The sequence below is a fragment of the Streptomyces sp. T028 genome (assembly GCF_048159505.1).
In the GTDB taxonomy this organism is placed as follows: Bacteria; Actinomycetota; Actinomycetes; order Streptomycetales; family Streptomycetaceae; genus Streptomyces.
Genome location: NZ_JBLRVZ010000026.1, coordinates 1 through 54896, shown reverse-complemented (window position 1 = coordinate 54896; position 54896 = coordinate 1). Strand labels below are relative to the sequence as shown.

At 71.7% G+C, this 54896-nt stretch carries 57 protein-coding genes (1 of these 57 running past the window's edge); 31 read left to right on the top strand and 26 right to left on the bottom strand.

Annotated features, from left to right (window positions below; genetic code table 11):
• From ACLZN2_RS24155 to ACLZN2_RS24135, 5 genes are all read left to right on the top strand, one after another.
• On the top strand, nucleotides 1-361 hold the end of the coding sequence (locus tag ACLZN2_RS24155) for an RNA polymerase sigma factor (protein ID WP_416981093.1). 839 nt of this gene lie to the left of the window's left edge; only the last 361 of its 1200 coding nucleotides appear in the window; its start codon lies beyond the left edge, outside the window; the stop codon is at nucleotides 359-361.
• 288 nt (nucleotides 362-649) lie between these two features.
• Nucleotides 650-814, top strand: coding sequence for a hypothetical protein (locus tag ACLZN2_RS24150; protein ID WP_166663609.1), 165 nt, complete (start codon nucleotides 650-652; stop codon nucleotides 812-814).
• A complete protein-coding gene (locus ACLZN2_RS24145; RefSeq protein WP_416981092.1) occupies nucleotides 811-1377 on the top strand; it encodes a sigma-70 family RNA polymerase sigma factor in 567 nt (188 codons plus the stop codon). Before ACLZN2_RS24150 ends, ACLZN2_RS24145 begins: the two co-directional genes overlap by 4 nt.
• Nucleotides 1374-2222, top strand: a complete 849-nt coding sequence (locus tag ACLZN2_RS24140; protein WP_416981091.1) for a hypothetical protein — start codon at nucleotides 1374-1376, stop codon at nucleotides 2220-2222. Before ACLZN2_RS24145 ends, ACLZN2_RS24140 begins: the two co-directional genes overlap by 4 nt.
• Nucleotides 2223-2273: 51 nt before the next feature.
• Complete coding sequence (locus tag ACLZN2_RS24135; RefSeq protein ID WP_416981090.1) at nucleotides 2274-3179, top strand: aldo/keto reductase; 906 nt, start codon at nucleotides 2274-2276, stop codon at nucleotides 3177-3179.
• A gap of 61 nt (nucleotides 3180-3240) precedes the next feature.
• On the opposite strand, the gene ACLZN2_RS24130 is transcribed toward ACLZN2_RS24135, so the two are convergent.
• Nucleotides 3241-3699, bottom strand: coding sequence for a pyridoxamine 5'-phosphate oxidase family protein (locus ACLZN2_RS24130; protein ID WP_416981089.1), 459 nt, complete (start codon nucleotides 3697-3699; stop codon nucleotides 3241-3243).
• 440 nt (nucleotides 3700-4139) lie between these two features.
• Here ACLZN2_RS24130 and ACLZN2_RS24125 point away from each other — a divergent pair, with 440 nt between their 5' ends.
• Together ACLZN2_RS24125 and ACLZN2_RS24120 are read left to right on the top strand one after the other, a co-directional pair.
• Nucleotides 4140-4532 carry a VOC family protein gene (locus tag ACLZN2_RS24125; protein WP_416981088.1) on the top strand — a complete coding sequence of 131 codons (393 nt, stop codon included), beginning with the start codon at nucleotides 4140-4142 and terminating at the stop codon, nucleotides 4530-4532.
• A gap of 53 nt (nucleotides 4533-4585) precedes the next feature.
• A complete protein-coding gene (locus tag ACLZN2_RS24120; RefSeq protein WP_416981087.1) occupies nucleotides 4586-5656 on the top strand; it encodes an adenosine deaminase in 1071 nt (356 codons plus the stop codon).
• Here ACLZN2_RS24120 and ACLZN2_RS24115 read toward each other — a convergent pair.
• Complete coding sequence (locus ACLZN2_RS24115) at nucleotides 5638-6159, bottom strand: mycothiol transferase (RefSeq protein ID WP_416981086.1); 522 nt, start codon at nucleotides 6157-6159, stop codon at nucleotides 5638-5640. The two genes, ACLZN2_RS24120 and ACLZN2_RS24115, sit on opposite strands and share 19 nt — an antisense overlap.
• A 207-nt stretch (nucleotides 6160-6366) precedes the next feature.
• On the opposite strand from ACLZN2_RS24115, the gene ACLZN2_RS24110 reads away from it, so the two are divergent.
• Nucleotides 6367-6651, top strand: coding sequence for a hypothetical protein (locus ACLZN2_RS24110; RefSeq protein ID WP_416981085.1), 285 nt, complete (start codon nucleotides 6367-6369; stop codon nucleotides 6649-6651).
• 5 nt (nucleotides 6652-6656) lie between these two features.
• On the opposite strand, the gene ACLZN2_RS24105 is transcribed toward ACLZN2_RS24110, so the two are convergent.
• The gene (locus ACLZN2_RS24105; protein WP_416981084.1) at nucleotides 6657-7541 is read right to left on the bottom strand and encodes a LysR family transcriptional regulator; all 885 of its coding nucleotides are present in this window, start codon (nucleotides 7539-7541) and stop codon (nucleotides 6657-6659) included.
• Between the two features lie 111 nt (nucleotides 7542-7652).
• Between ACLZN2_RS24105 and mgrA the strand changes: the two genes are divergently transcribed.
• The 5 genes from mgrA to ACLZN2_RS24080 all read left to right on the top strand — a co-directional run bounded on the left by mgrA (nucleotide 7653) and on the right by ACLZN2_RS24080 (nucleotide 13333).
• Nucleotides 7653-8645 carry an L-glyceraldehyde 3-phosphate reductase gene (mgrA, locus tag ACLZN2_RS24100; RefSeq protein ID WP_416981083.1) on the top strand — a complete coding sequence of 331 codons (993 nt, stop codon included), beginning with the start codon at nucleotides 7653-7655 and terminating at the stop codon, nucleotides 8643-8645.
• Between the two features lie 347 nt (nucleotides 8646-8992).
• Nucleotides 8993-9403: a hypothetical protein gene (locus ACLZN2_RS24095; RefSeq protein WP_416981082.1), complete on the top strand. Its 411-nt coding sequence runs from the start codon at nucleotides 8993-8995 to the stop codon at nucleotides 9401-9403.
• Nucleotides 9404-9464: 61 nt separating this feature from the next.
• A complete protein-coding gene (locus ACLZN2_RS24090; protein ID WP_416981081.1) occupies nucleotides 9465-11804 on the top strand; it encodes an FHA domain-containing protein in 2340 nt (779 codons plus the stop codon).
• Between the two features lie 9 nt (nucleotides 11805-11813).
• Nucleotides 11814-12359 (top strand): hypothetical protein, encoded by a 546-nt coding sequence (locus tag ACLZN2_RS24085; RefSeq protein WP_416981080.1) that lies wholly within the window; start codon nucleotides 11814-11816, stop codon nucleotides 12357-12359.
• The gene (locus ACLZN2_RS24080; protein ID WP_416981079.1) at nucleotides 12359-13333 is read left to right on the top strand and encodes a serine/threonine-protein kinase; all 975 of its coding nucleotides are present in this window, start codon (nucleotides 12359-12361) and stop codon (nucleotides 13331-13333) included. The genes ACLZN2_RS24085 and ACLZN2_RS24080 overlap by 1 nt, the downstream gene beginning before the upstream one ends.
• Here the strand turns inward: ACLZN2_RS24080 and ACLZN2_RS24075 are convergent.
• Nucleotides 13324-14631 (bottom strand): streptophobe family protein, encoded by a 1308-nt coding sequence (locus ACLZN2_RS24075; RefSeq protein ID WP_416981078.1) that lies wholly within the window; start codon nucleotides 14629-14631, stop codon nucleotides 13324-13326. The genes ACLZN2_RS24080 and ACLZN2_RS24075 overlap by 10 nt on opposite strands.
• A 170-nt stretch (nucleotides 14632-14801) precedes the next feature.
• On the opposite strand from ACLZN2_RS24075, the gene ACLZN2_RS24070 reads away from it, so the two are divergent.
• Nucleotides 14802-16208, top strand: a complete 1407-nt coding sequence (locus tag ACLZN2_RS24070; protein WP_416981077.1) for a DUF6777 domain-containing protein — start codon at nucleotides 14802-14804, stop codon at nucleotides 16206-16208.
• 117 nt (nucleotides 16209-16325) lie between these two features.
• The gene (locus ACLZN2_RS24065) at nucleotides 16326-16778 is read left to right on the top strand and encodes an ATP-binding protein (protein ID WP_416981076.1); all 453 of its coding nucleotides are present in this window, start codon (nucleotides 16326-16328) and stop codon (nucleotides 16776-16778) included.
• Between the two features lie 18 nt (nucleotides 16779-16796).
• Here the strand turns inward: ACLZN2_RS24065 and ACLZN2_RS24060 are convergent, their stop codons facing one another.
• A complete protein-coding gene (locus ACLZN2_RS24060; RefSeq protein WP_416981075.1) occupies nucleotides 16797-17684 on the bottom strand; it encodes an RNA polymerase sigma factor SigF in 888 nt (295 codons plus the stop codon).
• 216 nt (nucleotides 17685-17900) lie between these two features.
• Between ACLZN2_RS24060 and ACLZN2_RS24055 the strand changes: the two genes are divergently transcribed.
• Nucleotides 17901-18290 (top strand): helix-turn-helix domain-containing protein, encoded by a 390-nt coding sequence (locus ACLZN2_RS24055; RefSeq protein WP_416981074.1) that lies wholly within the window; start codon nucleotides 17901-17903, stop codon nucleotides 18288-18290.
• 24 nt (nucleotides 18291-18314) lie between these two features.
• Here ACLZN2_RS24055 and ACLZN2_RS24050 read toward each other — a convergent pair whose 3' ends face one another.
• On the bottom strand, nucleotides 18315-18920 hold the full coding sequence (locus ACLZN2_RS24050; RefSeq protein WP_416981073.1) for a ClpP family protease: 606 nt from the start codon (nucleotides 18918-18920) through the stop codon (nucleotides 18315-18317).
• A 1-nt stretch (nucleotide 18921) separates the two neighbouring features.
• Complete coding sequence (locus ACLZN2_RS24045; RefSeq protein WP_416981072.1) at nucleotides 18922-19560, bottom strand: ATP-dependent Clp protease proteolytic subunit; 639 nt, start codon at nucleotides 19558-19560, stop codon at nucleotides 18922-18924.
• Nucleotides 19561-19776: 216 nt separating this feature from the next.
• Between ACLZN2_RS24045 and ACLZN2_RS24040 the strand changes: the two genes are divergently transcribed.
• Nucleotides 19777-20259: a VOC family protein gene (locus ACLZN2_RS24040; RefSeq protein ID WP_416981071.1), complete on the top strand. Its 483-nt coding sequence runs from the start codon at nucleotides 19777-19779 to the stop codon at nucleotides 20257-20259.
• A 24-nt stretch (nucleotides 20260-20283) separates the two neighbouring features.
• Here the strand turns inward: ACLZN2_RS24040 and ACLZN2_RS24035 are convergent, their stop codons facing one another.
• The 5 genes from ACLZN2_RS24035 to ACLZN2_RS24015 all read right to left on the bottom strand — a co-directional run bounded on the left by ACLZN2_RS24035 (nucleotide 20284) and on the right by ACLZN2_RS24015 (nucleotide 25950).
• Nucleotides 20284-21180 (bottom strand): aminoglycoside phosphotransferase family protein, encoded by an 897-nt coding sequence (locus ACLZN2_RS24035; RefSeq protein WP_416981070.1) that lies wholly within the window; start codon nucleotides 21178-21180, stop codon nucleotides 20284-20286.
• A gap of 71 nt (nucleotides 21181-21251) precedes the next feature.
• Nucleotides 21252-22124 carry a geranyl diphosphate 2-C-methyltransferase gene (locus tag ACLZN2_RS24030; RefSeq protein WP_416981370.1) on the bottom strand — a complete coding sequence of 291 codons (873 nt, stop codon included), beginning with the start codon at nucleotides 22122-22124 and terminating at the stop codon, nucleotides 21252-21254.
• 78 nt (nucleotides 22125-22202) lie between these two features.
• Entirely contained in the window at nucleotides 22203-23267 is a 1065-nt protein-coding gene (locus tag ACLZN2_RS24025) for a family 2 encapsulin nanocompartment cargo protein terpene cyclase (protein ID WP_416981069.1), read from the bottom strand.
• A complete protein-coding gene (locus ACLZN2_RS24020; RefSeq protein ID WP_416981068.1) occupies nucleotides 23264-24706 on the bottom strand; it encodes a family 2B encapsulin nanocompartment shell protein in 1443 nt (480 codons plus the stop codon). Before ACLZN2_RS24020 ends, ACLZN2_RS24025 begins: the two co-directional genes overlap by 4 nt.
• A gap of 227 nt (nucleotides 24707-24933) precedes the next feature.
• Complete coding sequence (locus tag ACLZN2_RS24015; RefSeq protein ID WP_416981369.1) at nucleotides 24934-25950, bottom strand: zinc-binding alcohol dehydrogenase family protein; 1017 nt, start codon at nucleotides 25948-25950, stop codon at nucleotides 24934-24936.
• 159 nt (nucleotides 25951-26109) lie between these two features.
• Here ACLZN2_RS24015 and ACLZN2_RS24010 point away from each other — a divergent pair, with 159 nt between their 5' ends.
• On the top strand, nucleotides 26110-26904 hold the full coding sequence (locus ACLZN2_RS24010; protein WP_416981067.1) for a VOC family protein: 795 nt from the start codon (nucleotides 26110-26112) through the stop codon (nucleotides 26902-26904).
• Nucleotides 26905-26928: 24 nt separating this feature from the next.
• Complete coding sequence (locus ACLZN2_RS24005) at nucleotides 26929-27627, top strand: ribonuclease H family protein (protein ID WP_416981066.1); 699 nt, start codon at nucleotides 26929-26931, stop codon at nucleotides 27625-27627.
• Between the two features lie 9 nt (nucleotides 27628-27636).
• On the opposite strand, the gene melC2 is transcribed toward ACLZN2_RS24005, so the two are convergent.
• Complete coding sequence (gene melC2, locus ACLZN2_RS24000) at nucleotides 27637-28458, bottom strand: tyrosinase MelC2 (RefSeq protein WP_416981065.1); 822 nt, start codon at nucleotides 28456-28458, stop codon at nucleotides 27637-27639.
• Nucleotides 28459-28490: 32 nt separating this feature from the next.
• The gene (melC1, locus tag ACLZN2_RS23995) at nucleotides 28491-28865 is read right to left on the bottom strand and encodes an apotyrosinase chaperone MelC1 (RefSeq protein ID WP_416981064.1); all 375 of its coding nucleotides are present in this window, start codon (nucleotides 28863-28865) and stop codon (nucleotides 28491-28493) included.
• Between the two features lie 355 nt (nucleotides 28866-29220).
• On the opposite strand from melC1, the gene ACLZN2_RS23990 reads away from it, so the two are divergent.
• From ACLZN2_RS23990 to ACLZN2_RS23970, 5 genes are all read left to right on the top strand, one after another.
• A complete protein-coding gene (locus tag ACLZN2_RS23990) occupies nucleotides 29221-30432 on the top strand; it encodes an FAD-dependent monooxygenase (protein ID WP_416981063.1) in 1212 nt (403 codons plus the stop codon).
• 110 nt (nucleotides 30433-30542) lie between these two features.
• Entirely contained in the window at nucleotides 30543-32027 is a 1485-nt protein-coding gene (locus ACLZN2_RS23985) for an MDR family MFS transporter (RefSeq protein ID WP_416981062.1), read from the top strand.
• Entirely contained in the window at nucleotides 32024-32662 is a 639-nt protein-coding gene (locus ACLZN2_RS23980) for a TetR family transcriptional regulator (RefSeq protein WP_416981061.1), read from the top strand. Before ACLZN2_RS23985 ends, ACLZN2_RS23980 begins: the two co-directional genes overlap by 4 nt.
• 12 nt (nucleotides 32663-32674) lie before the next feature.
• Entirely contained in the window at nucleotides 32675-33658 is a 984-nt protein-coding gene (locus ACLZN2_RS23975) for an aldo/keto reductase (protein WP_416981060.1), read from the top strand.
• Between the two features lie 66 nt (nucleotides 33659-33724).
• Nucleotides 33725-34210: a DUF6328 family protein gene (locus ACLZN2_RS23970; protein WP_416981059.1), complete on the top strand. Its 486-nt coding sequence runs from the start codon at nucleotides 33725-33727 to the stop codon at nucleotides 34208-34210.
• A gap of 12 nt (nucleotides 34211-34222) precedes the next feature.
• Here ACLZN2_RS23970 and ACLZN2_RS23965 read toward each other — a convergent pair whose 3' ends face one another.
• The 3 genes from ACLZN2_RS23965 to ACLZN2_RS23955 form a co-directional block, all read right to left on the bottom strand.
• Complete coding sequence (locus tag ACLZN2_RS23965) at nucleotides 34223-35275, bottom strand: hypothetical protein (RefSeq protein ID WP_416981058.1); 1053 nt, start codon at nucleotides 35273-35275, stop codon at nucleotides 34223-34225.
• Nucleotides 35276-35406: 131 nt separating this feature from the next.
• Nucleotides 35407-37050 carry a serine/threonine protein kinase gene (locus ACLZN2_RS23960; RefSeq protein WP_416981057.1) on the bottom strand — a complete coding sequence of 548 codons (1644 nt, stop codon included), beginning with the start codon at nucleotides 37048-37050 and terminating at the stop codon, nucleotides 35407-35409.
• Between the two features lie 330 nt (nucleotides 37051-37380).
• Complete coding sequence (locus ACLZN2_RS23955) at nucleotides 37381-38685, bottom strand: CAP domain-containing protein (protein WP_416981368.1); 1305 nt, start codon at nucleotides 38683-38685, stop codon at nucleotides 37381-37383.
• Nucleotides 38686-39105: 420 nt separating this feature from the next.
• Between ACLZN2_RS23955 and ACLZN2_RS23950 the strand changes: the two genes are divergently transcribed.
• Complete coding sequence (locus tag ACLZN2_RS23950) at nucleotides 39106-40881, top strand: M4 family metallopeptidase (RefSeq protein ID WP_416981367.1); 1776 nt, start codon at nucleotides 39106-39108, stop codon at nucleotides 40879-40881.
• A 50-nt stretch (nucleotides 40882-40931) separates the two neighbouring features.
• Here the strand turns inward: ACLZN2_RS23950 and ACLZN2_RS23945 are convergent, their stop codons facing one another.
• From ACLZN2_RS23945 to ACLZN2_RS23920, 6 genes are all read right to left on the bottom strand, one after another.
• The gene (locus tag ACLZN2_RS23945) at nucleotides 40932-41462 is read right to left on the bottom strand and encodes a hypothetical protein (protein WP_416981056.1); all 531 of its coding nucleotides are present in this window, start codon (nucleotides 41460-41462) and stop codon (nucleotides 40932-40934) included.
• A gap of 155 nt (nucleotides 41463-41617) precedes the next feature.
• On the bottom strand, nucleotides 41618-42904 hold the full coding sequence (locus ACLZN2_RS23940) for an MFS transporter (protein ID WP_416981366.1): 1287 nt from the start codon (nucleotides 42902-42904) through the stop codon (nucleotides 41618-41620).
• Nucleotides 42889-43242, bottom strand: a complete 354-nt coding sequence (locus ACLZN2_RS23935) for a UBP-type zinc finger domain-containing protein (RefSeq protein WP_416981055.1) — start codon at nucleotides 43240-43242, stop codon at nucleotides 42889-42891. Before ACLZN2_RS23935 ends, ACLZN2_RS23940 begins: the two co-directional genes overlap by 16 nt.
• The gene (locus ACLZN2_RS23930) at nucleotides 43239-44699 is read right to left on the bottom strand and encodes an ATP-binding protein (RefSeq protein ID WP_416981365.1); all 1461 of its coding nucleotides are present in this window, start codon (nucleotides 44697-44699) and stop codon (nucleotides 43239-43241) included. Before ACLZN2_RS23930 ends, ACLZN2_RS23935 begins: the two co-directional genes overlap by 4 nt.
• Before the next feature lie 11 nt (nucleotides 44700-44710).
• Entirely contained in the window at nucleotides 44711-46387 is a 1677-nt protein-coding gene (locus tag ACLZN2_RS23925; RefSeq protein ID WP_416981054.1) for an FAD-dependent oxidoreductase, read from the bottom strand.
• Nucleotides 46388-46566: 179 nt separating this feature from the next.
• On the bottom strand, nucleotides 46567-46923 hold the full coding sequence (locus ACLZN2_RS23920; protein WP_416981053.1) for a VOC family protein: 357 nt from the start codon (nucleotides 46921-46923) through the stop codon (nucleotides 46567-46569).
• 61 nt (nucleotides 46924-46984) lie between these two features.
• Here ACLZN2_RS23920 and ACLZN2_RS23915 point away from each other — a divergent pair, with 61 nt between their 5' ends.
• The gene (locus ACLZN2_RS23915; RefSeq protein ID WP_416981052.1) at nucleotides 46985-47857 is read left to right on the top strand and encodes a universal stress protein; all 873 of its coding nucleotides are present in this window, start codon (nucleotides 46985-46987) and stop codon (nucleotides 47855-47857) included.
• A 16-nt stretch (nucleotides 47858-47873) separates the two neighbouring features.
• Here ACLZN2_RS23915 and ACLZN2_RS23910 read toward each other — a convergent pair whose 3' ends face one another.
• From ACLZN2_RS23910 to ACLZN2_RS23900, 3 genes are read right to left on the bottom strand one after another with little or no spacing between them, the layout of a single operon-like run.
• A complete protein-coding gene (locus ACLZN2_RS23910) occupies nucleotides 47874-49109 on the bottom strand; it encodes a DUF4032 domain-containing protein (protein WP_416981051.1) in 1236 nt (411 codons plus the stop codon).
• Nucleotides 49110-49118: 9 nt separating this feature from the next.
• Nucleotides 49119-49868: an MBL fold metallo-hydrolase gene (locus ACLZN2_RS23905; protein WP_416981050.1), complete on the bottom strand. Its 750-nt coding sequence runs from the start codon at nucleotides 49866-49868 to the stop codon at nucleotides 49119-49121.
• Between the two features lie 52 nt (nucleotides 49869-49920).
• On the bottom strand, nucleotides 49921-50520 hold the full coding sequence (locus ACLZN2_RS23900) for a hypothetical protein (protein ID WP_416981049.1): 600 nt from the start codon (nucleotides 50518-50520) through the stop codon (nucleotides 49921-49923).
• Nucleotides 50521-50730: 210 nt separating this feature from the next.
• On the opposite strand from ACLZN2_RS23900, the gene ACLZN2_RS23895 reads away from it, so the two are divergent.
• The 5 genes from ACLZN2_RS23895 to ACLZN2_RS23875 form a co-directional block, all read left to right on the top strand.
• Nucleotides 50731-51816 carry an S-(hydroxymethyl)mycothiol dehydrogenase gene (locus tag ACLZN2_RS23895; RefSeq protein ID WP_416981048.1) on the top strand — a complete coding sequence of 362 codons (1086 nt, stop codon included), beginning with the start codon at nucleotides 50731-50733 and terminating at the stop codon, nucleotides 51814-51816.
• Nucleotides 51816-52448, top strand: coding sequence for an MBL fold metallo-hydrolase (locus ACLZN2_RS23890; protein ID WP_416981047.1), 633 nt, complete (start codon nucleotides 51816-51818; stop codon nucleotides 52446-52448). The genes ACLZN2_RS23895 and ACLZN2_RS23890 overlap by 1 nt, the downstream gene beginning before the upstream one ends.
• Before the next feature lie 196 nt (nucleotides 52449-52644).
• Entirely contained in the window at nucleotides 52645-53007 is a 363-nt protein-coding gene (locus ACLZN2_RS23885) for a bifunctional 3-phenylpropionate/cinnamic acid dioxygenase ferredoxin subunit (RefSeq protein ID WP_416981046.1), read from the top strand.
• Nucleotides 53004-54167, top strand: a complete 1164-nt coding sequence (locus ACLZN2_RS23880; protein WP_416981045.1) for an NAD(P)/FAD-dependent oxidoreductase — start codon at nucleotides 53004-53006, stop codon at nucleotides 54165-54167. Before ACLZN2_RS23885 ends, ACLZN2_RS23880 begins: the two co-directional genes overlap by 4 nt.
• Nucleotides 54168-54202: 35 nt before the next feature.
• Nucleotides 54203-54896 (top strand): aromatic ring-hydroxylating oxygenase subunit alpha (locus ACLZN2_RS23875; protein ID WP_416981044.1); only part of this gene is annotated, 694 nt, incomplete at its 3' end.

Genomic DNA, 54896 nt, shown 5'->3' with positions numbered 1-54896 from the left:
CCAGATCCAGGCCGCCATCCAGGCGGTCCACAGCGACGCGCCGACGCCCGGGGCCACCGACTGGGGACAGATCCTGAGGCTGTACGACCAGCTCATGGTGGTGGCGCCGAGCCCGGTGGCGGCCCTGAACCGGGCCGTCGCGGTCGCCGAGACGCGTGGCCCGAGGCCCGCCCTCGACCTGCTGGACGCGCTCGACCTCGACGGCTACCACGTCTTCCACGCCGTCCGGGCCGACCTGTTGCGTCGCCTCGACCACGGCGCCGAGGCGGTCCAGGCCTACGCATCCGCCCTCGCGCTGGCCGAGAACCCGGCCGAGCGCGCGTACCTGGAGAAGCGGCTGCGCGCTTGTCGCGGAACGTAGAGGTTTGCCCGGGGGCGCAACTCCGCCTCAACCGTCATGGTGATCGTGAAATCGTGAAGAGGACATCGAAGGGGCATCAACGGGACGAAATGGTCCAGGAAGGGGCAGCAATGGCACCGGTGTAGTCCGGAATGGCACGGTCCGTAGTCCGAAGCGGCCAATTCCACCGGACTTTCGAATCCGGCATGCACGAAACGCCGGTGCCGAACGCCGTGGGGGCAGAAGGTGTAACCGTCGCCTTCCGGGGCTCAGGAGCCCCGCACGCCCAGCGGAAGGACCGAAGGGTCCGTGAACGACCAGTTCGAACAGCTCGCCCGGGACGTGGCGTTGTCCCTGCTCGCCCTCCGGGTCTTCGGACCCGCCGCCGTCACGCTCGCGCGCCGGGTCGTCGCCGCACTCGTGCGGGTGGGCGTCCGGGAGATGGACCACCGGCTCCCGGGAGGCGATCGGTGACCCAGGAGGAGCTGCGACCCACCGGAAACCCCCGGGCGCCGGAGAAACTGCCGCTGGACTTCAGCGCCTTCCACCAGACGCAGCGCCCGCGCTATGTCCGCGAGGCCGAGCGCTGTCTGCGCTGCCGGGCGGACGCCGAGGAGGCCGTGGACGAGGCGTTCGTCCAACTGGCCCGGGAGTGGCCGCAGATACTGCGCACCGCGAACCCCGCGGCCTACGCCTGGCGGGTCATGAAGAACCGGGTCGTCGACCACGCCCGGGCCCGGGGCCGGCGCGCCACCCTCATGGACACCGCCGTCTTCGAGACCGTGACGCTGCAGGGAGCCGAGGACGCCTTCGAGGTGATCGAGCAGAACCTGCGGCTGTTCCACGCGATCTCCGCCCTGCCCGAGCGGCAGCAGGACGTCATCCGGCTGCGCTACTGCGAGGGCTACAGCACCGCCGACGTGGCGGACCAACTTGGCATCACCGAGGCCGGGGTGCGCTCCACCGAGCGCTACGCCAAACGCCGTCTGCGGGAGATCTACACATCGTGCGCCGAGGAGGAGGCGGAGCGTTCATGACCTTCGACACCGTGAGCGACCTCGACACCCTGCTGGCCGGGGTGCGACTCGTGCCCACGGCGCCCTACCGCCGCGCCGACATAGAGGCCGCCGAGGCCCGGATAGCCGCCCGGGTCGCGGCCGGGCCCGCCGAGGAGACCGGCACCCGCACCCCCGCCCACCGGTCCCCGAAAACACACCCGGCGGCCCGGGATCTGCGGGCCCTGTGCGAGGCGCTGCTGACCCGCACCGGCGCCCTGCGCGGCCTCGGCGCCTTCGCCGGCAGCGCGCTGCCGGAGCCGTCCGGCGCGAGGATCCTCGGCGGCCTCCTCCACCTGGCCGGCTGCGAGGACAGCGCCCGCTTCTGGTGGCAGTACGGCGCCGGCGCCGGCGACACGGTGTCCTCGTACTGCCTCTACCTCCACCACCGGTCGCTCGGCGAGGACGAGGAGGCGGACTGGTGGCTCAGCCACACGGAGATCACCCCCGCCACCCTGAGCCGGGAGGCCACCGAGGTGGAGATCGCCACGGCCCTGCACGTGCTGCGTGGGCTGCGGCGCGGCCGCCGGGGACTGCCCAAGGCGCTGCGCGCGCTCGTGGAGTACGTGCCGGCGGTGGTCGGCTTCGTCGACGACGACCTGGAACTCCCGCTCCCGGACGGCGATCTCGCCGACCTCGTGGAGGAGATCGTCGCCCACGGCACCCCGCCCGCCGGGGAGCGGCGGTGCGCGCGGTCCCGCCCGCTGCTCGAACGCCGCGAGTCGGCCGTGCACACGGTGTCCTCGGCCACCCCCTGGACGTCCCGGCACTGGAGCCGGGACGTCCAGGAGGCCCTGCGCAAGTGCGAGGAGACGATGGCCTGTTGACGGCCGTCCCCAACAGGTGCCGGTGTCCGCGGTGCGTGCGAGACTGCGCCGATGAGCAGTGCAGCGATCACCGCGGACGCCGCGGGCACCTGGACCATCGGCGACCTCACGGTCAACCGCGTCGGCTTCGGCGCCATGCGGCTGACCGGCAGCGCCGCCTTCCACCACGGCACCCCGAGCGACCGCGACCGCTCGATCGCCGTGCTGCGCCGGGCCGTCGAACTCGGCGTCGACCACATCGACACCGCCGCCTTCTACTTCTCCTCCCTCCGCTCCGCCAACGAACTCATCAACAGCGCGCTCTCCCCGTACCCGGACGACCTGCTCATCGCCACGAAGGTCGGCCCGTTCCGGACCTGGGCGGGGGAGTGGGGCACCGCGGCCCGCCCCGACGATCTGCGCGGCCATGTCGAGGAGAACCTGCGCCAGCTCGGCCGCGACCACCTCGACCTCGTCCATCTGCGCCGGATGCGCCAGGACTCGATCGCCGAGCACTTCGGGGCGCTCGCCGACCTGCGCAAGGCCGGTCTGATCCGGCACCTCGGCATCTCCGACGTCGAACCCCGTCACCTCGCCGAGGCGCAGGCCATCGCCCCGGTGGTGAGCGTGCAGAACCGCCACGGCCTCGGTGCCGCCACGCCCGCCACCGAGGAACTCCTCGCCGCCTGCCGGGACCAGGGCATCGCCTTCGTCCCGTTCTTCGCCATCGCCGGCGACGGCGGAGCCCTCGGCGCGACCACCGCCCATGACGAGGCCGTCCTCGCCGTGGCCCGCGCCCACGACAGCACCCCCGCCCAGATCCGCCTCGCCTGGAGCCTCGCGCAGGGCCCCCATGTCCTCGCCATCCCCGGCACCGGCAACCCCGACCACCTCACCGAGAACATCGCCGCGGGCGCCCTGCGCCTCACCACCGGGGAACTGGACCGTCTGAACACGGTCCACCGGCAAAACGCGTGACTCCATGTCCGGCGCCCGCCCGGCCCGCGAGCCGGTGACGACGCCCGCTCCCTCCACCCGTCTATTCCACCCACACCCCGTCCCGCATCACATGCCGCCGGGGCAGCTCCCGCGCCTCGCACCACGCCTGCACCTTCACCGGCCGCACCCGGAAGAAGGCGTACGACGCGCTGTCCCGGCGCGGATCCCACCCCGTCTTCGTCAGGAACGCCTCGGCGGCCTCGTCCGGGACCTCGTCGGAGGTGTACGTCACCGCCTCCCCGTCGATGAGCACCACGTCCCGGGTGTCGCCCAACGCCAGCCGGGTCCGCCCGCCGGTCCGCAGATTGCGGCCGGTGGGATTGGTGAGCCGGGTGGACAGCCACACGTACGTCCCGTCCCAGACGAACCACAGGGCGACGAGACACGGCATGCCCTTCGCGTCCGCCGTGGCGACCCAGATGTCGATCTCCCGTTCCAGCCGTGCCAGAACGTCCTGCCTGCGCTGCCGGGGCCCGCGAACCGGCTCAGTGATCTTCATGCCCGGACCGTAACGAGGTCGACACGCCCGCCGCCTCCGGCCATGGTCCCGTCCGCACCTCGGACCGGCGGCCTAGGGCGTGTTTCGAAAGTCCCTCCCCCAGAGGGGGTGCCCCCAGCCCGGCGACGCCTGGCACGCACGCTCGCCGCGTTGTCGGGATCACCCCGATACATCCAGTATCGGGGCGACCCTCCGCCTTGCGATCGCACGCACCAGACGCCGCCGGGCCCGCCCTACGGGCGGACGACGCTACTTTCGAAACACGCCCTAGGGCCTGGCGGTTGGATCATGTCGCAGACGCGGCCGAACAGCCCCGTCACTATCCTGCGACCTGATCCAAACGCCAGGCCCTGGTCCGCGAAAGCGACTGGCGTCCGCGTAGTTTTACGTATAACCTCTCCCGTCAATCGCCCCTGCCGCCCGCCTCCCGAAAGGTCCCGATGTCCCGCATCGCCCTGGTCACTCTCGTAGTCGACGACTACGACGAGGCGATCCGCTTCTACGCCGACGCGCTCGGCTTCCGGCTCGCCGAGGACGCGCCCCGGCCCGACGGCTCCCGCTGGGTCGTCGTACGGCCGGGCGACGGCCAGGACGGCACCGGGCTGCTGCTCGCCCGGGCCAAGGGTGACGGCCAGCGCGACCGGATCGGCGACCAGACCGGCGGCCGGGTCGGCTTCTTCCTGCACACCGAGGACTTCGCCCGTGACCACGCCCGGATGCTCGCCGCCGGCGTGACCTTCCTGGAGGAGCCCCGTCACGAGCCGTACGGCTCCGTCGTCGTCTTCCAGGACCTGTACGGCAACCGCTGGGACCTGCTCCAGCCCGCCGACTGATCCTCCTCCCGTACCCCGTACCCCGTACCGCCCCGCCCAAGGAAAGACCCGCCATGACCGCTACGCGCGTAGACGCCGATGTGATCCGTCGCCTCCCCAAGGCCGTCCTGCACGACCACCTCGACGGCGGCCTGCGCCCCGCCACCGTCGTCGAGCTCGCCGCAGAGATCGGCCACACCCTGCCGACGACCGACCCCGACGAGCTGGCCGCCTGGTACTTCGAGGCCGCCAACTCCGGCGACCTGGTGCGCTACATAGCCACCTTCGAGCACACCCTCGCCGTGATGCAGACCCGCGAGGGCCTGCTGCGCGTCGCCGAGGAGTACGTCCTCGACCTCGCCGCCGACGGCGTCGTCTACGCCGAGGTGCGCTACGCGCCCGAACTGAACGTCAAGGGCGGACTGACGCTGAACGAGGTCGTGGAGACCGTGCAGGAGGGGCTCGCGGCCGGAATGGCGAAGGCCGCGGCGGCCGGCACCCCCGTCCGCGTCGGCACCCTGCTCTGCGGCATGCGGATGTTCGACCGTGTCCGCGAGGCCGCCGACCTGGCCGTCGCCTTCCGCGACGCCGGTGTCGTCGGCTTCGACATCGCCGGCGCCGAGGACGGCTTCCCGGCCGCCGACCACCTCGACGCCTTCGAGCACCTGCGCCGCGAGAGCGTCCCCTTCACCATCCACGCCGGTGAGGCCCACGGCCTGCCCAGCATCCACCAGGCCCTCCAGGTCTGCGGCGCCCAGCGCCTCGGGCACGGCGTACGCATCACCGAGGACATCGTGGACGGCAAGCTCGGCCGGCTGGCCGGATGGGTGCGCGACAGGCGTGTCGCCCTGGAGATGTGCCCGACGTCCAACCTCCAGACCGGCTGCGCCACCTCCATCGCCGAGCACCCGATCACCGCGCTGAAGGACCTCGGCTTCCGCGTCACCCTCAACACCGACAACCGTCTGGTCTCCGGCACCACCATGACCCGCGAGATGTCGCTGCTCGTCGAGGAGGCCGGCTGGGGCGTCGAGGACCTGCGCACGGTCACGGTGAACGCCCTGAAGAGCGCGTTCATCCCGTTCGACGAGCGCCGGGCCCTCATCGAGGACATTGTCCTGCCGGGTTACGCGGCCGTGCTCTGAAGCAGCCCGCGCACATAGGCGGCCTGTCCGACGTGCTGCAGATCGTCGGACAGGACGCTGACCAGCCGTACGCCCAGCGTGACCGGCGGGTCCCAGCGCACGTCCACGACCCGTTCGAGATCCGCCGCCGTCAGCGCGCGCAGCGCCTTGTGGCTCTGCTCGTGCACGGCGTCGTGGTACCCGGTCAGCAGGTCGGGGTCGGCGACCCGCACCTTCGCCACCTTCGCCGGGCTGTGTCCGTACCCGGTGTCATGGCGCGGCAGGTCCAGCCCGAACCGTTTCTCCCAGTTGTCGGCCCCGCCCCACCACACCTGGTCGAGGTCGAAGGCGTCGGCGATGTGGTCGTCCTGGACCCGGGTGAGATGCCAGACGAGCCAGGCGATCGAGTTGGTCCCCGGGGCGGGCAGGGCGTTGAGGGCGTCGGGGTCGAGACCCTCGACGGTGGCGTGGACTTCTTCCCGGATGCGGTTGTACCCGTCGATGAGGATGTCCTTCGCATGCATGACTCCACCATCGCGCAGCCCGCGCCCGCCCGCCGCTTCTTCGACCCCCTTCACGGGGGCTCCGGACCGGTGGCCGCCGTTCGGATCACCCGACGCGGCCCTTGAGGTGATTGCCGTACGCCCCGCGAGCCGGGCGACCACCGCACGGGTACGGCATCCACGACGTCCGGCAGGGGCCGGACCCGGAACCCCGTGAGGAGCTCGGCGATGTACGCAGCGGTGCGGCGGTACGAGGGCGTGACCGATCCGGCGGAGGCGGGACGGCTCGTGGACGAGGGGTTCGTGCCGCTCATGCGCGAGGTCCCCGGCTTCGTGGCCTACTACTGGCTCGACGCGGGGGACGGGGTGATGGTCTCGACCAGCGTCTTCCAGGACCGGGCCGGCGCCGAGGAGTCGATCGCGAGAGCGGCGGACTTCGTACGGGACCACCTCGCGGCGCTCCTCCCCAACCCTCCCCAGGTCACGGCGGGCGAGGTGGTGGCCCACGCCTGACCGGGTCACGCCTCCCCGGCCTCCAGCAGGGCCATGAGGGCCCGGGCCGCCGGGCTCGTCGCGTCGGGGGACGGCAGCAGGGCGACCGTCTCGTAGACCGCCTCGCCGGTGCCCTTCAGTGGCAGCCCGGTCAGCGCCTCGCGCTTGTTCCGGAAGTGCCTCGGTACGACGGCCACCCCGAGGTTCTCGCCCACCAGGTCCAGCAGACTGTGCACGTCGTTGACCTCCAGCGGAACCGTGCGGCGCACCCCCGCGTCCGCGAAGGCGGAGTCGGTGGCCCGGCGCGGCCCCCAGTCCGGGTGGAAGTCGACGAACACCTCACCCGCGATGTCCTCCGGGACGAGAGGGGCGGCCGCCCGGGTGAGGGGGTGGTCGGGATGGCACAGCACGTACATCGGCTCGGTGGCCAGCGGTACGCAGCGCAGCTGGTCGGAGTCGGCCTGGGTGCGGTAGGCGAAGGCGAGGTCGAGCCGTCCCGCCGCCACCTCCTCGCCGAGCGCCCCCGAGCCGGTCTGCCGCAGCCGGATCTCCACCTCCGGATGCCGCCGCCGGAACGCGGCCAGCAGCCCCGCCACATCCACCCCCGCGATGCACTGCTCGGTGCCCACGGAGAGCGTCCCGCGCACCACGCCCTGCACCGCGGCCACCGCCTCGTGCGCGGCCCTCACCTGCGCCAGGATCCGCTCCGCCTCCGCCAGCAGCGCCCGCCCCGCCTCCGTCAGCGTCACCCGTCGGGTCGTCCGCACGAACAGCGGCGCCCGCAGCTCGCGCTCCAGCGCCCGGATCGACGCCGACAGGCCCGACTGGGACACCATCAGCCGCTCGGCGGCCCGGGTGAAGTGCTGGTCCTCGGCGACCGCGACGAAATGCTGGAGATGGCGCAGTTCCATGATTGAGAAGCCTAGCCGCACAATTCCATCGGATTCTTCTGTTGGACCGCTGCACGGCGCTCGGGAACAGTGGACCCGGAAGATCGTCGGCCAACCCCGGATGGAGTCGCGTTGTACACCGCACACCCCGACCGCTACGCGGACATGCCCTACCGGCGCACCGGACGCAGCGGCCTGAAGCTCCCCGCGCTGTCGCTCGGACTGTGGCACAACTTCGGCCCGGACCGCCCGGCCGAGACCCAGCGGGCCATCCTGCGCCGCGCCTTCGACCTCGGCGTCACCCACTTCGACCTGGCCAACAACTACGGCCCGCCGCCCGGCGCCGCCGAGTCCGCGCTCGGTCACTTCCTGAAGACGGACTTCGCGTCCTACCGGGACGAGCTGGTGATCTCCACCAAGGCCGGCTACCTGATGTGGCCCGGCCCGTACGGCGAGTGGGGCTCGCGCAAGTACCTGCTGTCGTCGCTCGACCAGAGCCTCACCCGGATGGGCCTGGACTACGTCGACGTCTTCTACTCGCACCGCCCCGACCCGGAGACTCCCCTGGAGGAGACGATGGGCGCCCTGCACTCCGCCGTCCAGCAGGGCAAGGCCCTCTACGTGGGCGTCTCCAACTACTCCGCGGAGCAGACCCGCGAGGCCGCCCGCATCCTCGGTGAGCTGGGCACCCCGCTCCTCATCCACCAGCCCCGCTACTCGATGCTCGACCGGCGCCCGGAGAGCGAGGGCCTGCTCGACGCCCTGGACGAGCTCCAGGTCGGCTCGATCGTCTTCTCCCCGCTGGAGCAGGGCGTGCTCACCTCCCGCTACCTCGACGGCATCCCGGAGGACTCGCGCGCGGCGAGCGACAGCCCGTTCCTGAACTCCGACGCGCTCACCGACGACCTCGTCGGCAAGCTGCGCGCCCTCGACGACATCGCCAAGTCCCGCGGGCAGTCCCTGGCCCAGCTCGCCCTGGCCTGGGTGCTGCGCGGCGGCCGGGTCACGTCCGCGCTGGTCGGCGCGAGCAGCGCCCGCCAGATCGAGGACAGCGTCGGCGCGCTGGCCAACCTCGACTTCGAGGACGGTGAACTGGCCCGCATCGACGCGGTGATCAACGGCTGAGCCGCTCGTCTCCATCATTCCTCCCCTTGCGGTGGCCCCGCTTCCTGTAGGCCACCGCAAGAGGAGGAACTCATCGTCGGCCAGGGCGCTATCCGGCCACCCGCGCCGAATTCGCCGTGTCATCGGCCGGTTACCAGGCGAAACGGACCGCAGGTGAGCGGAGGGGGCGGATCCACTGCCGGATTTCGGCCAGGAGTGGCGGCGAATATGCCAAGAGACTGGCCGGAAAGTCATGGTGACAGTGTTTTAGAAGTGAACATACTCGAACGTCAGGGGCACTCCGCCCCACAGGAGCCGCACGGAAAGCGAGGCAGGGCCGGCATACGAGCACTCGGGGGAGTGGAGACATGCACGACGAATTCCTGTGCCATGTCACGGCGTACGGATACTGCGACGGCCGCCGCATCGGCGTACCGCTCGGGACGTACCGCGCGCCGACGCTGGCGCTCGCGCTGTGGTGGTTACGGGACCGTGCGTCATGGATGGCCGAGCGCCTCGATCCGCAACCCGACAGCTCGCACGTCCCGCCCGGCGCCCTCGTACCGGTCGCCGACACCGTCGCCGACGTGCCCGCCCTGCTGCGCTCCTGGTGCGCCGACGTGGACCAGCAGGAGCTGGTGGCCGACGAGTTGGCCGGCGGACGGCTGGTGCGGGTCGCCGTCAGCGACGACACCACCGAGTACGAACTGCTCGCCGAGTCCGTGGACGCGCTGCGCATGCAGCGCACGGTCCCGGCGCTCGTCCTCCCCGTCGGCTGAACCCCTCCCCGAGGCCGCACACCACTGGGCGCCCACAGGTGCGAATCGATAGAATTCCGGCATGGTGGAGCGGCCTGTCGCCCCGACTGCGCCCGAACTCGTGCTGGAGACCGAGACGGGCTCCACGGTGATGGTCCCCGGCCACGCCTACTACGTCGGCCGGGATCCCCTCAGCGACATCGTCATCGACGACCCCCGGGTCTCCTGGCACCACGCCGTCCTGCGGCCCGACGGCGACCACTGGACCCTCACCGACGAGAACAGCACCAACGGCACCTGGTCCGAGGGCCGCCGTGTGCGGGAGCTCGGCGTCGGCCCCGGCAGTGTGATCCGCTTCGGCAGCGCGGCCGACGGCCCCTGCGCCGTCCTGGCGAGCCGGCCGCCACCGGCCCCCGAACGCCCCTCGGCGGTCTCCATGCCCGGCCAGACCGGCACCTTCCGCCGGCCCACCTCCGTACGGCCCCTGCCCACCCGGACCGTGCGCATCGGCCGCGCCTCCGACAACGACCTGGTCATCGACGACCTGGTCGTCTCACGCCGCCACGCCGAACTGCACGCCCTGCCCGACGGCGGCTACGAGATCGCCGACCTCGACAGCCACAACGGCACCTACCTCAACGGCTTCCCCGTCTCCCGCGCCCCGATCGGCCCCGGTGACATCGTCGGCATCGGCCACTCGGCGTTCTGCCTGGTCGGCGACGAACTGCAGGAGTACGTCGACACCGGCGAGGTCTCCCTCGACGTCCAGGACCTCACGGTCGCCGTCGACCGCGGCCGCAAGACCCTCCTCGACCACGTCTCGTTCCCGGTGGGGGAGAAGTGCCTGCTCGCCGTCGTCGGTCCGAGCGGCGCCGGGAAGTCCACCCTGCTGAACGCGCTCACCGGCCAGCGCCCCGCCGACCACGGCACGGTCGTCTACGACGGCCGCGACCTCTACCACGACTACGCCGAACTGCGTCAGCGCATCGGCCTCGTCCCGCAGGACGACATCCTGCACGCCCAGCTCACCGTCCGGTCCGCCCTCGCCTACGCCGCCGAACTGCGCTTCCCGCAGGACACCGCCAAGGCCGAGCGCCGGGAACGGGTCACGGAGGTCATCCGCGAACTGGGCCTCGAACAGCGCGCAGAGCAGCCGGTGCACAGCCTCTCCGGCGGCCAGCGCAAACGGGTCAGCGTGGCGCTGGAGTTGCTCACCAAACCGTCCCTGCTCTTCCTCGACGAACCGACCTCCGGCCTCGACCCCGGCATGGACCGCTCGGTGATGCACATGCTGCGCGGCCTCGCCGACGACGGCCGCACCGTCATCGTCGTCACCCACAGCGTCCTCAGCCTCGACGTCTGCGACCGCCTCCTGGTCCTCGCCCCCGGCGGCCGGATCGCCTACTACGGACCGCCCGGGGAAGCCCTCGGCTTCTTCGGCTTCACCCAGTGGCCCGAGGCCTTCGAGGCCTTCGAACGGGACCAGGACCGCGACTGGGCCGGACAGTACCGCGACTCCTCGTTCCACCACCGGTACGTCGTCAACTCCACCGCCCAGCCGCGCCTGCCCCGCGAGGGCCCGGTCATCCTGCTGCCGCCGCCCCGGCCCCGCAGCCGCGCCGCCCAGCTCGGCACCCTCGTGCGCCGGTACACGGCCGCGCTCGGCGCCGACCGCACCTTCCTGGCCATCATGGTCGCCCTGCCGTTCGTGATGGGCGCCATGGCCCGCGCCCTCGCCGGCGGCGAACTCACCCGGGACACCGCCATGAACGCGCTGCTGATCCTGTGCGTCGGCGGCGTCCTCACCGGCGCGGCCAACGCCGTGCGCGAACTCGTCAAGGAACGCGTCATCTACCGGCGGGAGCGGGCCGTCGGCCTGTCCAGATCGGCGTACCTGATGTCCAAGGTCGTCGTCCTCGGCACCGTCACCGTCGTCCAGGCGGTCGTCCTCACCCTCGTGGCGCTACTGGGAGTCGACCTCAACGCCCCCGGCGGCGAGGGCGTGTTGCTGCCTCCGCTGGTCGAGATCACCGTCGCCGTAGCCCTGTTGGCGTTCACGGCCATGATGCTCGGCCTGCTGGTCTCCGCGCTGGTGCGCAAGGAGGAGGTGACGATGCCGCTGCTCGTGCTGCTCGCCATCGTCCAAGTGGTGTTCTGCGGAGCCCTGCTGAAACTCGACGGGGTACCCGGCCTGCAACAGCTGTCCTGGCTCGTGCCCTCGCGATGGGCGCTCGGCGCGATGGCCGGCACCATCGGGCTGTCCCGGATCGTGCCCGGCGACATCACCGCGGACCCGCTCTTCGAGCACAGGGCGGCCGTGTGGCTGCTCGACATCGGCATGCTCGTCGTGCTCTCCGCCGTCTTCGGGTTCGCCGTCTCCCGGCTGCTGCGCCGGCACGAACCCGCCGTGATGCGGAAGTAGGGGCGGCCCATGACGACCCCCGCCTTCCGGCCCACGCACGTCGTCCCCCAGCAGGGCATGCCCGCCTGGGAGGCCCCCGACCCCGCCCGGCCCACCGTGCCCCTGGACCCGCTGCTGCCCGTCCGGCTCCTGGAGCGGCGCGGCGACTGGGGGCACGTGCTGTGCGCCAACGGCTGGCAGGCCTGGGTCGACGGCCGCTACCTGATCGCCGTACCGCAGGACCCGCCCGCCGCCGACGACCCGCCCACCACGGTCGCCGACCCGAGACCCCTGCTCGCACGGGCCGAGGAGGCACTCGCGCACTACCGCGCGGCCGTCGAGGAACTGGCCGGCGGCGCCATGGACGGCGAGTCCTTCCGGCGGCGCACGCGCGACCTGCGGATCGGGCTGGTCGTCGACGGCGAGTCCGTGTGGCTCTACGACACCGCCCAGGAACGCTGGGTCTACGGCGACGGCACCCGGCTGAGCACCTACGCGACGGACCACGCGCCCGACGCGGCCCCGGGCCGGGGTGACGCCCCCACCCGGGCCGGGGCCGCGGGCGGAGGGTCCTGATGGGGACCAGCGCGTTCTCCGGGCGCCCGTCCGACCTGGTGGGCCGGCAGATCGCGGGCTACCGCGTCGAGCACGAGATCGGCCGGGGCGGCATGGCCGTCGTCTTCCGCGCCCGTGACCTGCGCCTGGAACGCACCGTCGCGCTCAAGCTGCTCGCCCCGGAACTGGCCCGCAACGACACCTTCCGCAAGCGTTTCACCCATGAGTCCCGGGTGGCCGCCGCGATCGACCACCCGCACATCGTGCCGGTCTTCGAGGCCGGGGAGACCGAGGGCGTGCTGTACATCGCCATGCGCTACGTCGAGGGCAGCGATCTGCGCGCCCTCCTCGACCGCCAGGGCCCGCTGCCGCTCGCCACGGCCGTACGGATCGCCGCGCAGGTCGCCTCCGCGCTGGACGCCGCCCACGAGCACGGCCTGGTCCACCGGGACGTCAAACCCGGGAACATCCTGGTCTCCCGGGGCACCGACAGCGACCACCCCGAGCACGTCTACCTCACCGACTTCGGCCTGACCAAGAAGTCGCTCTCCCTGACCGGGTTCACGACCGTCGGCCAGTTCGTCGGCACCCTCGACTACGTCGCCCCCGAGCAGATCTCCGGCCGCCCGGTCGACGGCCGCTGCGACGTCTACAGCTTCGCCTGCGTCGTCTACGAGACCCTCGCCGGGCACCCGCCCTTCCTCCGCGACGAGGACATGGCCCTGCTGTGGGCCCACCAGGAGGACGAACCGCCCCCGCTCACCGAGTCCCGCCCCGACCTTCCCCCGCAGATCGACGCCGTGTTCGCCAAGGCCCTGGCCAAGCCTCCCCAGGAGCGCCACGACACCTGCCGGGCCTTCGTCGCGGCCCTGCGGGCGGCGGGCCGGGGCGACCAGAGCGCCCGGCACCCGTCCACGGAGCCGACCGGACTCCCCGCCGTACCCCCGCCTCCGCCGGACTGGGCCCGGCCCGTCTTCCGCGGCCGTCAGCCCTGACCCGCGGGCGGGCCGCCCGTCTCGCCGCGCCGGTGCACCGGCCGGGCCAGCAGCGCGCCCAGGAAGCCGGTGACCAGCCCCCACAGCGCGGCCAGACCGAGCGCGGACCACACCTCGGGGTGGAGGAACAGGTCGCCGGAGAGACCGGCGAGATCGTTGATGCCGAGCACCGTCAGGCCGTAGTGCGCGGAGACCCGCCCCACCAGACAGATCATCAGGACGGTGAGCACCAGCGCGACCGCCATGTGCACGGCGTGCTGCCAGGCACGCGTCCGGGCCGGGGAGCGGACCGCCATCACGAACGCGGCCCCCACCAGCAGCACCGCGTCCACCACGACCAGCCACCACACCCGGCCGTCGTACTCGGCCATGCTGTTCAGGTTCAGCGCGGCGGTGTCCTCGCCGCGCAGCACCTCGTCCAGCACATGCGGCATGGGCAGCCCGAACGGACCCTCCACCCGGCCGTTCCAGGTCGCGCCCAGCCCGACGGTGAACACCATCCACACCAGGTTGGGCAGCCCCAGCAGGACCACCGCGAGGGTCTCCGGGGCATGCCCGCGCGTCGCCGCCACGACCAGGGCCACGACCAGGCCCAGGGCGACACACGTGAGCAGCAGCGCGACCATCGCGTACGCGGCCGGCCGCACCGACTCCTGGAAGCGCAGCAGCCGGGCCGGCAACGGCGCCCCGCGCGAGACCAGCAGCGCCAGCAGCAGCACCCCGGCCAGCCACACCAGCCCGACCAGCAGGGTGAGCGGCACGTCCGTGGAGAAGCCGACCCGCGGGTGGACGCCGAACAGATCGCCCAGGTCGTTCAGCGTGTCGCTGCCCAGGCCGATCTCGAACGTCTGCCGGGCGCCGAGCGCCAGAGCCAGAAGGCCGAGCAGCCACAGCACGGCGATCCGGGCGGCCCAGCCGGACAGCTCCCGGGCACCGGCGACCGCCCGGTGCCGGAGCGGCCGCAGAAAACCGGCGGCGGTCACGAGCGCCCCGACCAGGGTCACCGACAGCGGAACCACCGTCAGCCCGGCCCGGGTGTCGGCGAGGCCACCGGCGTCCCCGGACAGCTCCACCGTGCCCCCGACGGCCGTGACCACGGTCGCCGCGACCACCCGGGGGAACGCGTCCTGCGGCAGGTCCGAGGCTCCCGCCGCCCACAGGCCCAGCGCGGCCACGACCACCATGGAGGCGAGACCGGCCAGTGCCACGCCGAACGCCGACGCCCAGCCGTGACGGCGGACCGCCCGGTCGGAGCCGGTCCGGCCGGCTGGCTGGTCCGTGGGGGTGCGCGGGCTCACCCTGCCCACGCTAAGCAGGGCCGGGGCCGCCCGCCCGTCGAGCGGGGCCGTCCGCGTCCGGCTTGCGGGCGGCACCCGGCCGGAGCACACAATGATTCCGTTGTGGCAGAAAGCGGTGCGTCTTTCCGACAAGCGGGCATCGCGGCACATACTCCACATCGGGAGAGCATGTGAGCGCCGAACCTCCGTCCTCCGACCGCCCCACAGGACCGCCCTCCGGCCCCCTGTCGGGGCCCTCGCAACCACCCCCGCCACCCTCCTCGGGACCCCCCACCGAACCGGTGGAGCCGGTGTCCTCGGGCGGTTCGTCCGGCGGTTCCTCGGGCGGTGACGTCCCGGACGGCCCACCCGAACCGGAGCCCGGGCCGGACTCCGGCCGGCCCTGGTGGCGTTCCGCGCCCCGGCTCGCCCTCCTCGGGACCGCCCTCGTGGCCGCGGTCGCCCTCGCGGTCCTGCTCACCCTGCCCGGCAGCGGCGGCTCCGGCGGGGCGGGCGGCGGCAAGATCTTCACACTGGCCGCGGCCAAGACCGGCCCGGACCCCTTCACCGAGTCCACGGCCACCGACAACTCCACCGCGACGGCCTCCGCCGCCCCCGCGCAGGGCACGACCGAGCCCACCGGAAACGCCCTCAAGGGCGTCGACGGCGGGGCCGCCGGGGTGTACGGCGGCACCCGCGACGTGGCCAGCTGCGATGTGGAGAAGCAGATCAGCGCTCTCCAGGCGGCCCCCGCCAAGAACCGGGCGTTCGCCTCGGTGGCCGGCGTCGAGCCCTCCGGCGTCCCCGCCTATCTCCGCTCGCTGACCCCCGTACAGCTGCGCATGGACACCTGGGTCACCAACCACGGCTACCGCGACGGTGCCGTCACCACGTACCAGGCCGTCCTCCAGGCCGGCACCGCCGTCCTCGTCGACGCACACGGTGTGCCCCGGGTGCGCTGCGCCTGCGGCAACCCGCTGACCAAGCCGGTGCCGCAGCAGAGCGAGCCGGAGCGCACGGGCGACACCTGGCCGTCGTACAAGCCCTCGAACGTCGTCGTGGTCACCCCCGCGGCGAAGCCGGTCAAGGAGTTCGTGCTCTACGACCCGGACCACGGCCACCACTGGTTCGCGCGCCACCGGGGCGACACCGGCGGCAAGGAGGACCGGCCCACCCGTCCTCCGAAGAAGCCCCTGGTGTTCGTGATCATCACACCGCCGCCGGCGAGCCCCTCCAGCCCGAGCCCGTCCACGTCCGCTTCGCCCTGTGACCCGGACCGGAAGAACTCCTGCCCGCCGTCCTCGAAGTCGCCGTCCTCGAAGTCACCGTCGTCGGAGTCGCCGAGCTCGAAGCCGCCGTCCTCCAAGTCGCCCGGCTCGGAGTCCCCGTCGTCCGAGTCCCCGTCCTCGGAACCCCCGTCCTCGGAGCCCCCGAGCTCCGAGCCGCCGTCCTCCTCGCCGCCGGACAACGGCCTCGTGGAGGAGTCGTCGGCCTCCCAGTCGCCCCCGGAACAACAGCCCGAGGCGCCGAGCACCTCGGTCCTGACCTCCTCCGGCGACCTCGCCCCCGCGTCCTCCCCGGTCTCACCGATCCTGTGAGGCACCCCATACCCGTCCGGCGCACGGGGTGCGCCGGACGGGACTGTGCGTCGCGGCACGGGGTACGAGCACAGGTGCAGCAGCGTCCGGCCAGTCCGGCCTACCGGAGAGACACGCATGATCGAGCACCTGGACGGGGCAGTGATACCGACTGGCTTCGACGTACCCGTGGAACCCCTGAGACGAGCGGCGCACTACACCGGTGAACCCGGATGCATCGCCGAGGCCCGCGGTTTCGCCGCGCACTTCGTCGACCAGCTCAGAACCGAGTGGTGCGCGCGCATCGGCGAGCGCGCGAGCGGTGAGGTGATGCTGGTCGTCAGCGAACTGATCACCAACGCCGACCGGCACAGCAACGGCCCCTACATCCTGGAACTGGAAGGCACCGACTCCACCGTCACGGTGTGCGTCTACGACAGCAGCGACGCGCTGCCCCTGCGGTTCCCCAGGGACCCCGAGCGCGTCGGCCGGCACGGCCTGGAGATCGTGCACGCGCTGGCGGCCGAGGTCACCGCCGAGCGCGTACCGGTCGGCAAGCGGGTCCGCGCCCTGCTCACCTTCGGCGACTGACCCCGGCCGGCCGCGGGCTCAGGCGCAGCCCAGCTCGCCCAGCATCCCCTCGCGCAACCGCAGGATGATCCGCTTGATCAGCCGTGACACATGCATCTGCGAGCAGCCGAGCTGCTCACCGATCTCCGCCTGGGTGGCCTCCTCCACGAACCGCAGATGCAGGATCCGCCGTTCGCGCTCGCCGAGCTCGGCCATGAGCGGGGCGAGCGACTGGAAGTCCTCGACCAGCCGCAGCCCGTCCTCCTCCACGCCGATGAAGTCCGCGAGGACCGACTCGCCGTTCTCCGGGCCGTCGCCGGTGAGCGCCGCGTCGAGCGAGGAGGAGTTGTAGCCGTTGGCGGCGATCTGCGCCTCGACGACCTCGTTCTCCGGCAGGTTCATCAGCGTGGCGAGCTCCGCCGCGGTGGGCTCCCGGTCCAGGCGTCCGGCCAATTCGTCGCGCGCCTTGGCCAGCTCCACCCGCAACTCCTGCAACCGCCGCGGCACATGCACCGCCCAGGTGGCGTCCCGGAAGAAACGCTTGATCTCCCCGACGATGTACGGCAGGGCGAAGGACGTGAACTCCACCTCGCGGGAGACCTCGAACCGGTCGATGGCCTTGATCAGGCCGATCATCCCGGTCTGGACGATGTCCTCCATGTCGTTCCCGCGGCCGCGGAACCGCCCGGCCGCGAACCGCACCAGGGACATGTTCATCTCGATGAGCGTGTTGCGGGCGTACTGGTGGTCGTGCGTGCCCTCTTCGAGTTCGGTCAGCCGTGTGAAGAACTGGCGGGACAACTCCCGTGCGTCGCGCGGAGCCACGCTCCGCGGGTCCTCGACTCCCGGCAGCGATGCTCCACCCGTGCTGGTCCCGGCGGTGTCCTCGACGACCTGAGCCTGCGACCCGATCACGGCGGTGTGCATTACCTCTCCCCACGAAAGTCACGGTTCGACGTTTTTTCTGTTCTCGTCGCGTGAGCGGACGCGTGTCGCCACCATCCGCTCACGGGGCGGGTACCCCGACTTCGCCGGGCCATGCGTACCGAGGAGAACGGCGCACCCCCACCGCCGGTGCACGATTCCACCGAGGGCGGAACGCCAACCCCTTCCCGTCGCGCCCCCGGCTCCTAGGCTGGTGCGGTGACCGATCGAGCGCCGAACCGAGCCCGTGTGATCCCGCTGCGCCCGCCCGCCGGACGCCAGGCCCCCGAACCGCCCGCGCCCAGAGAGCCCCTCTGGCGCGACCTGGTAGGAGACGTCCTGCGCCGCGAACGCCGGGCCCAGGAACGCACGTTGAAGGACGTCGCCGACGAGGCCCGTATCTCCATGCCGTATCTGTCGGAGGTGGAGCGCGGCCGCAAGGAGGCCTCCTCGGAGGTCCTCGCGGCCGCCGCCCACGCCCTCGGACTGAGCCTCGCCGACCTGCTGGCCAGGGCCCAGGGCGAACTGGTCCGCCTCGGCGACCGACCCGCCCGTCACAGCCGTACGACGACGACCTCCTCGTACGACGTCCTCTGCCTGGCGGCCTGACGAACCGCCACGGGCCGGCGTCCCTTATGACACAGTCAGGAGCCGCCGGCTCAGCACCTCGTCGGCGAGCCCGTACGCCACCGCCTCCGGTGCGGTGAACACCTTGTCGCGGTCCATGTCCGCGCGCAGGGTGGTGAGGTCGTGACCGGTGTGCCGGGCGAGCACCTCCTCCACCTGGGCGCGGATACGGACCATTTCCTTGGCCTGCAGTGCCAGATCCGAGACCGTGCCCTGACGGCCGCCGCTGGCGGGCTGCCCGAGCAGCACGCGCGCGTGCTCCAGCACGAACCGGCGGCCCGGGTCCCCGCCCGCCAGCAGCACGGCCGCCGTCGACGCCGCCTGCCCGACGCAGAACGTGGAGACCGGCGCCTGGACGAATGTCATCGTGTCGTAGATCGCCATCAGCGAAGTGAACGAGCCGCCCGGGGAGTTGAGGTAGATCGAGATCTCCTGCTCCGGGGCCGCCGACTCCAGATGGAGGAGTTGCGCGATGACCACGTTGGCCACCCCGTCGTCGATCTCGGTGCCGAGGAAGATGATCCGCTCGGACAGCAGCCGGCTGAACACGTCCGAGGACCGCTCACCCTGTGCGGTGCGCTCGACGACATGCGGAATCGTGTAGCTGCCCATGTCACAGCCCCATCCGTCGCCGCGCCGGGGCCGGGCGGACGTCGGCGAACGACTCCACCACCCGGTCCACGATGCCGTACTCCCTCGCCTGGTCGGCCGTGAACCAGCGGTCGCGGTCGCCGTCCCGCGAGATCTCCCCGGCTGTCCGGCCGGTGTGCTCGGCGGTGATCCGCTCGATGGTCCGCTTGGTGAAATCGAGGTTCTCCGCCTGGATCTCGATGTCGGCCGTGGTGCCGCCGATCCCGGCCGACGGCTGATGCATCATCACCCGGGTGTTCGGCAGCGCGTACCGCTTGCCGGGCGCGCCGACACTGAGCAGGAACTGCCCCATGCTGGCGGCGAAGCCCAGGCCGAGCGTCGAGACGTCGTTGGGGATGAGCCGCATGGTGTCGTAGACGGCCAGCCCCGCGTGCACCGAACCGCCCGGACTGTTGATGAACAGGGCGATGTCGGTGTGCGGGTCCTCCGCCGAGAGGATCAGCAGCTGCGCGCAGACCCGGTTCGCCGACACCTCGTCGACCTGGGTGCCCAGCAGCACGATCCGCTGGGCGAGGAGCTGGGCGGCGAGATGGTCGTCGAAGCGGGTGGGCGGGGTGTCGCCGTCCTCGGCCCGGGGCGCGAGCATGGTCGGTGCGGGCATCGGTTCTCCTCGTGGTCGCGGGGATGCCGTCGCCTCCACTGTCGGGGCCGGACCACGTCCGCGGCCGGTTTCTCTGCCGGGGGCAGATACGCCGAGGGCAGAGCACCCGCCGGGTGGAACCGCGGCCATCCGGATTGTTTCCGGCCCGGCCGATGAGTTCCCGGGCGTACTCCGGTCGACACTGGTGACAGCGTTCCACGCCCCAGGAGGGACCTCATGACCACCGACGGATTCACCACATACCTCTGGTTCGACGGCCAGGCCGAGGAGGCCGCGCGGTTCTACGTGTCGGTCTTCAAGAACTCCAGCCTCGGGGACGTCCTGCGCTACACCGAGACCGGACCGGGCACCCCCGGGGCCGTGATGACCGTGGAGTTCACGGCGAACGGCCAGAGGTTCGTCGCGCTCAACGGCGGCCCGGAGTTCAAGTTCACCGAGGCGATCTCCTTCCAGGTCGACTGCGCCGACCAGGAAGAGGTCGACCACTACTGGAACAAGCTCCTCGAGGGCGGTGGCGAGCCCGGACCCTGCGGCTGGCTGAAGGACAGGTACGGCGTGTCCTGGCAGGTCGTGCCCCGACTCCTCATGGAGCTGGTCGGCTCCGCCGAGCAGGACAAGGCCGCCCGCGCCATGAAGGCCATGCTGGGCATGGGCAAGCTCGACGTCGCCGCCCTGCAGAAGGCCTACGACGGCGAGTGACGGCGGCGCCGCGGCGCGGGCGCGTCACCGGGCCCGGGCCTCCGTGAGGATCTCGTGGATCACATGCCGGGAGTTCTCCGCCAGCGGCGGGTTGGTCTCCCAGTAGTACGGTAGCTGGATCAGCGAGATCGACAGGGCCCAGCCCCGGCCGCGCGCCCACTCGTCGTCGTCCGCGCCCACCGCCTTCCGGAACGTGCCGCGTGCCGAGGCGGGCAGCAGGTTCCAGGCCGGGATGAGGTCGACGGCCGGATCGCCCACGCCGACCGTGCCGAAGTCGATCACGGCCGTCAGCCGCCCCTGGGCGACCAGGACGTTCCCGGGCGACAGATCACCGTGCGCCCACACCCCCGGCGCGGTCCGTCCCGGCACCCGCAGCGCCTCCTCCCACAGAGCGGTGACCGTGTCGGTGTCGATGCGCCCGCGCAGCTGCGCGAGGGCGTCCCGGGTGTGGCGGTCGCGCTCGTCGAGCGGGATGCCGCGGCAGTTCGGCGGCCCGTCCCGGACGTCGACCTCGCGCAGCCCGGCGACGAACGCCCCGAGGTCCGCCGCCAGCCGCTGCGGTTCCTCGACGGCTCCCGCGACCGGGTTGCGGCCCTCCAGCCAGCGGTAGACGGACCACGGCCAGGGGAAATCCCCGCCCGGGGCGCCCTCCGCCAGCAGCACCGGCGCGGCGACCTGCAGACTCGGCCCCAGCCGGGCCAGCCAGCGACGCTCGTGCGCCACACTCTCCACCGCGCGGGGATGTCGGGGAAGGCGGACCACCTTGTCGGTGCCCAGCCGGAACATCGCGTTCTCCGTCCCGGAGGACGGCAGCCGCCGTACGGGCAGCCCTGCCCACTCGGGGAACTGGGCGGCGATCAGCCGGCTCACCAGCGGGGCTTCGAGATCGACCTCGTCCGGGTGCATCCCCTGGGCACACATGCGGCCATTGCAGCGGACCGACGCCCGTGCCGTCCAACGATATTGAACGGCACGGGCGTCGATCTGGGGGCTCAGACCCGGTCGGCCACGATCATCAGATACTGGAAACTGCCGTTCTTGTAGGCGGTCAGGAACGTGTCCTCGATGCCCGTGACCAGATGGTCGGCCTGTCGGCGCAGCTCCCAGTACGGGATCGCCGTCTCGGTGAGGTCCTCCACATGGACCGGCACCAGCCGGTTGTCCGCCATCGCCCGGAAGTACCGCGAGCGGGGGTGGATGTCGCAGATGTAGTGCGCGTTGATGAGCGACACCTCGCGCGACGCCTGCCCGTACGTGTCGTTGTAGCAGCCGGTGATGACGACGTAGCGGCCGCCGCGGCGCAACACCCGGGCGTGCTCGGCGAACAGCAGGTCCAGCTCGACGTACATGCTCGACTCGTTGTTCCACGAGGCCGCGTACGCACCGGTCTCCAGGCCCGTGTCCAGCATGTTGCGGTGGTGGTAGCGCACCTTGTCGTCGATGCCCCGCTTGCGGGCCTGCTCGTTGGCGAACCCGGCCTGCTTGGCGGAGATCGTCACGCCGTCGGCGTGGCAGCCGTAGCGCAGACTGGCCGTGACACTGCCGCCGCCGCGCCCGCACCCGGCGTCGAAGACCCGGTCGGACGGGGTGAGCGGTCCGAGCCGGGAGGCGAGGAGTTCGGCCTGGGCGTGCTCCAGCCGATGCAGCTCGGTGGTGATCCGCTCCTTGCGCAGCTCGGGATCGGGCTCGTCGAGCACCGACCAGTCGGCGTCACCGACGCCGTAGTGATGGTGATAGAGATCGTCGATCCGGCCCAGTTCGAGGTTGACCGGGTTCTCCTCCGCGTTCCAGTAGTCCGCGATCCGGTTCTGGTAGACGGACTGGGTCGGCAGCGGCAGGGCCTCGGCGAGCGCCTCGGGGGTCATGGTCAACGGTGACTCCTTGTGATGGTGATGCGGTGATGCCGTACGTGACTGCGTGATGGATGGTCAGAAGATCGCTGTTCACCAGTAGTTGGGCAGCGAGTAGCGGTGGGTGTTGGTGGCGTGCCACTCGTGGTTGCCGGCCACCCAGTCCGACAGGCCCTTGAGGTAGCGCTCGACGAGGGGTGAGGCCGCGGCGAGCAGCGCCGACTCCGACTCGAAGGCGTCCATGACCTCGTTGTGCAGGTCGACCGACTTCAGATAGGCGGCCTTCAGCCCGCGCCGGTCGTTGGCGGCCACGACCTGCGGCAGATTGAGATGGGTGGGATCGGACGCCAGCTCCTTGGTGAAGGAGTACAGGTCGTTGACGATCGTGGTGGCGTTGCAGGCGAGCGCCGTGACCCGCTGGATCTCCGGGCGGGCGTAGAGCTGCTCGGGCAGTTCGTAGCCGTCGACCGCGTCGACGATCGACAGACACGGCCGGAAGTTGTTGAACTGCCGCATCACCAGGTACTCCCAGACCTGCGGCCGGTACCCGGTCTCCATCCAGGCCGCCTCGCCGAGGTAGCCCAGGTGCAGCCGCGCCATGTCGTGCACGAACCGGTCGGTCTGGCTGGGCGTGACGAGGGCCGCGTAGTCCTTCAGCGCCCAGAAGTACGAGCGCAGCGGACCGTCGGCCTGCATGCCCTGCAGCCACTGCTCCTGGTGGGCGGGCGGACCGTGGAAGGGGTCGAGCGCCGACTGCGCCAGGATCAGCCGGCCGGCGAGCCCGCTGCGGGAGCCGCCCCGGCCCTCGTCCTCCTCGCAGTAGCAGCTGTCCACGACGTTCTCCGCCAGCAGCAGCTTGCCCGCCGCCGTGAGCCGGTCCAGATCGGCGGCGCCCGGATGCTGGAGGACGACGGCACGGCCGAACTGGAACCCCGTGAAGTCGCCGTTCCACGCCGTCGGGAACAGATCCAGGCCGCGGGCCCACTCCTCCAGCCGGCGGTCGACCTCCGCCGCCTTCTCCGGGTCGGCGGGGGCCACCTCCCGGTACCGCAGCCCGGGGATCGCCCCGCTCCGCCGGGTGTTGAGGCTCGCGGCGAGATTCGGCGGTCCCGGCAGCCCGCTCCCGGCGCTGCCCAGCTGCGCGCTGTCCGCCGTCACTCGGCCGTCCGGCCGATCTGGACGTTCTCCAGGATGCCCGCCGCGTCCGGGACCAGCAGCGCCATCGAGTAGTAGGCGGTGACCAGGTACCGGATGATCGAGTTGGCGTCGATCCCCATGAACCGCACGTTCAATCCCGGCTGGAACTCGTCCGGGATGCCCGTCTGGTACAGGCCCACCACACCCTGGTCGGCCTCACCCGTGCGCAGCGCGATGATGCTGCTGGTGTGCTGCTCGGTGATCGGGATCTTGTTGCACGGGAAGATCGGCACCCCGCGCCAGGCCGGGATCTCGTGCCCCTCCACGGTCGCCGTGCCCGGCACCAGACCGCGCCGGTTGCACTGCCGGAAGAACGCCGCGATCGCCTTGGGGTGCGCGAGGAACAGCTTGGTCTTGCGCCGCATCGACAGCAGCTCGTCCATGTCGTCGGGGGTCGGCGGCCCGGTGAAGGTGCTGACGCGCTGCCCGTAGTCGACGTTGTGCAGCAGCCCGAACTCCCGGTTGTTCACCAGCTCCCACTCCTGGCGCTCCCGGATCTCCTCGACCGTGAGCCGCAACTGCTGCTGCGTCTGGTCCATCGGGTGGTTGTAGAGGTCGGCGACCCGGGTGTGCACCTTCAGCACCGTCTGGGTCAGCGACAGCTCGTACTCGCGCGGCGAGAGCTCGTAGTCGACGTAGCCCGCCCCGATCGTCGGCTCGCCGGTGTGGCCGGCCCGGAGCGGCTGCTCCGCCTCGCCCTTGCGGTTCATCGGCCGCCGCTGCCGCTCGGCGTACGCCTCGAGGTGCGCGGCGAGCGACGGCACCCGGCCGAGGAACTCGCGCAGCACGTCCCCCGGCAGCACCAGCAGCACACCCGAGGTCTCCGCGCGCACCGAGGACAGCCACAGCGGGTCGTCCTGTCCGATGGCCTCCTCGCCGAGCTGGTCGCCGCCGGAGACGACCCCGACGATCTCCTCCTCGCCGTACTTTCCGGCGGTGTAGCGCGTGAACCGGCCGTGCACGACGAGACAGGTCTCCGTGACCGGCTGACCGGCCTCGAAGATCACCTGGCCGGGCCGGACCTCACGGGTCTGGAAGCGGGACGCGAGATCGGCCAGGGCCCCGTCGTCGGAGTAGCCGCGCAGCACGCGCAGCTCGGTGAGGGTGTCCGGGATGACCCGGACGTCGTCGGCGCCGTTGTGCTCGAACTGCACCCGGCCCCGGCCGACGGACAGTTGCAGACGCCGGTTGACCCGGTAGGTGCCGCCCTTCACGTCCACCCACGGCAGCGAGCGCAGCAGCCAGCGCGAGCTGATCGCCTGCATCTGCGGTTCGGACTTGTGGGTGGTGGCGAGCTGGCGGGCCGCCCGGGTGCTGAGACTGGTGAGCTGCCCGTCGGCCGACGGCTCGGGAGCGTGTTCGTCGAGGGCGGGAGCGGTGGCGCTGTCCGGTGTGGACACATTCTCTCCAGAAAGGTGGTGCGAGAAAGGTGGTGCGCGGAGCTGGGCGGACGGGTCGTGAAGATCGGCTTCGAAGATCCGCAGGCACCAGCCAAACACCCTCTGTGACGCATGGGTACGGCGCGAAAGGGTTGGTTATGGGTGTTAAAGGTGCACAGTGGGGCGGAAGGTGGGGAAGGCGCCCCAAGTGCACCGGAAGACCGCTCGCACGCACCTACGCGCCGCGATCAGGAGGGTTGGGAGAGATCGTTCACCAGAACGGCTGCACCGTCGAACTGACCTGCAGCGAGATCCCGCAACGCCTGCGGGGCCCGCGAGAGCGGATACGCGTGCGTGGTCGCCCGTACGCCGAGCCGGGCCGCCAGGGTCAGGAACTCCCGCGCGTCCACCCGGGTGTTGGATGTGACACTGCGTAGCTGCCGCTCATAGAACAGGTCGGTCTCGTAGCGCAGTGGCGGTACGTCGCTGAGGTGGATTCCGGCGACGGCCAGCACTCCGCCCCGGTCCAGCGCCCGCAGCGCCACCGGGACCAGATCGCCGACAGGCGCGAACAGGATCGCGCTGTCCAGCGGCTCCGGCGGCATCTCGTACGCGTCCCGCGCCGAGGCCGCCCCCAGCTCCAGCGCCAGCCGCCGCGCCGCCGCCCCGCGCGTCAGGACGTGCACCCGGGCGCCCTGGGCCAGTGCCACCTGGGCGCACAGATGCGCGCTGCCCCCGAAGCCGTACAGCCCGAGCCGCCCGCCCGGCGGCAGCGCGGCCCGCCGCAGCGCCCGGTAGCCGATGATGCCCGCGCACAGCAACGGCGCGAGCGCCACCTCGTCCACGTCGCCGGGCAGGGGATGGGCGAACGCGGCCGGCACGGTCGTGTACTCGGCGTAGCCGCCGTCGGCGTCCCAGCCGGTGTACGACGACGTCGGGCACAGGTTCTCGGTGCCCCGGGCGCAGTACACGCACACCCCGCAGGTACGCCGCAGCCAGGCCACGCCCACCCGGTCGCCGGGCGCGAAGCCGCTCACCGCGGCACCCAGCCCCGCCACCACACCGACCACCTCGTGCCCGGGTGTGACCCCGGGCCGCCGTACCGGAAGATCACCCTCGGTGACATGCAGATCGGTCCGGCACACCCCGCAGGCGCGCACCCGCACCAGCAGCTCGTCGTCGCCGGGCACCGGCACCGGCCTGCGCACCAGCCGCAGCGGTTCCCCGGTCACGGGCCCCGGCTCGGCCACCGACCACGCGCTCATCGTCCCGTCGGCCATGCCCCCTCCTGTCCCGCCCCGTCCGTCCTGCCTGTCCGTCCCCTCCCAGTGTGGGGCGGCGCGGGCCGCTCGGCGCGCGCGCCGACGGGCGGGTGACTAGCGTGAGGAACCGGACAGAGTCGTCTCTTCGGAAGGGCCGCCGTCATGGCCGTACAACCAGAGGGAACCCCGTGCTGGGCCGACGCGATGTTCACCGACGTGGAGGGCGCCAAGAACTTCTACGGCGAGGTCCTCGGCTGGACCTTCGGCGAGTCGTCGTCGGAGTACGGCAACTACACACAGGCCTACGTCGACGGCAAGGCGGTCGCCGCCGTCGTCCCGCCGATGCCCGGCCAGGAGGGCCAGTCCCAGTGGTGCCTGTACTTCGCCTCGCCGGACGCGGCCGCGACCGCGGCGAAGATCCGCGCGCACCACGGCGAGGTGCTGATGGAACCGATGCAGGTCGGGGACTTCGGCACGATGTGCCTGGCGCGCGAGCCCAGCGGCGCGGTGTTCGGCGTCTGGCAGGCGGGGACCCACGAGGGCTTCGAGGCCGAGGCCGTCCCCGGCGCCTACGGCTGGGCCGAGGTCTTCACCCGTGAGCCCGAGAGGGCGGACACCTTCTTCTCCTCCGTCTTCCCTTACACCGCCCGGCAGATCGAGGACGACAACGTCGACTTCCGTATGTTCAACGTCGGCGACACCACGGTCCTCGGCCGGATGCGGATGACGGACGAGTTCCCGCCCGAGGTGCCGTCGTACGTCAACGTCTACTTCATCGTCGGCGACTGCGACGACGCCGTCGCCAAGGCGACCAAGCTCGGCGGTGTCCTGCGCTTCGGCCCGATGGACAGCCCCTTCGGGCGGTTCGCGGCCCTCAGCGACCCGCAGGGCGCGAACTTCTCGGTGATCGACTTCACGACCACCCAGGGCGAGCTGCCGCAGACCAGGCCGGTCTGACCGGACCCCGCGCGCGGCCATGGCATGATCGTGCCCATGCGTGAACGTGTTGTGGCCGCGTGCGACGGGGCTTCGAAGGGAAACCCGGGACCGGCGGGCTGGGCGTGGGTGGTCGCCGACGACGCGGAGAGCCCGGCCCGCTGGGAGGCGGGCCCGCTCGGCAGGGCCACCAACAACGTCGCCGAACTCACCGCCCTCGAACGCCTGCTGGCCTCGACCGACCCGGGCGTGCCGCTCGAGGTCCGGATGGACTCGCAGTACGCAATGAAGGCCGTCACCACCTGGCTGCCCGGCTGGAAGCGCAACGGCTGGAAGACCTCCGCGGGCAAGCCGGTCGCCAACCAGGAACTCGTCGTCCACATCGACGAACTGCTCGACGGCCGCTCGGTCGAGTTCCGTTACGTCCCCGCCCACCAGGTCGACGGCGACCCGCTCAACGACTTCGCCGACCGCGCCGCCAGCCAGGCCGCCGCCGTCCAGCTCGCGGCGGGCAGCGAGCAGGGCTCCCCGGAGCCGCCGCCCTCCCCGGACACCCCGAAGCCGAAGTCCGCCCGTACCGGCGGGAGCAAGTCCCCCCGGCGCGGCGGCGGTTCGTCGGCCCGCACGATCAAGGCCAAGTTCCCGGGCCGCTGTGTGTGCGGGCGCTCCTACGCGGCCGGCGAGCAGATCGCCAAGAACGCCCAGGGCTGGGGTCACCCGGAGTGCCGTACGGCCGAGGCCTGACCAGTCGTCTCAGGCGTCGAACGTGTAGTGCGGGGTGTGGTCGAGCAGATCCCCCGGAGTCGTGTCGTTCCACGGCTTCATGGTCTCGTCGAGGTCGACCACATCCCGGGTACCACCGCCCGGCAGATACGCCGACCCCGGATGCCGCCGCTGCCACTGGGCCCACAGCTTGTCGACGTAGGCGTGGTGCAGCCAGAACACCGGATCGTTGGGGGAGACCCCGGTCGCCATCTGCCCGCCGACCCACACATGGACCCGGTTGTGCAGATTCACCCCGCGCCATCCCTCCAGATGGTTGCGGAAGCCGTCGGAGGCGCTGTTCCAGGGCGCCATGTCGTACGTCGCCATCGACAGCACCGAGTCGACCTCGGCCCGCGTCGGCAGCTCACGCACGCTCGTGCCGAGGGACCGGCGCAGATAAGCGCGCCCGTCCACCCGGACGTTGATCGGCCAGTTACCGGCCGACGCGGCGAACGGCCCGTCCATCACCTGCCCGTCCCGGCTGCGCCCGGTGCCGCCGAGGAAGTCCGGCGCCCACAGCGAGGAGCGCGGTGAACGGTCTTCGGACCAGTCCCAGTACGGCAGCGTCACCGACGCGTCCACCGACTGCAGCGCCCGCTCGAACTCCAGCAGGAACCTGCGGTGCCACGGCAGGAAGGACGGCGAACGGTGGCCCGTACGCTCGCCGTTGTCGGTGTCGCCCAGGATGAACGCGTTGTGTGTGGTGACGAAGGTGTCGTAGCGGCCGCTGCGCTTGAGCTCGACGACGGCGGCGACGAAGCGCCGCTTCTCCTTGGCGGTCAGGGACGCCTGGTTCTTGCGGACGGTCATGTGCGGGTGCTCCAAAGGGGCTTGCGGGAAGGTCAGTTGGCGGGCGACGTGGGGAGGGGCAGCAGCCGGGCGCCCTGCAACTCGTCCACTGCGGCACGGGCTGCGGCCCTCGGGGTGGACACCGGGGCGTAGTGGCTGACGACACTGATCCAGGTGCTGTCGGCATTGCGCATGACGTGCAGTTCGACACCGTCCACGGACACGGCGTAGCCGCCGCCGTGATGGTGGCCGCCCGAGGAGGACGGCCGGCCCTGTATCCGGCGGCCCTTGTAGATCTCGTCGAAGGCGGCGGGGGAGTCGTGGTCGTGCGCATGGTCGTTCGCGCGGGCCGCGGGGACGGCGAGCGCCGTGGCTCCGGCGAGGGCGGTCGCGGCGGTGAGCGCGCGACGGCGGCTGAGATCGGGCATGCGGAATCTCCTGGGGTGTGTGCGGAGGCGACCCGGCATGCCTATCGAGGACATCGAGGGCGGGAGAAATCGTTCGGGACCGGTTGGCCGTGATCCGGACAATCGCTCACATGTCGTGCAATCCTGAACCAAGACGATCTTGGCGTGGCAGGGTCCCGGGTGGGGGCGGAAGGGGCAATTCCTTTCCATGGAGCTGCCCCTTCCGGTGATCTTTCGTGCGCGGATGTGCCGCCCGTGGTGTGGCTCACGTGGAGAAAGTGGCGGAAACCCGGAGATGTGACGCCCCTGGAGGGAGCCCGCGCACTGCTACCCTGCGTCGTCAATCCATCACGTCTGGTCATTCCAAGGGGTGTGCGTGAAGGTCGCCTGTGTCGGCGGCGGGCCCGCCGGCCTGTATCTCTCGATCCTGCTCAAACTGCAGGACCCGTCCCACGACGTCACCGTCCTCGAGCGCAACCCGGAGGGCTCGACGTACGGCTGGGGTGTCACCTACTGGCAGGGACTCCTCGACAAACTCCGCGCCCGAGACCCCGAGTCGGCCCGCGCGATCGAGGAGCACTCCGTCGTGTGGAACCAGGGCATCGCCCATGTACGGGACCTGTCGACCCGCCGGCCCGGCGACGAGGGCCACGGCATCGGCCGCCACAAACTCCTGGAGATCCTCGCGGAACGCGCCCGCGCACTCGGCGTACGGCTGGAGTTCGACTGCGAGGTCACCGCGGACGACCTGCCGGGCGCCGACCTGGTCGTGGCCGGCGACGGCGTCCACAGTGCCCTGCGCACCCGGCACGCCGACCACTTCGGCGCCGAACTCGCACCCGGCCGCAACTCCTACGTCTGGCTCGGCACCAGCAAGGTCTTCGACTCCTTCACCTTCGCCTTCGTGGAGACCGAGCACGGCTGGATCTGGTGCTACGGCTACCCCTTCAGCGCCGCACAGAGCACCTGCGTCATCGAGTGCGCCCCCGAGACCTGCGCCGGGCTCGGCCTGGACCGGGCGAGCGAGGCCGACGGCCTGGCCCACCTGGAGAAGCTCTTCGCGCACATCCTCGACGGCCACCCGCTCATCGGCCGGGCCACCGCCGACGGCGGCTCCCCGTGGCTGACCTTCCGCACCCTCACCAACCGCACCTGGCACCGCGACAACCTGGTCCTCCTCGGCGACGCCGCCCACACCACCCACTACTCCATCGGCGCCGGCACCACCCTCGCCCTGGAGGACGCCCTCGCCCTCGCCGACGCGCTGAGTACCGGCGACGACCTCCCCCGCGCGCTCGCACGCTACGAACACGAACGCCGCAGCGCCCTGCTGCCCCAGCAGAGCGCCGCCCGCTACAGCGCCCAGTGGTACGAGAACCTCACCCGGTACATCGACCTCCCCCCGGAGCGGATGTTCGCCCTGCTCGGCCAGCGCCACTCGCCCCTGCTGCCGTACGTCCCGCCCCAGCTCTACTACCGCCTGGACCGGGCCGCCGGACAACTGGAGGCCCTGCGTCGGTTCAAGCGCTGGCTCGGACCGAAGATCGCCCGCGGCGCCCACGCCCGGGCCCTGGCCGCCCGGAAGTAGTCCCGCCGACTCCCGGAAGGGCCGCACCCGCTTGGGTGAATGTGAATTCACTGCTACGGTGAATTCACATTCACCCATTCTTGCGCCTCGTGCCGGCCGCTGGAGTCCCCATGGCGTCGCCCGTCCCGATACCTGCCCCGACCAGGGAAGACTCCGGCCCACGGGCCCGGTTCGCGATCCCGGTCCTGGCGTACTGCGGGATTCTGATGGCGGTCATGCAGACCGTCGTCGTCCCCCTCCTGCCCGATCTGCCCCGGCTGACCGGCGCCTCGCCCGCCGCGGTCTCCTGGATGGTGACCGCCTCCCTGCTCTCCGGCGCCGTCCTCACCCCGGTCCTCGGCCGCGCCGGCGACATGTACGGCAAGCGGCGGGTGCTGCTGCTGTCCTTCGCCCTGATGGCCGCCGGCTCGGTGATCTGCGCGCTGACTTCTCAGATCGGCGTGCTCATCGCGGCCCGCGCCCTCCAGGGCGCCGCCTCCTCCGTCGTGCCGCTTTCCATCAGCATCCTGCGCGACGAACTGCCCGCCGAGCGCCGGGGCTCCGCGATCGCGCTGATGAGCTCCACCGTCGGCATCGGCGCCGCGCTCGGTCTGCCCGCGGCGGCCATGGTCATCCAGTACGCCGACTGGCACACGATGTTCTGGGTCACCGCCGCCCTCGGCACGACCGGCGTCGCGCTGATCCGGTGGGCGGTGCCGGAGTCGCCCGTGCGCGAGCCCGGCCGGTTCGACGTGTCGGGCGCGCTGGGACTCGCCGTCGGGCTGGTCTGTCTGCTGCTCGCCGTGTCCCAGGGCGGCCAGTGGGGCTGGGGCAGCCCGAGGATCGTGGGCCTCTTCCTCGGGGCCGTCGTCGTGCTCGGCCTGTGGTGGTGGCGGCAACTGCGCGCCGAACGGCCGCTGGTGGATCTGCGACTCGTGTCCCGGCCCAGGGTCGGCCTCTCCCATGTGGCCGCCCTGCTGACCGGCTTCGCGTTCTACGCCAACTCCCTCGTGACCGCCCAACTGGTGCAGGCACCCGAGGCCAGCGGCTACGGGCTGGGCCTGTCGATCGTCCAGACCGGGCTCTGCCTGCTGCCCGGCGGCGTCACCATGCTGCTGTTCTCCCCCCTCTCCGCACGGATCTCCGCCGCCCGGGGACCGCGCGTCACCCTCGCGCTGGGCGCCGCCGTCATCGCCACCGGGTACGCCGTACGCATCGCCGACAGCCGCGACCTGTGGATGATCATGGTGGGCGCGGCGGTCGTGGCCACCGGCACCACCCTCGCCTACTCCGCGCTCCCCGCACTGATCCTGCACGCCGTGCCGGCGAGTCAGACCGCCTCCGCGAACGGCGTCAACGTCCTGATGCGCACCATCGGACAGGCCGTCTCCAGCGCCGCCGTCGCCGCCGTCCTCGTCCACCACACCAGCCTCGTCGGGGGCGCCCCGGTGCCCACGCTGCACGGCTATCTGCTGGCCTTCGCCCTGGCGGGCGCGATCGCCCTGGCGGCCTGCGCGGTGGCCCTGACCATCCCCGGCGACGCCGAGCCCGAGGAAGTCCGCGCCGCCCGCGACCGCACCCCCGCCACCGGGGACGAGGCGATGGAGGGAGCATGAGTGCCGTGAACACCACACCCGGTACCCCTGTGAGCGCGGGCGCTTCTCCCGCCCCCGCCCGCCGTGACGCCGAGGCGACGAAGACGGCCATTCTGCGGGCGGCCCGTCACCTCCTGGCCCGGCACGCCCACGCGGACATCACCCTCAAGGCCGTCGCGGAGCGGGCCGGGGTGAGCCCGCCGCTGGTCCTGAAGTACTTCGGCAACAAGGACGCCCTCTTCGCCCGCGTGATGTCCTTCGAGGAGGACGCCGCCGCGCTCCTGGACGCGCCGGTGGAGGACCTGGGCCGGCACATGGTCCGCCATGTCGTGGTCGGCCAGCGCGAGCGCGGCGCCGACCCCGTCCTGCGCATCGCCTTCGCACCGCTGCACGGCGACCACGGCGACATCCTGCGCGCCAACTTCCGCACCCAGGTCACCGAACGCCTCGCCGCCCGCCTCGGCGGCCCCGACGCGCGCCTGCGCGCCGAACTCGCCCTCGCCACCCTCATCGGCCTGGGCGTGATGTTCGGCATCGCCCGGGGCGAGGAGCTGCGGGCGCTGTCCGTGGAGGAGATCGTCGACCGCTACGGCCCGACGGTCCAGGCCCAGCTCGGCTCCTGGCAGGGGTGCTCCGCGCCGGGCCGGGACGGATGACAGACTGACGCCATGGAAGAGCGCGAATTCGGCAGGTCAGGTCAGCATGCGTCCGTCGTCGGTCTCGGCACCTGGCAACTGGGCGCCGACTGGGGAGACGTCGACGACAAGGAAGCCCTCACGGTGTTGGAGGCGGCGGCCGAGGCGGGGGTGACCTTCTTCGACACCGCCGACGTCTACGGCGACGGGCGCAGCGAGCAGACCATCGCCACCTTCCTCAGCAGCCGTCCCGACCTGCATGTGCTGGTCGCCACCAAGATGGGCCGCCGGGTCGAACAGATCCCCGAGAACTACGTCCTGGACAACTTCCGTGCCTGGAACGACCGTTCCCGCCGCAACCTCGGCGTGGACCGCCTCGACCTGGTGCAGTTGCACTGCCCGCCCACCCCCGTCTACTCCAGTGACGAGGTCTTCGACGCCCTCGACACCCTCGTCGAGGAGGAGCGCATCGCCCACTACGGCGTCAGCGTGGAGACCGCCGCCGAGGCGCTCACCGCCATCGCCCGCCCCGGTGTGGCCAGCGTCCAGATCATCCTCAACCCGTTCCGCGTGAAGCCGCTGTACGAGGTCCTCCCGGCGGCCCGCGAGGCCGGCGTCGGCATCATCGCCCGTGTCCCGCTCGCCTCCGGCCTGCTGTCGGGCAAGTACACCAAGGACACCGTCTTCCCCGAGAACGACCACCGCACGTACAACCGGCACGGTGAGGCATTCGACCAGGGCGAGACCTTCTCCGGCGTCGACTACGCCACCGGCGTCGAGGCCGCCGCCGAGTTCGCCGCCCTCACCCCCGAGGGGTACACCCCGGCCCAGCTCGCCCTGCGCTGGATCGTTCAGCAGCCCGGTGTGACCACGGTGATCCCGGGCGCCCGCTCGCCCGAGCAGGCCCGCGCCAACGCGGCCGCCGCCCGGCTGCCCGAGCTGTCCGAGGAGACCCTGACGGCGATCGGGGACCTGTACGACCGGCGGATCAAGGACCAGGTCGAGACCCGCTGGTAGGAGCGCGTCGGCAGTCGCGCCTGAAATGTTCGTTTGAAGATCGGTGGCCCGGGTTACCCGGGCCGCATGGATCGCGACCAGCGGCGCAACGGCCGCGACGAGACCGAGGACGAGCGGGCCGACCGGATGTGGGGCGACCTCATCCAGGAGGTCCGTGTGGCCCAGACGGGCGTCCAGATCCTGTTCGGATTCCTGCTGACCGTGGTGTTCACCCCGAGGTACACCACCCTGAACGACACGGACCAGGCCATCTACATCACCACCGTCGTCCTGGGCGCCTCCGCCACCGGCGCCCTGATCGGACCGGTGTCCCTGCACCGCGTGGTCTCCGGGCAGCGCATCAAACCGCAGGCCGTGGCCTGGGCCTCCCGGCTGACCTTCGTCGGCCTGCTGCTGCTCCTCGCCACCATGACGTGCGCCCTGCTGCTGATCCTGCGCCTGGCGACCCACGGCGACCAGGTGTTCTGGTTGGTGGTCGCCGTGGTCGCCTGGTACCTGCTGTGCTGGTTCGGACTGCCCCTGTGGGCCCGCTACCGGCACACGTCGAGGTGAGGCCCTGTACGGCTACTCGTCCGAGCCCGAGCCCGCGCCTCCACGCGCCCCGCGCAGCGCCGCGATGCAGGAGCCGATCGCCTGCTGAAGGTCCACCAACTGCTGCACCATGTCGTCCTCGTAGAACTCCTGAGCGTCGTCGAAGGTCAGTTCCTCGAACACCTTCGTCGCCCGCTGGAGGCTGCTGTAGAACTTCGTGCGCCGCTCCTGGACCCGCAGCTCGGGGTCGGCCTCGACGGTCTCCACGACGAGGTTCTTCATCGTGTCGTAGGCCTCGGTCGCCCACTCGCCGGCGTCCTCGCCCTCGTCCAGCTCGTCGATGAGCGACAGATGCCGTTCGGCCTCCCGGCGCAGCTCCACGGGCGCGTCGATGGTCTGCCCCGCGGGCGTCTTCACCTGGCCGGACTCGGCGATCTGACGGACGTACCCGATGCGGTCGGCGGAGCGGCTCTCGGTCGCCACGGCCTTCTTGAGGTCGTCGGTGCGCACGACGTCCCGCGCCAGCGCGGACTGCAGCTCCGGGTCCTCCTTGATCCGGTCCAGGAGGGCGGTGCGGGCCGCGCGGGCGGTGGAGGGGTCGCCGAGGATCGCGGCGCGCAGGGCGGTCGGGTTCTCCGCGACCTCCAGCGCCTTGGTCGGCCGGATGCCCTCCGCCTCGGCGGCCTCGCTGATCGCGGTGCCGCGCTCGGAGGTGGCGCTGTTGCGGGAGACGTAGTACGTCAGCCAGACGTCGGCGTCCGGCAGTTCCGCCTCCTGGCCCGGCGCCAGCTCCTCGAAGTGCGGGACGAGACCGTCGTCGGCGGCCCGGTCCCACGCCTTGTAATAGCGCACCACACGCTCCGGCGAGCAGCCCGCCAGCTCCGCGAACTCCTTCGCGGACACCTTCGGCGTCTCGTCCGCGCCCTGCCCTCCGGGCCGCACACTGCGCGCCACCATCAGAGCGAACGCCCAGCCTCCGGTGCGCGCGTAGACTCCGAACTCCCGCGCGTCACGGGCCACGAGGTCGGACAGCGGCGCGGGGCCGTCCTCGGCGGACGTCTCGGGCAGGTCGATCGCCAGGGTCACGGATGGTCTCCTCGGGAGGCTGCGGGATGGACGAACATGCCGACCGGCAGCCTATATGCACCCGTTGACGAGGGTTTGCCACACGGCGGCGAGGCTCAGTCGAAGGCCTCCCGCACTCCGGGGGACACCGGTCAGTCGGCCGAGCCCGGCCGGAACGTCTTCAGGAACGTGTCCAGGGCCTCCGTGTTGGCGGCCTTCTCCCAGTCCGCGGCGGGTGTCGTCCAACGCAGGGAGAAGCCACGGTGCCCGCCCAGCAGGAAACCGCGTCCGAACGTGCGCACCTGTGTGCCGTCGGCCTCGGACAGCCACTCCATGTCGGCCGCCTTGTAGCCCTGGTACGTCGTCGCCTCGATGTCACCGATGCGCCGGAAGCCCTGCGCCTCGCGCAGCTGCGGCTCCACGTCGTCGCGCCAGACGGCCACCGGGTCCGTGCCGACCGCCGTGCTGTAGGTCACCGCGAGGGTGCGCGGATCGCCGTCCGCGCCGAAGGTGATCCGGTAGGCCAGATCGGCCTGCCGGCGGGTGTCCAGGCGCTTCCACCCCGGGGGCAGCGCCACCGAGAAGCCCTCGGAGGCGTGGTAGACGCGGTAGCCGTCCGGGAGGGCGTCGATGGAGGCCGCCGGGGAGGACGGGGTGGCCGAGGGTGTGCCGGACTCCGAGGGCGCGGCGGAGGCGCTGCCGGCGGGCGCGCTGGGCGCCGGAGTGGCTCTGTCGCCCGCCTCGCCGTCCTCCCCGGAGGGAGCGGTGGACACCGACGGCTGGGCCTGCGCACCGCCGCCGGCCGCCGTGTCCTCGGTGCCGGGCAGCTGGTGCGTCACGGCGAGCGCGGCGACCGCCACCGTGACGACGGCCAGTGCCGTCCCGGCGGCCATGGCCCGCCCGCTCCATTGCGGGCCGATGTGCCGGGCCGCCGAGCAGGCCCGCCGCAGCCGGGGCGCCGGCAGGACGGTGTGCGGATCCTCGTCCATCACCCGGGTCAGCGCCTCACGGACCGTCGTCCGTGTCAGCCGCTCCCGGGACTCCTTGCGCAGCAGTCCCTGCACGGTCGCGGTGAGCGGGCCCGCCCGCAGCGGGGTGCGCAACGGCAGCCGGTCCACGCCCCGCAGCGTGCTCTCGGGACGGTCCCGGTCCCGGTACGGCGGACGTCCCTCGATCAGCGAGTAGAGGATCGCGCCCAGCGCCCACAGGTCCGCCGCCGGACCGATCCGCTCGTCACGGGCCTGCTCGGGGGAGGCGTACGACGGTGCCGCCAGCCTCGGGACGAGGGTCGCGCCCGCCAGCCCGAAACCGGTGACGACAAGGGGGCCCCGCGCCCGGACGAACACCTGGCCGGGGCTGAGCTCGCCGTGGGTGATGCCCTCGCCGTGCGCGGCCTCCAGGACGTCGAGCAGCTGCAGGCCGATCGTGGCGGCCTTGGCAGGGCTGAACGGCCCCTTCTGGTCCATCAGTTGACCGAGCGGGAGACCGTCGATCCACTCGGTGACCGTCCACAGGGAGCCCCCCTCCGCCGTGGCGTCGACGACCGTGGCGATCCTGCCGGGGCACACCTGGGCCATCGTCTCCGACATCCGCACCACCCGGTCGGCGGCCTGGAACGCCTCCTCCTCGCCCAGGTCGGGCGGCAGTCCGACCCGGGTGACCAGGCACGGCCGCGCCCCCTGCACGTCCTCGCCGTACCAGCTGACCCGGTTCGTCTCGCGGTGGACGACGTCGAGGAGCCGGTACTTTCCGGCGACCAACTCGTGCGTGGAGACATGCGCCTTGACCATGGTCATCCTTCGCTGAACCCCCGGTGTTCTCCCTTTCCCAGAAGTACGGGGGGCGAGTGGGGGTCCGTTCAAAAGGACCGCGACTCCGGCGCGATTCCTGTCTTTCATTCAAGGATGGCCGTCGTATGTACGTCGTATGGACGAGGAAAAGAAATTACCGGGGGCCGTCCGCCCGTGTAACCAGGGGTAAACAAGATCCAAGCCGCATGATCGTGGTAGAGGCGAAAGCGCTCTCGGAGGTCACGGCGCATTTCGACCGGATACCGTCACGGGGGATTTCTCCTTTGTCTGCCGCTGAACGGTGCTGAACAGTGCTGAACGGTGCCGGGAGGGGCGTCAGGCACCGAAGAGCTGCGTCCAGTACGTGCCTGACGGACCGCCGCCCGCGTAGCCGACACCGATGTGGGTGAAAGCGGGCTTGAGGATGTTGGCGCGATGCCCGGGGCTGTTCATCCAGCCCTCCACCACCTCGGCGGCCGAGCGCTGGCCGCAGGCGATGTTCTCGCCGATCGTCCGCCGGGCGGAGCCCGCCGCGGCCGCCCGGTCCCAGGGTTGGCCGCCCTCCGGCGAGGTGTGGGAGTAGAAGGCGCGCGCCACCATGTCCGCGCAGTGCGCCTGCGCGGCGGTGGTGAGCAACGGGTCGACGGCCAGGGGCCGCAGGCCCGCCCGCGCCCGCTCCCGGTTGGTGAGGTCGACGACCTCGGCGGTCGTCCGGGCCAGACCGTCCGTGGTGAGGGGGCTCGCCCACAGCGCGGTCCAGTACGTCGTGCCGCTGCGGGCGTCCGTCGTCTGCGCCAGGGCCGTGTGGCGGAACGCCCGGTCCCGCAGGGTGCGGCTCGCCCGGTCGGTGCGCAGACAGTGGTCGACGAACTCGGCGGGGGTGCGTGGCCCGGAGACCAGGTGCTCGCCCACGGCGAGGTACGCGTATCCGGCGGCCGTGACCCGCTGGTGCAGCGAGAGACCGTCCCGCCCCTCGCTCCCGAGCCGCCCGGCCGCGGCCATGGCGGCGGCATGCGCCCCGGCCGCGGACGCCAGTCGGGCGTCGAGGGTGACGGGCGGTGAACCGGCGGCGGCGCGGGCCGGGTTGACGAGGGCCAGGAAGCCGTCGGGGTCGGCGACCGGTGCGCTGCCCGCGGACCGGTGCGGTTGCCGTACGGGGGTGTCGTCGACGACCTCCACTCCGAAGTCCCGGGCCAGCCCCGCCAGTCCGTCCGCGTAGCCCTGGCCGAGGGCTCGCAGCTTCCAGGCCGGGCCCCGTCGGTAGACCTCCGCGAGCAGCAGGACCGTCTCCTGGCGCGGGGCGGGCGGCGCGAAACGGGCGAGGACACGGCCGCGCGGATCGGTGACCTGGAGGGTGGGAGCGGGCAGCCGGGCCAGTGGCGTGCCCGGCTCGGCGGCGCTGATCACCACCGTCACGCGGGTGGCACCGGCCCGCAGCCGGTCCGGCTCCAGGGTGAGCGTGTCACCCCGGAGCACGGCACCGGGCGCCGTCGGCTGGTTGTAGAACACGAAGTCGGCGTCACCGCCGACCTTTCCGCCGTCGTCCGTCACCAGGGCGCACACGTCGAACGGCCCTTGCACCCGGACGGCCAGGGCGCCGCCCGGGAGGGGCAGATTGCCGCCGGGGACCAACTCGCTCATCATGCCGCCCTGGTGTCGTCGTCCCCACCTCGCCGGGGTGGTGTCCGGACAACGGGCACCGGAACCCCGGGGTTCCCCCGACGCGGAGAGGTCGCCGAGTCGTCTCCACCCGCTCGTCGTCGATGCGAGATCCGTCACATGGACCCGAGGGAACCTCCTGTCGTCGTGTCACATCTGCACGGACGGCACACAGTTGGCCGCTCGTCGATCACCGTGTGTCGCGGATTCGCCAAGTATCACCATCAAGACCCCGTAAAGCGATGATATTCGGCTTTACATGTACATGACTCATCCGCAAGGGTGGGGCTCCGGGGCCCGACCAGCCCCCGTGGCGCCCAACGGCGCCATGTCTGACGGCGGTTGGGGACCCCGGCCGCCTGAACGAAGGAACCCTCACCTTTGCGTAGAGCACCCATACGCATGCTGGCGGTCGCCGTCGCCGTCACCACGGCCGCCACCGGCCTGGCAGGCACGGCCTTCGCGGGCCCGTCCGCGGGGGAGACGCGGGCCACGACCACCGCCGACGCCCAGGGCACCGCCGTCGTGCGGGCAGCCCGCGCCGCCGCCTTCGCCCACGCCTCGGCCACCGGCGTCGGCCGAGGCGACGAACTGCAACCGCAGGACGTGCTGATCGACCCCGAGGGCGCGCGCCACGTCCGGTTCGTCCGCACCCACCAGGGCATGCCCGTCCTCGGCGGCGACCTCGTCGTCCACCTCACCAGGAGCCTCGCCTACGCCGGCGTGACCCGCGCCGCCGACCACAAGGTCGACCCCGCCACGGTCAAGGCCGAGCTGACGGCCGCCGAGGCCGAGGCCAAGGCCGCCGCCGTCGCCCAGGGTGACGCCGAGAGCGCCGAACTCGTCGTCGACGCCCGCGGTGGCGCCTCGGCGCTCGCCTACCAGGTCCGGGTCACCGACAGCGACACCACCGAGGCCGGCGGCTCCCGCACGGTCGTCGTCGACGCGGTCACCGGCAAGGTGCGCAGCAACACTCCCGACAGCGACGAGTTCCTCTCGCCCAGCCTGGTCGACACCCTGCGCGAGCGCGGCGAGACCCTCGACCCGGCCACCGGCACCGCCCCGCTCTCCGCCGGGCTCACCGCGGCCTCCTCGGCTCCCGCCGCCCGCTACCCCCAGACCGCCAAGGGCACCGGCAACTCCCTGTTCGTCGGCAAGGTGCCGCTCACCACCACCCGCACCGCGGCCCGCAGCTACATGCTCAAGGACCCCACCCACTGGGGCACCGAGACGCGCGACGCCAAGAACAGGGAGCAGGAGAACTTCGCCCGCGGTACGAAGTTCACCAGCACCACCAACAAGTGGGGCAACGGCGCCGTCTCCAGCCGCGCCAGCGCCGCCGTCGACGCCCAGTACGGCATCACCCAGACGCTGGACTTCTACAAGAAGACCTTCGGCCGCAAGGGCATCGAGAACAACAGCAAGGGCGCCCGCGCCATGGTCCACTTCGGCAACAAGGTGGCCAACGCGTTCTGGGACCCGGCCTGCGACTGCATGCTCTACGGCGACGGCGACGGCGAGATGTTCAAGAAGCCCCTCGTCGTCCTGGACGTCACCGGCCACGAGCTCACCCACGGCGTCGTCGACGCGACCGCCCGCCTGGAGCCGACCTTCGTCGACAACGTCGGCAACCAGTACGGCGAGCCGGGGTCGCTGAACGAGTCCCTCGCGGACATCTTCGGCTCCAACGTCGAGTTCAGCGCCAACAACCCCAAGAACCCGCCGAACTACCTCATCGGCGAGAAGCTGGGCCTGGACCAGAAGTTCCTGCGCCGCCTCGACAAGCCGTCCCTGGACGTCCTCGAGGGCGCGATCGACTACTGGTCGCCCGAGGTGTACTACACCGAGGTCCACGCCGGCTCCGGTGTCTCCTCGCACGCGTACTACCTGCTCGCCGAGGGCAGCGGCCAGAAGAGGATCGGCACGGTCACCTACGACTCGCCGACCTACAACGGCGCCGTGGTCAAGGGCATCGGCCGGGTCAAGGCCACCAAGATCTTCTACCGTGCCCTGACCCGCTACATGGTCTCCACGACCGACTTCCACGACGCGCGCGTCGCGACGCTGAAGGCGGCCCGGGACCTGTACGGCCAGGACAGCGTGGAGTTCAAGACGGTGAACAAGGCCTGGGCCGCCGTCAACGTGACCTCCGCGAACGTGCCGCCCGCCGTGCGCTGACGGATCGACGGGCGGCGTAGGCCCGGCCCGCCCGAGCCCGCCCCGGCCCGTCAGTAGTCGGGGCAGAGGTTGGTGTGTACGGCGTCCACGATCCGCGTGCTCTTGACACGGCCGAAGCCGTCCGGGTGACCGGGAGAGGTGAAGCGCTCCATCGCGGCGCCGATCTGCTTCTCCCGGTCCCCGGGGTGATCGTGGATCGTGGCGCACTGGTCCCGGCCGCGTTCGACGGCCTGGTCCTCCTTGTCGTGCACGATGTCCGGGTCGATCGCGGTGAGCGCGCGCACGTAGGCGCCCTCGCCGTCGCGGTCGGGGCGGGGCGGCAGCGCCGCCTCGCCCTTCTTCGTCTCCTGGCCCGTCCCGCCCGTCCCCTGCGACGTGGCGGAGGCGGAAGCCGCGGCGGACGGGGAGGCGGCCGGTGCCTCCGAACCCGCCGCCGGGGACGGCGTGCCCACCGCCGGCGTCTGCCCTCCCGCCGCCGGTTCCTTCTGGCTCGCGGCCGGATCCCCCGAGCCGCAGGCGGTGAGTACGGCGGCGGCGAGGGCGCAGGTCGCCAGAGCGGCTGCGGTGGTGCGGTGGTTCACGGGACTCCTGGTGCCTGCGGTACGACGGCTGAGCCCCGTGAGCGTATGGGCAGCTTGTATGCCCGTGGGTGTCGTTCAACTCCCTTGAGGGGTGGCGATGAGGCACCCGGGGGGCGCATGGACCGAGCGGAAGCGCCCGTACCGCGAGCACCCCGTCAATCCGAAGAGGCCGGAAGCTCACGGCCCAGGCGGGCGAGCGGGGAGAGAACCATCACCACCGGGGACAGCAGCATGCCCGCGGCCGTCACCAGCAGGCCGGCACGCAGCCCCCACTCCTGCGCGAGGAATCCGCCGGCCAGAGAACCGAGCGGGGTCATCCCCATCCCGACGAAGGTGATCGTCGCGGCCGCGCGGCCCTGCATCCCGTCCGGAGTGACGGCCTGCCGGACGGCCATGACCGTGACATTCACCAACTGGCCGCCGAGCCCGAACACGAAGCCGACCGCGAGGAGCACGGGAACCGTCACCGCGGATGAGCCGTGCAGCGCGGGCACCCACAGGAACACGCCGTCGCCGAGTACCGCCGCGCACACGAGCACCGTGCCATGACCGAACCGGCTCGGCAGGCGGGCGGCCAGCAGCGAGCCCAGCAGCGCACCCGGCCCCGCCGCCGCGAGCGCCAGCCCCACGACGGTGCCCGACAGGTGCAGTACCCGGGGCAGGAAGAGGAGATAGACGGTCGTCATGGCCGCGAAGGAGAACTGGAAGGCGGCCGAGGCCAGGCACACGGCCCGCAGAGCGGCATCACCGGCGACGAAACGCAGACCCTCGGAAATCCGCTGCCGGACCCGAGGGGGGCCCTCCGGGCGCTCCGGGATCGATTCGGCTCGGCGGATCCGCCGGATCGACAGGAAAGACAGCGCGAAGAACAGCGCGCCGGAGGCGGCGGCGACCGGCGCGGACAGCAGGGACACCAACGCACCGCCGAGAGCGGGACCGCCGATCTGCGCCGCGGACCGGCTGCCCTCGAGCGCGCTGTTGCCTCGCACCAGTCGGTCCCGATCCACCAGTCGTACGAGAGACACCTGGTAGGCCACGTCGAAGAACACGGACAGGGCCCCGACGGCGAAGGCAAGCGCGAGCAGGCCGGGAAGGCCGAGCAGGCCGAGGACGCCGGCCAGGGCGACAGCGCCCAGCGCCAGGGCCCGACCGACGTCCGCGAGCACCATCGTCGTGCGGGTCCGCCACCTGTCCACCCACGCGCCGACGAAGAGCGACAGCAGCAGGATCGGAGCCTGCCCCACCGCGCGAAGGACGCCCAGCTGGCCGGCACTGGCGTCGAGCGTCAGGACGGCGAAGAGCGGCAGAACCACCAGACTCGCGTGTTCACCGAGCTGGGAGGCGGTCTGCCCCACCCAAAGCCTGCGAAAGTCGACGTCCCGCCACAGGCCCGACGGGACAGGCCGACCGGTATCGGACCCGTGTCTCAGCGGTGCAGTGATCGTGCCCAGTCCGACGGTACCCGGCCCGCCGGGCCCGGGGCCGGCTGGTTCGCCGGGCGGTGTGCCGGGGGTGCCAACTCCGGGCCCGAATCGTAGAGTTCGTCGGCCGAGTAGTCCCAGAACCACTCCTCGCCGGGCTCGAAGCTGCGCACGATCGGATGCCCGGTGGCCTTGTAGTGGGCGGTGGCGTGCTGGGCGGGGGAGGAGTCGCAGCAGCCGATGTGGCCGCAGCTCGCGCAGCGCCGCAGATGGAACCACCAGCCCCCGACCGCGTCGCAGTCCACGCAGCCGGTGCCGCTGGGCGGGACGGACGGGTCGATGGTGTTGCCGTCGGTCATACGGGTTCCTCCGCGGGCTGGGACTCGGGCTCGGACTCGGGTGCGGGCGCGGTCAGGGGCAGCAGGACCTGGAAGCGGGTGTCGCCCGGCGCGGACTGCATCTGGAGGCTGCCGTGGTGCTTGTTGACGATGATCCGCCAGGAGATGTCCAGGCCGAGACCGGTGCCCTCGCCGACCGGCTTGGTGGTGAAGAAGGGGTCGAAGATACGGGTGCGGATGTCCGGCGGGATTCCGGGGCCGGTGTCGCGGAACTCCACCAGCAGCCGGTCGCCCTCCCGCGCCGTGCGCACGGTCAACGTGCCGTCGCCGCCATCGCTGTTGATGGCGAACACCGCGTTGTCGACGAGGTTCGTCCACACCTGGTTCAGCTCCGCCGGGTAGGCCGGCACCTCCGGGAGCGTCCGGTCGTACTCCTTGACGACCTCGATGCGCTGCCCGATCTTCCCGGACAGCATCAGCAGCGTGCTGTCGAGGAGTTCATGGACGTCGACGGTCCGGAAGGGCGCGCGGTCGAGCTGCGAGTACTGCTTGGCCGCGTCGACGAGATGCGAGATCCGGGTCGTGGAGTCGTCGATCTCGTTCATCAACAGCTCGGTCTCGATGGTGTAGTTGAGCCAGCCGACCGCGTTCGGCAGCATCTCGGGGTCCACGGCCGCCGCGACGTGCTCCAGCCAGTCGACGTCCAGCCCGGCCTGCACGAACGCGGGCGCGTACTGCCAGCCGTGGTCCATGCCGTGGTCCTCGAGCCACTCGGTGAGGGCGTCCTCACGGTCCGAGGCCTCCAGCGGACTGAGCGAGGGCGCCTTCGCGACCCGTTCGGCGGTGCGCTCCTGGACCTCGATCAGACTCGCCAACGCGTCCCGGGAGAAGGGCCCTTCGGCGATCAGCGCGAGCTTGTGCCGCATCTTCGCGACCCGCTCCCGCAGTGTCGCGGTGGCCCGCACGGCCGCCGCGGCCGGGTTGTTCAGCTCGTGCGTGAGTCCGGCCGACAACGAGCCCAGCGCCAGCAGGCGTTCGCGCTGCCCGATCGTGGCCTGGGTGTTCCTCGACCCGAAGAAAAGGCCCTCCAGCAGATGCACCGCCATCGGGAACCAGTCCCGCATGATGTCCGCGAACACGTCCGCCGGCACCACGAAGAACCGCGTCGGCTCCGTCACCCGCATCGAGTTGTTGTAGACCTGCGGCACCCGCTCGCCCAGATACGACTGCATCGCCCCCGCGTACACGCCCCGCTGCGAGGTGCGGGTGACCTCCACGTCGTCCCCGCCGACCCGCCGCGACAGTACGACCGTGCCCTCGATCATCACGTAGAAGCAGGTCGCGGGCTCGCCCTCGGCGTACACGGGCCCGGGCTCGAACTTCTCCACCCGCCCCTCGGCGCACAGCCGCCCCAACTGCTCCGGGGCGAGCTTCTCGAACAGGAACAGCGAGCCGATCTCCGCCGGGCTGCACGGCATCAGCCGGCCGCTCACGACTGCTCCAGATACCGGTGGACGAGCATCACGGCCATGGCTCCCTCTCCGACGGCGGACGCGACACGCTTCGCGGACTCGGCGCGCGCGTCGCCCGCCACGAACACGCCGGGAATGCTGGTCTCCAGGTGGTACGGCGGCCGGTCCAGCTCCCAGCCCGCCGGCGGCCGCCCGTCCGCGGTGAGATCCGGCCCGGCCAGGATGAACCCGCGCTCGTCGCGCAGCACGGTCCCGTCCAGCCAGCCGGTCAGCGGCGCCGCGCCGATGAACACGAACATCCACTGCGCGTCGACGCTCTCGGTCTCGCCGTTCTTCACGTCCCGCAGCGTCAGCCGTTCCAGACGCCCCTCGCCGTGCGCGGACTCCACGACCGTGCCCGTGCGCACGAAGATGTTCGGCGCCTCCTCGATCTGCTGGATCAGGTAGTACGACATCGACGCCGCCAGCGACTCGCCGCGCACCAGCAGCGTCACCGACTTGGCGACCCGCGACAGATACATCGCCGCCTGCCCGGCCGAGTTGGCGCCGCCCACGATGTACACGTCGTGGCCCTGGCAGGAGGCCGCCTCGGTCAGCGCAGAGCCGTAGTACACCCCGCACCCGGTCAGGTCGTCACAGCCCGGCGCCGCCAGCTGCCGGTACGACACGCCCGTCGCGAGGATCACGCTGTGCGCGGCCACCGTCGAGCCGTCGGAGAACCGTACGACCCGCGCGGCCCCGTTGACCTCCAGTCCCGTCACCTCGCGCGCGGTGAGGATCTCGGCCCCGAACTTCGTCGCCTGCCGGCGTGCCCGCTCGGTGAGCTGGCCCCCGGACACGCCGTCGGGGAACCCGAGGTAGTTCTCGATGCGCGAGCTCTGCCCGGCCTGCCCGCCGGTCGCCGACCGCTCCACGAGCACCGTCCGCAGCCCCTCCGAGGCCCCGTACACCGCCGCGCCCAGGCCCGCCGGGCCGCCGCCGATGACGACCAGATCGTAGAACTCGGCCGCCGGGGTCGTCGCCAGACCCACCCGCGAGGCGAGTTCCGGCGCGTCCGGCTCGACCAGCGGCGCCCCCTCCGGGGTGATCACCAGCGGCAGCCGCCGCCCGTCCGCCCCGGCCGCGGCCAGCAGCCGCTGCCCCTCGGGCTCGTCGGCGGAGTACCAGCGGTACGGCACCTGGTTGCGGGCCAGGAACTCCCGTACGTCCGAGGAACGCGCCGACCACCGGTGCCCGACCACCTTCGTCGCGGGCACGGGCCGGTAGTCGCTGGCCCGCCAGGCGTCCAGCAGGTCGTCCAGGACGGGGTAGAGCTTCTCCTCCGGCGGATCCCACGGCTTGAGCAGATAGTGGTCGAGGTCGACGACGTTGATCGCGTCGATCGCCGCGTTCGTGTCCGCGTAGGCGGTCAGCAGCACACGCCGCGCGCCCGGGTACACGTCCAGGGCCTGCTCGAGGAACTCGATGCCGTTCATCTGCGGCATCCGGTAGTCGGCCAGGATCACGGCCACCAGGTCGCCGCGCAGCTTCAGCTCGCGCAGCGCCTCCAGCGCGGACTCGCCGGACTCCGCCCGCACGATCCGGTACGAGGCGCCGTAGCGGCGCCGCAGGTCACGGGCGACGGCACGGGAAACCCCCGGGTCGTCGTCCACGGTCAGGATGACGGTCCGCGCTGTTTCGGCGGCCTGTGTCATACGTCTCCCACCCCGAGAGCGGTCAGTACTCGCCGGCGCACGGCGAACCGGCGCCGGATCCGCCCATCGTATGTTCGATCCTCTTGGTTCGCGCAGGGATAACGCGGACCGTGCGCTCCCGGTTCAGAGCAGGGCACGCACGGTGAAGCGCGCCCGGGCCGAGGGCACGGCACACCCCGTCATGGCGACTGCCGTGCCGAAAGCACGCAGAACTCGTTGCCCTCCGGGTCGGCCAGCGTCACCCACGTCTGCTCACCCTGCCCCACGTCCGCGTGCCGCGCCCCGAGGGACAGCAGTCTGCTCACCTCGGCGCGCTGGTCCAAGGGGCGGAAGTCCAGATGGAGCCGGTTCTTGACCTGCTTGCCCTCCGGCACGTGGAGGAAGAGCAGACCCGGCAGCCGGTCCGGCGCCTGGCGGATCTCGTACTCGTCGGGATCGTTGTTCACCACCACCCAGCCGAGCGCCTGCGCCCACCAGCGCCCGAGCGCCACCGGATCGTGAGAGTCCACGACAACCTGTTCCCATTCCAAGGTCATGACCGGCAGCGTAGTGAAGACTGGCCCGGTACGAAATGATCACTACACAGGAGGCAGTGGGATGACGGGCCCGATCACGGCAGGCGTCGACGGGACGGACGAGAGCCTCGCGGCGCTCGCCTGGGCGGCACGGGAGGCCGTACGGCGGGACACGGCGCTGCGGGTGGTGCACGCCTGGAAGCACCAGCCCGACACCGCCCCCGAGGTCGCCGACCGGGACGCCCAGCGGGCATGGGTGAGCGACGCCGTCGAGCAGGCCGTCGCCACCGTCACCGCACGGCACCCGGGGCTCACGGTCACCACCGACGTCCTGGAGGGCCACCCGGTCGAGACACTGGTCGCCGCCGCGGCGGACGCGGAGCTGCTCGTCCTCGGTTCGCGCGGACACGGCCCGCTCGTCGGATTCCTGCTGGGGTCCGTCGGCCAGCAGGTGATCGCCGAGGCCACCCGCCCCGTCGTCCTCGTCCGCGCCGGCGACAAGCCGTCGTCGGAGGTGGCCGGGCACGAGATCGTCGTCGGGCAGCAGGGCGACCCCGAGGACAGCGCCCCCGCGCTGCGGTTCGCCTTCGAAACCGCCGCCGCGCGCGGCGCGAGCGTCCGTGTCGTACGGGCCTGGACGCTGCCGCCGGTGTTCGCCTACAGCCCCGGCTCGCTCAGACTCCTCGACGAGGCCGGCGGCCTGGAGCCGTTCGAGCAGAAGGCCCTCGCCGACGCCGTACGACCGTGGCGGGAGCGCTTCCCGGACGTGCACGTCGTCGAGCACATCGAGATGGGCAGCGCCGGACAGGTACTGCTGTCGGTGGCCGGGCGGGCGCAGCTGATGGTCGTCGGCCGGCGCGCCCACCGCACCGCCGTGGGCGCCCGCATCGGCTCCGTCGCGCACGGAGTCCTGCACCACGCCGCCTGCCCGGTCGCCGTCGTCCCCCACGACTGACGCGCACACGGTCGGCTCACTCGGGCACGGTCGGCTCCAGCGTCTCCCGTGCCCTGGGCAGGATGTTCACGATGTAGTCCTCGACCGCCGTGTCGAGTCCGATGTCGTGCTGCGCCTGCTCCGACAGATACCAGCGGTGCTCCAGCAGTTCGTGGTAGATCTCCGCCGGATCCATCGAGCCGCGCAGTGCGAGCGGTACGGCGCGCACGGTGGGCCGGAACACGTCCCGCACCCACCGGTGGGCCAGCACCTCGGGCCGCGCGGCGAGGGGGTCGCCCGGCGCGTAGTCGTCCTGGGTGGCCATCCAGCTCTCCAGGTCGTTCAGCAGCCGCCGGGCCTGGTTCTCCTCGGTGTCCAGACCGGTCAGTCTGAGCAGTTGCCGCTGGTGGTGGCCCGCGTCGACGACCTTCGGCACGAAGGTGACGGTGTCGCCGCCCGAGGAGTGCTCGATCTGCATCTCGGCGACGTCGAAGCCCAGGTCGTTGAGCCTGCGGATGCGGCGTTCGATGTAGTGGTACTTGCCCGCCGGGTACACCGAGGTGCGGGTCAGCTCCTCCCACAGCGCGCCGTAGCGGGCGCAGATCTCCATGCCGAACTCGATCGGGTCCACCGACGGGTGGAGCGCTCCGGACGCCTCCAGGTCGAGGAGCTCACCGCTGATGTTGACGCGGGCGAGATCGAGGTCGTACTCCCGCTGCCCCGGGCTGAGCTGCGGGTGGAGATCACCGGTCTCGGCGTCCACCAGATATGCGGCGTACGCGCCCGCGTCCCGCCGGAACAGTGTGTTGGACAGCGAGCAGTCGCCCCACGCGAACCCGGCGAGATGCAGGCGGACGAGCAGCACGGCGAGGGCGTCCATCAGCCGGTGCATGGTCGCCGGACGCATCGTCGTCTCGAACATCGACCGGTACGGCATCGAACCGCCGAGGTGCCGGGTGACCAGCACCGACTCCAGCGGGTCCCCGGCGCCGTCGGCGCGCCCCGTGACCACGGCCAGCGGGTCGACGGCGGGGATGCCGATCCGGTCCAGGTCGCGCAGCAGCTCGTACTCGCGCAACGCCGGCCGCTCGGCCAGCTCCTTGACGGCGATCACCTCATCACCGGCGCGCGCGTAGCGCACCACGTGCCGCGAGATACCGCGCGGCAGCGGGACGAGGACCTCCTCGGGCCACTCCTCCAGGGGGACGTCCCAGGGCAGCTCCAGCAGGAGGGCCGGGTGCTCCGGATTCGTCGCGCTGATCTGCAAAGCCATGGCCTGACCTTAGACGGCGCGTTCGCGGGCGCGCTGGGCGGCCGTCTTCACGGACCCCTGGTGCACCGGACCGTGCCCGGGCAGCAGCACATCGGCGTCAAGGGTCTCGATCAGGTCCAACGAGGCCACCGCACGGGCGCGCTCGTGGTGGAACATGTCCGGCAGCAGCTGGGGTCCCTCGATACGGGAGGTCATGTGCCCGCTCACCAGGGCGTCACCCGAGATCACCACCCCGGCGTCCGGCAGATGGAAGGCGCAGTGGCCGTCGGTGTGCCCCGGGGTGTGCACGGGAACCGGCCGGCCGGGCAGGTCGAGCGGGCCGTCCGTGACCGGGAACGCCTCCGGCGCGCCGACCGGGTGCTGCGCGGCGCCGTCCACGCGCAGCACGTGCACCAGCCACGGCACCACTCCGGGTCGCCACGCGTTCCTCAGCACGTCCCCGACGGTCACCTGTTGCAGGAACTCCCGGCGGGCGTGCGGCACTTCCTCCCGGTGCGCGAGCACCGGCGTGCCGTACGTCGAGCGCAGATACTCGGCGGAGCCCAGGTGGTCGTTGTGGGCGTGGGTGATCAGCACGGCCGTGACCGCCTCCGGTGAACTGCCCACCGCGGCCAGGGACTCCAGGAGCCGCTGCCGATCGCCCGGGTAGCCCGTGTCGATCAGCGTGACGGCGTCCCCTTCGCCGAGGATCACCCAGTTGGTGTTGGAGCCGTGTACCAGGTGGATGCCGTCCGCGACCTGCCGTACGTCCGCGCCCATGATCGTCGTCCCGAGTGGTGAGGAGCCTGTCCGACGAGCACAGCAAACCAGATCAGGACGGGGGTTCCGACGGCGGGGCGGCACGCGTTCCGAACAGGAACCGCGTCACCCGGGTGCGGCGTACTCCGTACTCGTACAGCAGAAGGGTCGCCGCGAGCGAAGCGGCCACGATCGCCGCGTACTTGACGGCGATCGGCGCGTCCCAGCCGACCACGCCGTAGGCGAAGGCGACGACGACCGGCTGATGGAGGACGTACAGCGGCAGCGCGAGATACCCGAGCACGGGTCCGACGCGGGGAGCGGGCAGCCGCTCCAGCAGACCCAGGATCGCCACCACCCAGCACCAGCCCGCCGCCCCGAACAGCCCCAGCCCGAGCACTCCGACCAGCACGGCGAGCCGGCGCGTCCCGGTGCGGATCCGCTCGTCGCCCGGCTTCAGCCAAAGGAGGATGTCAAAGATGACCGGTCTCGAAATGCTTCCTCTGGAGTATGAAGGGGAAGCCGCCGGGATCCGGGCGGACCTCGAAGAAGCGCGTAGGAAGCGGAGCGGGACGCCGAGGCGCAGCAGCCGCTCGCGGGCGAAGCCGCCCGGGCTGCGCCGGTCGATGGAGTACCGGGCGCCGAGACCGGCCACGAGGAACAGCATCGGCATCGCCCAGACCACCCCCACCTGCCAACGTACGGAGCCCCGGGCGGCGCGGACACGGGTAGCACCGGCCCCGTTTCAGCGCACCGCCCGGAACGTCGCCCGTGGGAGCCTTGACCGCTGCTCGGCCCTCCACGATGCTGTGTTGCGGCACATGAGATGCGTGCCGTATTGAGCAACTTTTGACTCAGGTCTCGTACCAGCCGAGGAGTGGCCATGGCTCACCAGGTCCGTGCTGTCGTCGCACGCGCGAAGGGTGCCCCCGTCAGCCTGGAGACGATTGTCGTCCCCGACCCCGGCCCGGGGGAGGCTCTGGTGAAGATCGAGGCCTGCGGGGTCTGTCACACCGATCTCCACTACCGCGAGGGCGGCATCAACGACGACTTCCCCTTCCTGCTCGGCCACGAGGCCGCGGGTGTCGTGGAGTCGGTGGGGGAGGGCGTTACCGACGTCGCTCCCGGTGACTTCGTCATCCTGAACTGGCGAGCCGTCTGCGGTCAGTGCCGGGCGTGTCTGCGGGGTCGTCCGCAGTACTGCTTCAACACGCACAACGCCAAGCAGAAGATGACCCTCCTCGACGGCACCGAGCTCTCCCCGGCGCTGGGCATCGGCGCCTTCGCCGAGAAGACGCTGGTCGCCGCCGGACAGTGCACCAAGGTCGACCGGGCCGCCTCGGCCGCCGCCGCGGGCCTGCTCGGCTGCGGTGTGATGGCGGGCATCGGCGCGGCCATCAACACCGGCAACGTCGGCCGCGGTGACAGCGTGGCCGTCATCGGCTGTGGCGGTGTGGGCGCCGCGGCGATCGCGGGGTCGAGCCTCGCGGGCGCGGCGAAGGTCATCGCGGTGGACATCGACGACCGCAAGCTGGAGACCGCGAGGAAGCTGGGCGCGACCCACACCGTGAACTCGCGCGAGAACGACGCGGTCGAGGCGATCCGTGAGCTCACCGGGAGCTTCGGCGCAGACGTCGTCATCGAGGCGGTCGGCCGCCCGGAGACCTACAAGCAGGCCTTCTACGCCCGCGACCTCGCCGGCACGGTCGTCCTCGTCGGCGTACCGACCCCGGAGATGAAGCTGGAGCTGCCCCTGCTCGACGTCTTCGGCCGCGGCGGATCCCTGAAGTCCTCCTGGTACGGCGACTGCCTGCCCTCCCGCGACTTCCCCATGCTGATCGACCTCTACCTCCAGGGCCGTCTCGACCTGGACGCCTTCGTCACCGAGACCATCGCCCTCGACGAGGTCGAGAAGGCCTTCGAGCGGATGCACGGCGGCGACGTCCTGCGCTCGGTGGTGGTCCTCTGATGTCCGGCGCCCGCATCGAGCACCTCGTCACCTCCGGGACCTTCTCCCTGGACGGCGGCACCTGGGACGTCGACAACAACGTGTGGATCGTCGGCGACGACAGCGAGGCGATCGTCATCGACGCCGCGCATGACGCCGACGCGATCGCTCAGGCTGTGGGGGACAGGCGGCTCACGGCCGTCGTGTGCACCCACGCCCACAACGACCACATCGACGCCGCGCCCGCCCTCGCCGCGCGCACCGGCGCCCCGATCCTGCTCCACCCCGACGACCTGCCCCTGTGGAAGCAGACCCACCCCGACCGGGCGCCCGACGGCGAACTGGCCGACGGGCAGGTCGTCACGGTGGCCGGCGTCGACCTGACCGTGCTGCACACCCCCGGCCACGCCCCCGGCGCGGTCTGTCTGTACGCGCCCGCCCTGACGGCCCTCTTCAGCGGCGACACGCTGTTCGCGGGCGGACCGGGGGCCACGGGACGGTCGTACAGCCATTTCCCGACCATCGTCGACTCGATCCGCGACCGGCTGCTGACGCTGCCCGGCGACACCGTCGTCCACACCGGACACGGGGAGACGACGACCGTCGGCGCGGAGGCCCCGCACCTCCAGGAGTGGATCGACCGCGGCTTCTGACCGCCCCCGCCGCAGCCCTCCGCACGGCGCCCGTACCGCCTGTTTCCGCAGGTGGTACGGGCTTTTCGAGCTGCTTCACACGGGGCCTGCGGGCCCGGTCGAAGCGGGCCCGTGGAGGTCTTGACAGGGGTTCTGGGCGACTTCAGACTGATGTTGCGCTTTCCGCAATCCGTTTCGCTATACGCACCGAGGTGTCATGATGATTCCCGCGTGCCGTCTCGAGGACCTCCCGCGAGGCGAGGCCTTCCGGCTCGACATCGACCCGCCGGTCTCGGTGTTCCACACCGACGAGGGCGAGGTCTTCGCCATCGACGACACCTGCACCCACCAGGACGCCTCGCTCGCCGACGGCTGGCTGGAGGGCTGTGAGGTGGAGTGTCCGCTGCACGCCTCCAAGTTCGACCTGCGTACCGGGGCGGTGGACGCCCCGCCGGCCAAGCTGCCGGTGCGCACCCATGAGGTCGTGGTGGAGGACGGCATGATCTTCGTCAAGGTCTCGGCCGAGGCGCCGAACCTCCCGCCGTGTGTGGCGTCCCGGCTCGCCGGAGGTGCCACGTGAGGACGGTGGCCGTGGTGGGTGCCTCGCTGGCCGGACTGTCGGCGGTGCGCTCGCTGCGCCGGCAGGGCTACGACGGGCGGCTCGTCGTCATCGGTGAGGAACTGCACCGTCCGTACGACCGGCCGCCGCTGTCGAAGGAGTTCCTGGCGGGCACGCTGGGGGAGGCGGACCTCGCGCTGGAGACCGAGGACGAGGATCTGGGGGCCGAGTGGCTGCTGGGCGGCCGGGCCGTCGGCCTCGACCGTGCCGAGCGGGCGATACGGCTCGCCGACGGGCGTGAGCTGAAGGCGGACGGGATCGTCCTCGCGACCGGTGCCGCCGCCCGCACCCTGCCCGGCTCCGAGGGCCTGGCGGGGGTGCACACCCTGCGCACGCTGGACGACGCCCGTGCCCTGCGGGAGGAACTCGCCGGGGGCGGGCGGCTGGTGGTGATCGGCGGCGGGTTCATCGGCGCCGAGGTCGCCTCCACGGCGTATGCGCTGGGTGTGGAGGTGACGGTGATCGAGGCGGCTCCCACGCCGCTCGCCGGCCCACTGGGTGCCGAGATGGGCACGGTCGTCTCAGGGCTCCATGCCGACCACGGCGTACGGCTGCTGTGCGGGGTCGGCGTGAAGGGGCTGAGCGGGGAGACCCGGGTCGACGCCGTCCTGCTGGAGGACGGCCGGAGCATCCCCGCCGACATCGTGGTCGTCGGTGTGGGGGCTCGTCCGTGCGTCGACTGGCTCGAAGGGTCGGGCATCGAGCTCGACAACGGGGTCAAGTGCGGTGCTGACGGCCGCACGAGTATCGCTTCGGTCGTGGCGGTGGGTGACTGCGCCAACTGGTACGACCCCCGCGCAGGGGCCCACCGCCGGGTCGAGCACTGGACCGGCGCTCGCGAGCGCCCGGACGCCGCGATCGCGACGCTGCTGGCGGCGGGTGCGGTGGAGCCGGGGGTGCCGAAGCCGCCGTACTTCTGGTCCGACCAGTACGGAGTGAAGATCCAGTTCGCCGGTCACGCGGCCGGCGCCGACACCGTGACCGTAGAAGAAGGCGCCGCCGAGGACCGCAACGTCCTGGCCGTCTACCGGCGTGCCGGGAATCCGGTCGCCGTACTCGGGATGAACCAGCCGCGGCTGTTCACCCGCTGGCGCAAGCAACTCGCTGCCGCCACCGTCTGACACCACCACGTTCCGAGTTTCCCGAGGAGTGCACCGTGACCTCGACCAGTCTGCCGGACAGCCTGATCGCCACCCTTCCCGGCTCCTCCTACACGGATCCGGAGATCTTCGCCCAGGAGCAGGAGCGCATCTTCGAGACCATGTGGTTCTGCGTGGCGCGCGCCTCGGAGCTGGCCAAGCCCGGCGCGTTCCGCACCGTGGACGTGGGCCGCGAGTCCATCCTGGTCACCAGGGCGCGGGACAACTCGATCCGCGCCTACTTCAACGTCTGCCGGCACCGGGGCGCGAAGCTGTGCACGGAGGAGACCGGTGAGGTCAAGCGGGCCTTCCAGTGCCCGTACCACGCCTGGACCTACGACCTGAACGGCAAGCTCGTCGCCGCCCCGAACCTGACCAAGATGCCCGACGTCGGCCGCACCGAGTACGGCCTGGTCGGTGTCGCGGTGCGGGAGTGGCTCGGCTATGTGTGGGTGTGTCTGGCGGAGAACCCTCCGTCCTTCGAGGAGGACGTGATCGGCGCGGTGGTCGAGCGTCTCGGTGACGTCGCCTCGATCGAGCGCTACGACGTCGACAACCTCTCCGTCGGCAAGCGCATCACCTACGACGTGAAGGCGAACTGGAAGCTCATCATCGAGAACTTCATGGAGTGCTACCACTGCGCCACCATCCACCCCGAACTCACCGAGGTCCTCCCGGAGTTCGCGGACGGCTACGCGGCCCAGTACTACG

What these genes read in the sequence shown, in the direction of transcription:
- ACLZN2_RS24140 (WP_416981091.1), top strand. Translation starts at nt 1,374, where the DNA reads ATGACCTTCGACACCGTGAGCGACCTCGACACCCTGCTGGCCGGGGTG.
- ACLZN2_RS24135 (WP_416981090.1), top strand. Translation starts at nt 2,274, where the DNA reads ATGAGCAGTGCAGCGATCACCGCGGACGCCGCGGGCACCTGGACCATC.
- ACLZN2_RS24130 (WP_416981089.1), bottom strand. Translation starts at nt 3,699, where the DNA reads ATGAAGATCACTGAGCCGGTTCGCGGGCCCCGGCAGCGCAGGCAGGAC.
- ACLZN2_RS24125 (WP_416981088.1), top strand. Translation starts at nt 4,140, where the DNA reads ATGTCCCGCATCGCCCTGGTCACTCTCGTAGTCGACGACTACGACGAG.
- ACLZN2_RS24120 (WP_416981087.1), top strand. Translation starts at nt 4,586, where the DNA reads ATGACCGCTACGCGCGTAGACGCCGATGTGATCCGTCGCCTCCCCAAG.
- ACLZN2_RS24115 (WP_416981086.1), bottom strand. Translation starts at nt 6,159, where the DNA reads ATGCATGCGAAGGACATCCTCATCGACGGGTACAACCGCATCCGGGAA.
- ACLZN2_RS24110 (WP_416981085.1), top strand. Translation starts at nt 6,367, where the DNA reads ATGTACGCAGCGGTGCGGCGGTACGAGGGCGTGACCGATCCGGCGGAG.
- ACLZN2_RS24105 (WP_416981084.1), bottom strand. Translation starts at nt 7,541, where the DNA reads ATGGAACTGCGCCATCTCCAGCATTTCGTCGCGGTCGCCGAGGACCAG.
- ACLZN2_RS24095 (WP_416981082.1), top strand. Translation starts at nt 8,993, where the DNA reads ATGCACGACGAATTCCTGTGCCATGTCACGGCGTACGGATACTGCGAC.
- ACLZN2_RS24090 (WP_416981081.1), top strand. Translation starts at nt 9,465, where the DNA reads ATGGTGGAGCGGCCTGTCGCCCCGACTGCGCCCGAACTCGTGCTGGAG.
- ACLZN2_RS24085 (WP_416981080.1), top strand. Translation starts at nt 11,814, where the DNA reads ATGACGACCCCCGCCTTCCGGCCCACGCACGTCGTCCCCCAGCAGGGC.
- ACLZN2_RS24080 (WP_416981079.1), top strand. Translation starts at nt 12,359, where the DNA reads ATGGGGACCAGCGCGTTCTCCGGGCGCCCGTCCGACCTGGTGGGCCGG.
- ACLZN2_RS24065 (WP_416981076.1), top strand. Translation starts at nt 16,326, where the DNA reads ATGATCGAGCACCTGGACGGGGCAGTGATACCGACTGGCTTCGACGTA.
- ACLZN2_RS24060 (WP_416981075.1), bottom strand. Translation starts at nt 17,684, where the DNA reads ATGCACACCGCCGTGATCGGGTCGCAGGCTCAGGTCGTCGAGGACACC.
- ACLZN2_RS24050 (WP_416981073.1), bottom strand. Translation starts at nt 18,920, where the DNA reads ATGGGCAGCTACACGATTCCGCATGTCGTCGAGCGCACCGCACAGGGT.
- ACLZN2_RS24045 (WP_416981072.1), bottom strand. Translation starts at nt 19,560, where the DNA reads ATGCCCGCACCGACCATGCTCGCGCCCCGGGCCGAGGACGGCGACACC.
- ACLZN2_RS24040 (WP_416981071.1), top strand. Translation starts at nt 19,777, where the DNA reads ATGACCACCGACGGATTCACCACATACCTCTGGTTCGACGGCCAGGCC.
- ACLZN2_RS24035 (WP_416981070.1), bottom strand. Translation starts at nt 21,180, where the DNA reads ATGTGTGCCCAGGGGATGCACCCGGACGAGGTCGATCTCGAAGCCCCG.
- ACLZN2_RS24030 (WP_416981370.1), bottom strand. Translation starts at nt 22,124, where the DNA reads ATGACCCCCGAGGCGCTCGCCGAGGCCCTGCCGCTGCCGACCCAGTCC.
- ACLZN2_RS24015 (WP_416981369.1), bottom strand. Translation starts at nt 25,950, where the DNA reads ATGAGCGCGTGGTCGGTGGCCGAGCCGGGGCCCGTGACCGGGGAACCG.
- ACLZN2_RS24010 (WP_416981067.1), top strand. Translation starts at nt 26,110, where the DNA reads ATGGCCGTACAACCAGAGGGAACCCCGTGCTGGGCCGACGCGATGTTC.
- ACLZN2_RS24005 (WP_416981066.1), top strand. Translation starts at nt 26,929, where the DNA reads ATGATCGTGCCCATGCGTGAACGTGTTGTGGCCGCGTGCGACGGGGCT.
- melC2 (WP_416981065.1), bottom strand. Translation starts at nt 28,458, where the DNA reads ATGACCGTCCGCAAGAACCAGGCGTCCCTGACCGCCAAGGAGAAGCGG.
- melC1 (WP_416981064.1), bottom strand. Translation starts at nt 28,865, where the DNA reads ATGCCCGATCTCAGCCGCCGTCGCGCGCTCACCGCCGCGACCGCCCTC.
- ACLZN2_RS23985 (WP_416981062.1), top strand. Translation starts at nt 30,543, where the DNA reads ATGGCGTCGCCCGTCCCGATACCTGCCCCGACCAGGGAAGACTCCGGC.
- ACLZN2_RS23980 (WP_416981061.1), top strand. Translation starts at nt 32,024, where the DNA reads ATGAGTGCCGTGAACACCACACCCGGTACCCCTGTGAGCGCGGGCGCT.
- ACLZN2_RS23975 (WP_416981060.1), top strand. Translation starts at nt 32,675, where the DNA reads ATGGAAGAGCGCGAATTCGGCAGGTCAGGTCAGCATGCGTCCGTCGTC.
- ACLZN2_RS23970 (WP_416981059.1), top strand. Translation starts at nt 33,725, where the DNA reads ATGGATCGCGACCAGCGGCGCAACGGCCGCGACGAGACCGAGGACGAG.
- ACLZN2_RS23960 (WP_416981057.1), bottom strand. Translation starts at nt 37,050, where the DNA reads ATGACCATGGTCAAGGCGCATGTCTCCACGCACGAGTTGGTCGCCGGA.
- ACLZN2_RS23955 (WP_416981368.1), bottom strand. Translation starts at nt 38,685, where the DNA reads ATGAGCGAGTTGGTCCCCGGCGGCAATCTGCCCCTCCCGGGCGGCGCC.
- ACLZN2_RS23950 (WP_416981367.1), top strand. Translation starts at nt 39,106, where the DNA reads ATGCTGGCGGTCGCCGTCGCCGTCACCACGGCCGCCACCGGCCTGGCA.
- ACLZN2_RS23935 (WP_416981055.1), bottom strand. Translation starts at nt 43,242, where the DNA reads ATGACCGACGGCAACACCATCGACCCGTCCGTCCCGCCCAGCGGCACC.
- ACLZN2_RS23930 (WP_416981365.1), bottom strand. Translation starts at nt 44,699, where the DNA reads ATGCCGTGCAGCCCGGCGGAGATCGGCTCGCTGTTCCTGTTCGAGAAG.
- ACLZN2_RS23925 (WP_416981054.1), bottom strand. Translation starts at nt 46,387, where the DNA reads ATGACACAGGCCGCCGAAACAGCGCGGACCGTCATCCTGACCGTGGAC.
- ACLZN2_RS23920 (WP_416981053.1), bottom strand. Translation starts at nt 46,923, where the DNA reads ATGACCTTGGAATGGGAACAGGTTGTCGTGGACTCTCACGATCCGGTG.
- ACLZN2_RS23915 (WP_416981052.1), top strand. Translation starts at nt 46,985, where the DNA reads ATGACGGGCCCGATCACGGCAGGCGTCGACGGGACGGACGAGAGCCTC.
- ACLZN2_RS23910 (WP_416981051.1), bottom strand. Translation starts at nt 49,109, where the DNA reads ATGGCTTTGCAGATCAGCGCGACGAATCCGGAGCACCCGGCCCTCCTG.
- ACLZN2_RS23905 (WP_416981050.1), bottom strand. Translation starts at nt 49,868, where the DNA reads ATGGGCGCGGACGTACGGCAGGTCGCGGACGGCATCCACCTGGTACAC.
- ACLZN2_RS23900 (WP_416981049.1), bottom strand. Translation starts at nt 50,520, where the DNA reads ATGCCGATGCTGTTCCTCGTGGCCGGTCTCGGCGCCCGGTACTCCATC.
- ACLZN2_RS23895 (WP_416981048.1), top strand. Translation starts at nt 50,731, where the DNA reads ATGGCTCACCAGGTCCGTGCTGTCGTCGCACGCGCGAAGGGTGCCCCC.
- ACLZN2_RS23890 (WP_416981047.1), top strand. Translation starts at nt 51,816, where the DNA reads ATGTCCGGCGCCCGCATCGAGCACCTCGTCACCTCCGGGACCTTCTCC.
- ACLZN2_RS23885 (WP_416981046.1), top strand. Translation starts at nt 52,645, where the DNA reads ATGATGATTCCCGCGTGCCGTCTCGAGGACCTCCCGCGAGGCGAGGCC.